Raw genomic sequence first — 55,927 nt, forward strand, 5'->3', positions numbered from 1 at the left:
ACGCGGCGATCACCGCCTGCCAGGCCGCCGGGGTCGCGGTGCTCGCCGGCGGCGCCGCGTTCGGCGCGGACGGACGGTTCGCGCGCAAACTCGGCGCCGACGCGTGGGCGCCCGACGCGCGCACCGCGGCCGCGCTGCTCGGCCGGGGTCTGCGCCCGACCCAGGCCCTGGCCCACCCCCCGCAACTCGTCGATGACCTGGCGCATCTGATGGACCAGGAGTACACGATGGTCCGGGACAGCGGGCCGCGGCTGATCGAGACGACGATGCGCGAACTGGACGAACGTTTCCCCGCGATGCGCGGCTACACCCAGCAGCAGCGCAGGCACACGCTGGAGGACATCGCCCATATCGTCGAGTTCCTGACCGCGGCGCTCTACGTCGACGACGACGACCTGTTCGTCGGCTTCATCACCTGGACCGCCGAGATCCTGTCCGCCCGCGGCGTCCCCGCGACGTCGCTGCTGCCCGCGCTGGAATCGATCGCCGGCCAGCTCGGCGAGTTCCCCCGAACCCGGCGTGTGCTCGAAGCCGCGCACGCCTCGCTCCATCGAATCCCGACCCACAACCCCCCGAAGACCGCATGAAACTCACCCTCGCCGTGCACCGCACCGCCCAGTCCGCCCGCATCCGCGTCGCCGGAGATCTCGACTACGGCTCGTCGGGCCTGCTGCTCGAGACCGTGCATGATCTGCTGCGCGCCCCGTCGGCACTGCAGGACCTGCATCTGGATTTCACCGACCTCGCGTTCTGCGACTCCGCGGGACTGTCCAGCCTGGTTCTGATCCACCGGCAGACCGCTGCGGCCGGCGCGCACCTGCACCTCGACCAGCGCCCGGCGCAGCTCCAACGCATTCTCGACGTCACCGGCCTGTTGGAGTTCCTCACCGCCCCACCGGCGGGCCGGCAGGCAGACGAGTCCGACATCGGCTGAGGCGCCGTTTTCGCCGCGGGCAATCCGGGAACCTCACGGGCATGTCTGTGCGCGTCGCGGTCACCGGTCCGACCGGTGAGATCGGAATCTCCGCCATCTCGGCCCTGGAGGATCACCCGGAGGTGGAGTCGATAGTCGGCATGGCCCGCAGACCGTTCGACCCCGCGGAGCACGGCTGGAGCAAGACCACCTACCGGCAGGGCGACATCCTCGATCGTGACGCGGTGCGCGCGCTGGTCGACGACGCCGACGTGGTGGTGCACCTCGCGTTCATCATCATGGGTTCGCGGGACGAGAGTGCCCGGGTGAACCTGAAGGGCACCCGCAACGTGTTCGAAGCGGCCGTCGCCGGCCCGCGGGTGCGCCGGCTGGTCTACACCTCGTCGGTGGCCGCCTACGGCTACCACTCCGACAACCCGGTTCCGATCACCGAGGAGGTGCCGCCGCGTGGGTCTCCCGAGCACTACTACTCGGAGCAGAAGGCCGCGTGTGAACAGGTTCTCGCGGAGGTCACCGCTGGCTCTCCGCTGCAGGTGTACGTGCTGCGGCCGTGCATCGTGGCCGGTCCGAAGGCCACCGCGCTGGCCGACGCGATGCCGTGGAACCAGCTGCCGGGACCCGTGCGCCGCATCACCCAGGCGCTGCCGCTGCTCAAGCCGCCGTTCCCGGACCCCGGAACGCCGCTGCAGCTCGTGCACCACGACGACGTGGCCTCGGCCATCACGGCGGCGGTGACCACGGAGTCCGCGCCGCCCGGGGCGTACAACATCGCCGGGGACGGTGTGCTGTCGATGTCCGCGGTCGGCGACGCGCTCGGGGCCCGGCCGGTCAAGGTCCCACGCACCGCCGCGACCGCCACCTCCGAGGTGGTGGCCCGGCTGCCCTTCATCCCGTCGATCATGGAGTGGCTGCACGCCGGCCGCACCTCGGTGGTGATGGACACCACCAAGGCCAGAGAGCAGTTGGGGTGGCAGCCCAAATTCACTGCTGCCGAGACACTTCAAGCGTTGGCGAGCATGTCGGGGAATCGGTGACCGAGACCGCCCGGTACGCCCCGGGCCGTTCGGTGGACCTGTTCGGCGACCCCGCCGCACCGACGGTGCTGCTCTGGCACGGCACGCAGACCGACGCACGGGCCACCGTCGGGGTGCTCGCCGAACTGCTGGCCGAACGGGGCCTCAGTGTGGTTGCGCCGGACTGGGATTCGCACAGTGCCGATGGTGGCCGGGGCGACCTGCTGGAGTCGGTGCGCTTCGCGCAGTCGTGGACGGACAGCACGGAGCCGCTGATGCTGGTGGGCTGGTCACTCGGCGGCATCGCGGCGGCCGGACTCACCGTGCACGCGCAGACCCATCATGTCGCGTTGCGGCACACCGTGTGTCTGGCCGGCGCCTTCATGGCGCCCGATCCGATTTCGGGCCGGGACGTGGCCGCGGACCTGGCCGCCGCAGCGGTGCGCACGCCGTTCACGCTGCTGCACGGCACCGCCGACGACGTCGTGCCCGTCGAGGCCAGTGCGCGGTTCGCCGAGTCACTCCGGAACGCGGGCTGGCCGGTCCGGATGCGCGAGCTCACCGCCGATCACGGCGACATCGCCGGCGCCCGCTACGATGCGGCCGCCGACCGGTACCTGCCTGCCGACGACCCGGCGACCCGGCGCACGGCAGCCGAGGTTGCGGATCTCATCGCGGGTGCTTAGAAGGCTGCTGAACGGGTACTTGGTGCCAAGCTTTGAAAGGAGCCGCCGTGACCACGATCTCTGCTCTGGGAGCGCGCCAGGTGACGAATTGCCCCGCGTGCGGCTACCCGACCCTCGACGCCAGCCTGTGTGCGCTGTGCAGTCCGCTGGCGGCGGTGTCCGGGCTCGGCACCGCACTCACCGCCCGTCTGCCGTGACGACCAGCCCCGACAGCGCCGACCGGATGCGGTCGGGAATCGGAACCGCCTGACGTCGTTGACGATCGACGAAGACATGGACGAAGTAGCCGTGGGCCACCGCCTCGTCGGCACCGTCGCCGGCTGCGCCGAAGATCGCGACCCCGTAGGTCACCGAGCGGTTGGTCAGCTTGTCCACCCGCAGTCCCGCCCGTAGTTCGTCGGGGTACGCCACCGGCGCCAGGTAGGAGCATTTCGACTCGACCACCAGACCGATCACCGGCGAGGCCTGGATGTCCAGGCCCGCCTCACGGATCAGGAAGTGGTTGGCGACGGTATCGAAGTAGCTGTAGTAGGTGACGTTGTTGACGTGCCCATAGACGTCGTTGTCCATCCAGCGGGTCGTGATGGGCAGGAAGTACCGGTAGTCGGCGGCGCGGTGGCCCGTCGATTTCTGTGTCACCAGTAGCTCACCGCATGCCGGAAGGTGTCGGTCAGCAACGCCTCGTCCACCTCGACCGGGGCGTTGGCGAGCAATCTCTGCTGCGGCCACGCACCGTCGGTCAGGCTCCCGGCGTCGGACTCGGAGTACCCCACCCCGGCGAGACCGTTGGGCATCCCCACCGCGCGCATGATCGCGACGAGGTGATCGGCCAGCACCGTGCCCGCGTCCTCGGGGGCCGCGCCGCCGGTGTCCGCGCCCAGGTGCCCGGCCGCGTCCAGATGTCGCGCCGGGTCCAGCGGCGCGGTCACCCGGAACGCCGCAGGGGCGTTCAAGATCACCGACATCCCATGCGGCACAAGCGGTTCGCTGCCGGGGTAGCCGTCCGGATGGAACTCGCGGACCTGGCCGGCGACCGCGTAGGCCATCGCGTGCGGGATGTGCACTCCGGCGTTGCCGAACGCGATCCCGGCCAGCGTGGCGGCCCACATCACCTGCTCGCGGGCCTCCCGGTCGGCGGCGTCGGCGACGGCCCGCTGCAGGTAGCGCCCGAGCAGCCGCATCGCCTCGACGCTGCCCAGGTCGCTCCACGGGTTGGCGCCCTGGCTCATCGGGCGCTGGCTGGGCCGTCCGGGCGCGGCGCGGTGCAGGTAGGGCCGGGCGGTGTAGGACTCCAGCGCGTGCGACAGCACGTCGAGTCCGCTGCACGCCACCACGGGACCCGGCAGCGTGTCGGTGCAGTCGGGGTCGACCAGAGCCTCCGTCGGGCGCAGCGCGGGCGAGGCGATGCCGGTCTTGGCCGCCATCGACAACAGGTCGAAGATCGCGATGCCGGTGACCTCGCTGCCGGTGCCCGAGGTGGTGGGGCAGGCGATGTGCGGTCGCAGCGGTCCGGGCACCGCGTTGCCTGCGCCCACCGGGGCGTTGACGTACTCCAGGAGGTCGGCGGGGTGGCTGGCGTACAGGTCGGCGGCCTTGGCGGTGTCGATCACCGACCCGCCGCCGAGCGAGACATAGCCGTCCGGCGCGGCGTCGACGGCGAATGCCGCTGCCTGCTCGAAGGATTCGTCGGTGGGCTCGACACGGACATCGGTGTAGGCGATCACGTCGACACCCGACTCCCGCAGAGACCGCCGCACGGTGTCGAAGATCTCCAGTTCGGCGACGGTCGGGTCGGTGAACAGTGCGACGCGCTCGGCGCCCAGCGCCCTGACCCGGTCACCCACCTCGCGCAGACAGCCTCGCCCGAACGTGACCCGTGACGCGTCGACGGTGAACGCGGTGTCCCCGCCGCTGTGATGGCAGCAACTCATCCTGCCGATTGTCCACCTCCGCGGCGCGGATCCGCCGAAGGCCCGCCTACGCGCTCCACCGGTGCCGCACACCGCTGGGCGGGCAGCCGAAGTATCTGCGGAAGGCGCGGGTGAAGGTACCCGGATCCCGGAAGCCGCTGTCGTAGCATGCGGTCTGCACGGCGGCGCCGTTGTGCAGCAGCCTGCTGGCGAACTCCAGGCGGGCGCGGCGGATCTCGTCGGCCGGTGTCCTGCCGATCTCGGCGAACAGCGCCTGCACCGCGCGGACCGACATGTGGTTGTCCCTCGCCAGCACCGCCACCCCGAATTCGGGGTCGCGGAAGTTCTGCTGCACCTGCCGCACCAGATCGGCCCGCGTCGCCGACCGGGTCCGTCCGCTCAGACCGTGCCACCGCGGAAGCGGCGTGCCGGCCCTGACCTGCTCGGACGCGTCCTCGAACGCCAGCAGTGTGGCGCCGCACCCGTTCAGCCTGCGGGTGGACCAACGCACCGGCAGGTGCCGGCCGGATCGGGTGGTGAACCATTCGGTGCCGGTGCGCGGGCCGGGGTCGACGCCGCCGTTGCCGACGATCGGGCAGGTCTGCTGGGGGTACTCGGTGCCGTCGGGGTGGCATGCGTGCAACGTGTGATGGCTCGGCCGGCCGATCAGGTCCCCGGCGGTGGGGTAGCCCAGCAGGGCGAGTGCGGCCCGGTTGACCAGTTGGACCCGCCCCGTCCCGGCGATCACCCAGAGCGGCGTGGGTGCCGCCTCGACAACCGCGGCCAGCAGGTCGCCGTCAGGTTCCGCCGTCACCCCACCCCTCCTTCGATCTCGATGAAGGTTCACACCGCCGCGTGTCGGCGTCGTTGCTGCGGTGTCTCAGCCGTGTGAAACCCGCCGCCCCGTGCGCGAAACGCCGGATTGCCTGCGCGTTCGGCCTCACACCTGCCGCTTCCGATGCGTTCGGATGGGTGCTCGTCCGCTGTTTCCCCGACGAGATGAGGTACGACGTGGCCTACCACCCCGCTCTGCGTGAACGCGCCGCCTACGAGGTCGACGCCCAACGGATCGCCAAGGGCCGCTCCTGGGAAGAGCTGGCCGAGCTCATCGGCAGGCCGCCGGTCTGGACGGTGGCCGCGCTGCTCGGCTCACACCCGTTGCCGCGCGAGGCGGCCGAGAAGATCGGCGACGCACTCGACCTCGACGACGAGGTGGTGACCGCGCTGCAGCGCCAGCCGTACCGGACCGGTCCGGGGGAGGTGTCGGCGGACCCGACGATCTACCGGTTCTACGAGCTTCTCAACGTGTACGGGCCGGCGTTCAAGGCGCTCATCCACGAACAGTTCGGCGACGGGATCATGAGCGCGATCAACTGCAGTGTCTCGCTGACCAAACGGGAACATCCCGACGGCGACCGAGTGGTCGTGACGATCGACGGCAAATTCCTGCCCTACCAGTGGTCCACCGAAACCACCTGAGCGGCAGAGGGTTACGAAACATGTCCTACATTCCTCCGCCGCAACTGGCGGTCCGCATCATCGACGCCGGCGAAGCGAAGGCCTTCATGTCCACGCGGGACACACTGATCCGCGCCTACATGGCGGGCGCGATCCTGGGCCTGGCCGCGGCGTTCGCGGTCACCATCACGGTCAAGACCGGGCAACCGCTGCTCGGTGCGGTGTTGTTCCCGGTCGGCTTCTGCATGCTGTACCTGCTCGGCTTCGACCTGTTGACCGGGGTGTTCACGCTGGTTCCGCTGGCCTGGCTGGACAAACGGCCGGGCGTGACTCTCGGTGCGATGCTTCGCAACTGGGGGCTGGTGTTCGTCGGCAACTTCGCCGGCGCGATGACCACCGCGGTGCTGATGGCGATCTACTTCACCTTCGGGTTCAGCGTCGAACCCGACGCGGTGGGCCAGGCCCTCGGCGCCATCGGGGAGGGCCGCACCCTCGGCTACGCCGAGTACGGCGCCGCCGGCATGCTGACGCTGTTCGTCCGCGGGGTGCTGTGCAACTGGATGGTGTCCACCGGCGTGGTGGGGGCGATGATGTCGGACAGCTTGCCCGGCAAGGTGATCGCGATGTGGATGCCGATCATGGTGTTCTTCTATCTCGGCTTCGAGCACTCGATCGTCAACATGTTCCTGTTCCCGTCCGGGCTGATGCTCGGCGGCGACTTCACCATCGTGGACTATCTGGTGTGGAACGAGATCCCCACGCTGCTCGGCAATCTCGTCGGCGGCCTGACGTTCGTCGGGTTGATCATCTACGCCACGCACGCGCGGACCGCACCCAGCCGTCAGCCGCTCTGAGCGGCGGCGCGCCGGGCCCGCTCGGTCATCGACGCGACCACGCCGCCGTCGTTGAGGATGTCGGTGCCGGTCAGATAGCCGGCATGGGGCCCGGCGCAGAACGCCAGCAGCGCGGCCATCTCCTCGGGCCGGCCCCACCGCGGGACGGCGGCGTCGGTCACCATGGCGCCGGCGCCGGCCTGCTCTTCGAGCCTGCCCATCTCGGTGTCGATGGATCCCGGGGACACCGACAGAACGCGCAGGCCGCGGCCGTTGAACCGTTCTGCCTGGGAGCTGCTGTACCAGCGCACGAAACTCTTGCTCAGCGCATAGGAGAGGCCGGACCGCATTTCCTCGGGCGCGACGGCGCATGCCTGCAGCATCTGCGCCATGAACGCGTCGGTGTCCTGCAGCCCCAGCGGAAACACCGACGTCGGGATCATCTCGGCCGGCAGCAGGTGCGCGGCCATCGACGCGACGTTGACCAGCGCGGCGCCCGCGGGGGCCGTCGCGAAGAACGTCTCACCGACGTTGACGGTGCCGAGCGCGTTGGTGCGCATCACGTACGCAGCGTCGCCCATGCTGGGGCTCACCCCTGCGGTGTGGATGACCGATGCGAGCGGCCCGAGCTCCGCCGTCGTCTCGAACAGGCGCTGCACGGCCTGCCGGTCCGTGACGTCGCAGTCGACGGCGGTGACCGCGACGCCCAGCTCGCCCAGCTGGGCGGCCGCGGCCTCGAGCCGGTCCCGGCGCACGTCGGCGAGCACCACCGCGTGGTCCTTGCCGACCAGTTCGGCGGTCGCCGTGCCCATGCCGCCCGCCCCACCGGTGATTAACGAAACCGCAGTCATGTGTAAACCTCCTCGGGTCATTCAACAGTGCGTCCGGCCGGCGCGGTAGCCGCACGTCGGTATTTTCGTGGGATGTCAGAGAACCCGGCCGAGACGGTCGAAGAGGAGTCGCGCCCGGCGCGCCGGTCCCGTGGCCGGCTGCGCCGCACGCTGGTGGTGCTGGCCGTCATGCTGCTGCTGTTCGGAGTGCCGTGGTGGACGCTGGTGGTCGGCGGCGCGGCGTGGCCGACGGCCGTGGTGGTCGCCGGGACGCTCGTGTTCGTCGCCGCCTTCGCCGCCCTGCCGCTGCTGATGCGCGCCGGGCACGGTCGCGAGCGGAGTGACCGGCCGGCCGCGGCCGGTGACGCGCTGCTCGGTGTGGTGTGGGTGCTGTTCGTATGGTCGGTGCTGGGCCAGTTGGTGGAACTGGGGCTGCTGGCCGCCGGGGTCGCCGACCCTGTGCGGTCGCGGGTGGTGACCGCCGGGGTCCTCGCTGTCGCCGTGGCGCTGCTGGTCTGGGGCTATGTCGAGGCGATGCGGGTGCCGCGCGTCAAGCGCCTGGACGTCACACTGCCCCGGCTGGGTCGCGGGCTGGACGGCCTGCGCGTGGCGATGATCACCGACACCCATTACGGACCCATCGACCGCGCGCGGTGGTCGGCGGGTGTGGTGGAGCGGGTGAACGCGCTCGACGCCGACGTGGTGTGCCACGTGGGCGACATCGCCGACGGCACCGCCGCGCAGCGTGAGGCCCAGGCCGCGCCGCTGGCCTCGGTGCGCGCCGCCTCGGCCCGGGTGTACGTGACGGGCAACCACGAGTACTTCAGCGAGGCGCAGGGCTGGCTGGACTACATGCGGCGCATCGGCTGGGATGTGCTGCACAACCGGCACGTCGTGGTCGAGCGCGGCGGTGACCGGCTCGTCGTCGCCGGTATCGACGACGCGACCGCGGCCGGCTCCGGGCTGCGCGGGCACGGAGCAGACATCGACACCGCCCTCGACGGCGCCGATCCGGCGTTGCCGGTGCTGCTGCTCGCCCACCAACCCAAGCAGGTCGGGCAGGCGGTGCGCGCCGGGGTGGATCTGCAGATCTCGGGCCACACCCACGGCGGTCAGATCTGGCCGTTCAATTTCCTGGTCCGCCTGGAACAGCCTGTGGTGCACGGGCTCAGCACCCACGGCGACCGCACGCAGCTGTACACCAGCCGCGGCACCGGGTTCTGGGGTCCGCCGTTCCGGGTGTTCGCGCCCAGCGAGATCACGCTGCTGACGCTGCGCAGCGGTTAGGCAAGATACCTGCGTGGCTTCTTCCCTTGGCGATGTTCTCGCCTCCATGCAGCTCGACCAGACCGGCCCGGCGACGTTCGTCGGGCGGCAGCTGCCCGCGCCGGCCAACCACATTCTGGGCGGCCACATCTCCGCGCAGGCGCTGCTGGCGGCGAGCCTGACCGCGCCCGGGCGTGCCCCGCACAGCGTGCACACCTACTTCCTGCGCCCCGGTGACGCGCGGCTGCCGGTCACCTTCGACGTGGCCGAGCTGCAGCAGGGCCGCACGTTCTCGGCGCGGCGCGTCACCGCCCGGCAGGGCGAGGAGATCCTGCTGGAGGCCATGTCGTCGTTCAAATCGCCGACCACAGGCGGGGTGACCTACCAGCCGACGTGTCCGCAAGTGCCGCAACCGGAGTCGCTGCCGGTGGTCGCCCCGCATTTCGCCGAGTCCGCGGAGATGACCGAGGGGATGTGGGCGAGCCTGCGCTGGTTCGAGCGGCGCATCGTCGACGCGGACACTGCGGCCCCGGCCCGCTCACGGATCTGGTGGCGGCCCGGCGGCGCCGTGCCCGACGATCCGGTGCTGACGTCGGCGCTGGTGGCCTACCTGTCCGCGGTGACGCTGACCGAACCGGCCTATGCCGCGCGCGGCGGTGCCACGCTGTCGGCCCAGCGGGACCATTCGGTGTGGTTCCACGCCCCGGCGGATCTTTCGGACTGGCTGCTCTATGAACAGAGCTCGCCGAGCAGCGCCGACACCCTGGCCCTGGCCGGCGGGACGATGTTCAACCGCACCGGCGAACTGGTGTGCACCGTGCGTCAGGAGATGTACTTTCCGGCCCCGCGGCAGTGACGTCCTCTGCGGCAGTTGGGTAACCACAGGGCGATTTCGAGGCCCGGAATCGCCACCTCGTTACGCAGATTCGCCGCTCGGTCGACCGCGCCGGTGAACGTCAGTCCTCGGCGAGGGCTTTGAGGTTCTTCACGGTCTTGTCCATGATGCGGCCGACCTGGCGTGAGGCCACCCGGTCGGCGATCAGGCCCAGCAGTCCTCCGGGCGCCTCGTAGGACAGCCGGAACGTCACCTTGGTGCGTCCCTGGCTGTACTCGCGCAACCGGAACCGTCCGCGCAACCCCACCCCGGTGATCCCGATGAAGGCAAGGTCGCGCGCCTCGTCGAACTCGGTCACCTCGACGACCCCGCCGATCGGCACCGAGCCGACCTTCCAGTGCACGGTGTAGCGGGACCCCACGCCGACCGGGCCCTTCGTGACGATCTCCCACCGCTCCAGACTGGCCATGAACTCCGGGTAGCAGCCGGGGTCGCTGACGTGTTTCCACACGATGTGCGGGTCGACGTCGATGATCACGCTTCGCTGCAGCCGCATCGCCGGCCCCTTAACCGATCACCGGGAACCGGCGTTCTGCGGCCAGCCGGTCCACGGCCGACTGCAGGACGCCCTCGACCTTGTCGTGGACGGTGTCGTCGTCTCCGGCGGTGATCTCATCCGTGTGGATCGGGTCCTGCACCTCGATGGTGATCTTGGTCGGCAGGGGCAGCCGCGGCACCATGTCGCTGACCGCGAGTCCCCACGGCGGAGCCAGAAGGATCGGGACGCTCTTGAGACGCGCGATCCTGTCGACCCTCAGCAGCCTGGCCAGCCACTGCCCGCGGTCGAGGAACAGCGCCGCCTCCTGGCCGCCGACGCTGGCGATCGGGACGATCGGGACACCGGCCTCGCGCGCCAGCTTCACGTAGCCTTTGCGCCCGCCGAAGTCGACCTCGTGGCGCTTCCAGGACGGCCGGAAGACCTCGTAGTCGCCGCCGGGGTAGACCAGCAACGCGCCACCGGATTTCAGCGCCAGGGTGGCGTTGTCAGGGTTGGCGGCGACGGTCCCGAACTTGCGCAGCGAGCCCAGGCCCGGCATGGACACCACCAGGTTGTGGGCCAGTTGATAGAACGGGCGCTCGACGCCGAAGTAGGAGCAGAACGCCAGCGTGAACACGAACGTGTCCGGCGGGAGGTTGCCGCCGCTGTGGTTGCCGACCAGCAGCACCGGCCCGTCGGCCGGGATGCGGTCGAGGCCGCGGACGTCGGCGCGGAAGTACAGCGACGCCAGGAGCCACAGCCCGGGCAGCTGCTCGCGGATGTAGTCGGCGTCGCGCTGATCGAGGTCGGCCTTGGGCACGCGCGCGGTGACCTCGTGTTTGACCCACCCGAGGACATCGCCGAACCCCGCCATGGAAGCCCTATTGACTGTGGAGCCGCGCGGCAAACCTGGCAGGCTGGACCCCGATGTCCGCGCTGATCGAAGACCTGTCCGCCCTGCACGCCGTCGGCGACGACGCCGACGAGCTGTTCGCCTCGTTCGCGGGGTGGGCCCAGGAGCAGGGCACCCCGCTGTATCCGGCGCAGGAGGAGGCGCTGATCGAGCTGGTCAGCGGCGCGAACGTCATCCTGGCCACGCCCACCGGGTCGGGAAAATCCCTGGTCGCCACCGGCGCGATCTACGCGCGGTTGGCCGCGGGGGCCACCAGTTATTACACCGCGCCGATCAAGGCGCTGGTCAGTGAGAAGTTCTTCGCGCTGTGCGAGGTGTTCGGCGCGGCCAACGTCGGCATGCTCACCGGGGACGCCGCGGTCAACGCCGGCGCCCCGATCATCGCGTGCACCGCCGAGATCCTGGCCAACATCGCGCTGCGGGAAGGCTGTGACGCCGGCATCGGCCTGTGCGTGATGGACGAGTTCCACTTCTACGGCGATCCGGACCGCGGCTGGGCGTGGCAGGTGCCGTTGCTGGAACTGTCCGACGCGCAGTTCCTGCTGATGTCGGCGACCCTGGGCGACGTCAGTTTCCTGCGGGAGGACCTGACTCGGCGCACCGGGCGGCCCACGGCGCTGGTCGCCAACGCCGAACGACCCGTCCCGCTGTTCTTCTCCTACGCGACCACGCCGATGCACGAGACGATCCAGGAGCTCGTCGACACCAGGCAGGCGCCGGTCTACGTCGTGCACTTCACCCAGGCCTCGGCACTCGAGCGGGCGCAGGCGCTGATGAGCGTGAACGTCAGTTCCAAGGCGGACAAGGCCGCGATCGCCGAGCACATCGGCGCGTTCCGTTTCTCCACGGCGTTCGGATCCACGCTGTCGCGGCTGGTCCGGCACGGCATCGGCGTGCACCACGCGGGCATGCTGCCCAAGTACCGGAGGCTGGTCGAGCAGCTGGCGCAGGCCGGTCTGCTCAAGGTCATCTGCGGCACCGACACCCTCGGTGTCGGCATCAACGTGCCGATCCGCACCGTGGTGTTCTCGGCGCTGTCGAAGTACGACGGCACCCGCACCCGGCTGCTCAACGCCCGGGAGTTCCATCAGATCGCGGGCCGGGCCGGGCGGGCCGGGTTCGACACCGCCGGCACCGTCGTCGTGCAGGCGCCCGACCACGAGGTGGAGAACCTCAAGCAGTTCGCCAAGGTCGGCGACGACCCGAAGAAGCGCCGGAAGCTGGTGCGCCGCAAGGTTCCCGAGGGCATGGTGCCGTGGAGCGAGGCGACGATGGCGCGGCTGGTGAATGCCACCCCGGAGCCGCTGACGAGCAACATGCGGGTGTCGACGGCGATGATCCTGGACGTCGTCGACCGGCCCGGGGATCCGTTCGAGGCGATGCGCCGGCTGCTCACCGACAACCACGAACCGCGCAAGAAGCAACTGCGGCTGATCCGCGAGGCGGTGGGTATCGCGCGGTCGCTGTTGCAGGCGGGGGTGTTGGAACGGGTGGGCGCGGCTGACGACCCCGACGGTCGGCGCTACCGCCTGACGGTCGACCTGCCACCGGATTTCGCGTTGAACCAACCGTTGTCGACGTTCGCGCTCGCGGCGATCGGCCTGCTGGACGCGGAGTCGGACAGCTACGCGCTCGACGTGCTCTCGGTCATCGAGGCGACGCTGGAGGATCCCCGCCAGATTCTGGCCGCGCAGCTCAACAAGGCCAGGGGTGAGGCGGTCGCGCAGATGAAGGCCGACGGAATCGAGTACGACGAGCGGATCGAGTTGCTCGACGACGTCACCTACCCCAAGCCGCTGGCCGAGCTGCTCGGGCACGCGTTCGAGGTGTACCTGCAGAGCAATCCATGGGCGGCCGACGGCAAGCTCTCACCGAAGTCGGTCGCACGCGAGATGTGGGAGCGGGCGTTCACGTTCCGCGAGTATGTCAGCGTCTACGGGCTGACCCGCGCCGAGGGCGCGGTGCTGCGGTATCTGTCCGATGCGTTCAAGGCGTTGCGCTCTGGCGTGCCGGCCGCGGCACGGACCGAGGAGCTGACCGACATCGTCGAATGGCTGGGTGAGCTTGTCCGGCAGGTGGATTCGAGCCTGCTCGACGAATGGGAGCAACTCACCAGCCCGGACCAGCACGACGGGGCTGTCCCGGAAAAGCCGGCCGTACCCGCCCGCCCGCGTCCGCTGACGGGCAACGAGCGGGCGTTCACCGCGATGATCCGCAACGCGTTGTTCCGTCGGGTGGAGTTGTTCGCCCGCGAGCGGTGGGACGACCTCGGGGCGCTCGACGGCGGAGCGGGCTGGACCGCGGGGCGCTGGCAGGAAGTCGGGGACGAGTACTTCGCCGAACACGACGACGTCGGCACCGGCGCGGACGCGCGCGGGCCTGCGCTGCTGATCTTCGACAAGCGGCGCGACGTGTGGCGGGTCCGGCAGATTCTCGACGACCCGGCCGGGGACCACGACTGGGGATTCGAGGTCGACGTCGATCTGGAAGCCTCCGACGAAGAGGGCGCGGTGGTGCTGCGGGTGGTCGACGCCGGACGCCTGTGACGGCGGTCTCTGTACCCAAAATCACAGGTCAGCGGGTTGATTAACGTGTTTGTAACACGGACCATGGGAAGTGTCCGGCCGACGGGCGATCCTCGTTGCCGGACGTCAACTTTCCAGAATCAGGAGCCCCCGCCATGTCTTTCGCGCAGTACCGTGCCTCTCGCCAGATCGCTCGTGATCGTCGGCGGCTCTACGCGCGGATTGCGACGATGCCTCATTCGGCGGTCCGAGACGAATTGGTCGCCGTCGCACAGCGCTACGAGAAGGCCGGTCGCTGACGGGTCCCGCGCCCCTCAGATTCGTTATATAAGCGCCGTCAGGCGCATATCCTCGCTGTCTCAGCCGCGGTAGCTTGCCACCTGTTCGGCGTAGTCGTCGAGCAGCCGCAGAGAATCGTCGAGCGACTTGGTCGGCAGCAGCAGCCGCAGCTCGCTGAACCCCAATTCCGCGACGGCATGCCAGTATTCGGGCTTGGCCGGGGTGCCGAACGTCGACAGCGGCACCTCGTGGCCCGCGCCGGCGCGCAGCTGGTCGATGCGCCGTTTCAGGCGTTCGACGGGCAGTGGGTTGGCGATCCAGCCGGCCTCGTGCCGGATGATCCGCTTGACGGTGGCATCGGAGTCGCCGCCGATCAGGATGGGCGGATGCGGCTTGCGCACCGGCTTGGGCCGTAGGTAGGACGGGCCGAAATCGACGTATTTGCCGTGGTATTCGGCTGGCTCCTTTGTCCACAGCTCTTTGATCGCCTCGATGCGTTCGTCGAGCAGCGCGCCCCGAGTCTTCGGGTCGGTGCCGTGCTGGCGCAACTCCTCGATGTTCCAGCCGGCTCCCACGCCGAATACGAAGCGGCCGTGGGAGATCACGTCGATGCTGGCGGTTTCCTTCGCGGTGATGATCGGATCCCGCTGGATCAGCAGCGCGATCCCGGTGACCAGTTCGATGGTGGAGGTGACCGCGGCCGCGGCGGCCAGGGTCACGAAGGGATCGAGCGTGCGGTAGTAGATCGACGGGAGTTCGCCGCCCATCGGGTACGGCGATTCCCGGCTTGCCGGGATGTGCGTGTGCTCGGCGACGGCCAGGGACGTGAACCCGCGCTCCTCGATCGCACGCGCCAGGGACACCGTGTCGATCGTGTCGTCGTTGACGAAGGTCGAGATCCCGAATCTCAATTGCGCCACTCCCCGAGGTTAGCCCCCGCCGCCCAAACCCGCCGTGTCCATATCGATATCGAAGTTTGCCCCAGCAGTCACATGGGTAACTTCAGTCACAGCGCCGTGACGTCAGCGCTCTCCGTAACAGCAGAGAAAGAAAAGAATGGGCTATCGCTATGAATACCGTCCTGTACTTCACCGCCAGCGGCGCCGTGTATGAGACCCGTGCCTACACCAACGCCGATATCTCCAAGCTTGTCCAAGACCAGGGTCTGCAGTGCCTGACCAGCGCTGACAACCAGTTCGACTTCTGGTTCAGCCCGTCCGCCCGCGGCTGCCAACGCCGCACCAACCGGTTCGCCACCGAATTGCTGATGGCGACCACCGATTTCACCGCCAAGACCGTCCCGCTGCTGCGCGGCAGCGTCGTCGTGGCCACCCACGACAGCGACGGCGACCTCGACGGCCTGAGCTGGCAACAGCTCGACATGCTGGCCGCGCTGAACCGTTCGGTGTCCGCACGCGATGAGCGCACACTGCAGCGTCGGATCCAGCGGGACGAGCGCCGGCAACGGCACGCCGCCGAGGTCCCCCAGCCGGCCCTGGTCAGCTGTGCGCGTCCCCGCACGCCGGTCCGGCTCGGCTGACCACCTCCCCGTGCGCCCGGACGCCGGCGTGATTACCGGCGACCAGGTACGGGTATGTGAGCCGCCATGACATCTTCGGAAGAAAACGTAACGCCCGAGTCGGTCGAAGAGTCCGACGTGCTCGCGCCTGCGACCCCCGGCGCGGAGGCCCTACCCCTGCCCGAGGACGAGGTCGACAAGCCCTCCGACTAGCCCAGAAGGCTGAGAACCCTTCGGGGGAACCTTTCAAACCACCGTGGACAAAACCGGTGACGACGTGTCGGCCGTCGGCCACCATCCAGGTCGGCGTCGGAGTTCCCGACACCATCACCGTCTGGCTGGAGTCCGCGTATGTCTGCGATCGATATCGCCGGCCTCGGGCGCTCATTTACGGCCAGGGGCGTGTCACGACCGGTGCTGCGTGACCTCGACCTCGACGTCGACCCGTGCGAGATCGTCGCGATCCTGGGCGCCAGCGGCTGCGGCAAATCCACCCTGCTACGCGTCGTCGCCGGACTCGACACCGCCACTGCCGGCACCGTGCACATCGACGGAATTCCGGTCGGCCCTTACGATCCGCGCTGCGCCGTCGCGTTCCAGGAACCACGCCTGCTGCCGTGGCGCACGATCGCCCAGAACGTCGCGCTCGGCCTGCCCCGGCACACGCCGGCCGCCGCCGCTCGCGCCACCGTCGCGCGCCTGCTCGACCTCGTCGGCCTGACCGAGTTCGCCGACCACCGGCCCCGTGAAGTGTCCGGCGGCATGGCACAACGCGCGTCGCTGGCCCGCGCACTGGCCCGCAGTCCTCGCGTGCTGTTGCTCGACGAGCCGTTCGGCGCACTCGACGCTCTCACCCGCCTGAAGATGCAGGACCTGCTGCTCGAGGTCCTCGCGGCCGCTCCTGCGACGGTGCTGCTGGTCACCCACGACGTGGACGAGGCACTGCAGCTGGCTGACCGCGTCATCCTGCTGGGCGTCGAGGACGGCACGGCCGGGGCCTCCATCCGTCAGACCGTCACCGTGCCTGGACGTCGGCCGCGAGACCGCGGCTCGGCTGAGCTCGCCGAACTCCGCGGCCGTCTGCTCGACGGCCTCGGGGTGGATCGCCACCACCGCGCCCGACGCACCGAACAGGACACCCGAGTATGAGAACCCCAGCACCCAGGGCGGCGCTCGTCGCGTTGCTCGCCGCCGTCGCGCTGATCCTGAGCGCATGCGTCTCCGGGGAGAATGCGAGCAGCAGCGAAACCGCCGACGGAACCGGCACTGTCGACGGCCAGGTGCTCGACATCGACTTCGCCACCTACAACCCGTTGAGCCTGATCATCAAGGACCAGCGGTGGCTGGAAGCCCAAGGGGTCGAGGTCAACTGGGTGCAGTCGGCCGGCTCGAACAAGGCCAACGAGGCCCTGCGTGCCGGTGCCATCGACGTCGGTTCGACAGCGGGATCGGCGGCGCTGCTCGCGCGTTCGAACGGCTCCCCCATCCAGGTCATCGCGATCTACTCGCAGCCGGAGTGGGCCGCACTCGTCGCGCCCGCCGGGAGTGACATCACCGACGTCGCGCAGCTGAGCGGCAAGAGCGTAGCCGCCACCAAGGGCACCGACCCGTACTTCTTCCTGCTGCAGGCGCTGGAAGCGAACGGACTGTCCGCCGCCGACGTCACGGTGCAGAATCTGCAGCACGCCGACGGCTGGGCCGCGCTGCAGAACGGATCGGTCGACGCGTGGGCCGGACTGGACCCGATCATGGCCGGCGCCGAACAGAACGGCGCCACGCTGTTCTACCGCGACGTCGACCTCAACAGCTACGGCTTCCTCAACGCGCGCGAGGACTTCCTGAATGAGAAGCCCGAGCTCGCCCAGCTCGTCGTGGACGCCTACGCCGCCGCCGCGGTGTGGGCGGCCGAGAACCCTGACGAGACAGCGCAGATCCTCGCCGACGCCGCGGGCATCGAGCTGCCCGTCGCGCAGAAGGTGATCAACGAGCGGTCGAACCTCGACGTGAATCAGGTTCCCGGCGACGCACAGCTGGCGGTGCTGGAGAAGATCGGCCCGATCTTCGTCGACCTCGGCGACGTACAGAGCCGACAGCAGGTCGACGATGCGCTGCAGACGATCGTCAACGACTCTTTCGTCAAACAGGCCGACGCCGCCCGCTTCCGGTCGTGACCGAGACGATCGACAAGGCGGGCACGACACCGGGCACGGGCCTGACGGAGCGCCGCGGGGTGCGCTTCGTCGCCGGCGCCCTGCTCCCGGCGCTGCTACTCGTTGTGTGGCAATGGGTTTCGGCCAGCGGACTGGTGGCCGTCTCGATACTGCCGTCACCGGCGATGGTATGGCTGGCCGCCGTCGACCTGACCGAGCGCGGCCTGTACGCACACTACATCGCCATCTCGACCCAGCGTGTGCTGACGGGTTTCGCGATCGGGGCGGCGGCCGGTCTGGCCGTCGGCGCGGTCGTCGGACTGTCGAAGGTGGTCAGTGTGCTACTCGCACCGACGTTCGGCGGTATCCGCGCCGTCCCGTCCCTGGCCTGGGTGCCGCTGCTGATCCTGTGGTTCGGCATCGGTGAGGAATCCAAGGTCATCCTGATCGCCATCGGCGCGTTCTTCCCCGTCTACACGGTCGTCGGTGCCGCGTTACGTCACGTGGACAGGTATCTACTGGAGGCCGGCCGCGCCTTCGGATTACACGGTCTGCGCCTGTTCGTCACCGTGCAGCTTCCGGCGGTCGTGCCGTCGACGGTCTCCGCGCTGCGCCTGGCCCTGGCCCAGTCCTGGCTCTTCCTGGTCGCCGCGGAGCTGATTGCCAGCTCGATGGGCCTCGGGTTCCTTCTGCTCGACTCCGGGCAGAACGGGCGGATCGACCGGATCTTCCTGGCCATCATCTCGCTGGCCCTGCTCGGCAAGCTCACCGATTCGCTGCTGAGTTTGTTCGAGAAGTGGGCGATCAGGAAGTGGGCGTAGCACCGACCGCCGACGGAACCGGCCCCCTGCATGGTGCAGGGGGCCGGTCCGATCACGATGTCGACTTGTCAGGCGGTCACCGGTCAGGCGTCGGTATCGGTGTCCGAACCTGAATCGGTGTCCGAATCGGTGGCGGGAGCAGCGGTCTCGCCCTCGCTCGGGTCGGCGCCGTCGGTGGACTCCTCGGCCTCGGTGGTCTCCTCGGCCGCGTCCTCGGTCCCGTCCTCGTCCTCGGTACCGTCCTCGTCGGTGACCTCGTCGGTGACCTCGGTGCCTTCTTCGGTCTCGGGCGTCACCTCGACGGCGGGCACCTCTTCCTCCGCCACCACATCCGTGACAGCGTCCTCGACCACGACGTCACCGGCGGCGTCCTCCGTACCGGCGTCCTCCTCGGTGGCGGTCTCGGTCTCGGAGCCGGTCGACACGTCGATGATGAACGAAGCCGGAGTCGGGTTCGGGGTCGGCGCGGGGGCGGGCGCGGGCACCGGCTCGGGCTTCTTGAGTGCCTCGGCAATGGTCTGCGGGAGCTTGACGAACAGCGCGTCGAGGGTGCCGCCTTCGGAGAACAGACCCGGGAAGTTCTCCGGGCTGTAGATCGGGTCACCGTTCTCGTCGTGGCCGAAGTACGGCTTGTAGCCGTTGAGGAACGCGCCCGTGATCAGACCCGGTGCGTTGACCAGCGCGGTGAACGCATCCTTGAGGTTGCCTTCCTTCACCGCCGCGAACACGGTGTCGGCGACGTTCATCGCCGCGAAGAACGCGGTGATCGGCGGGGACATCAGCCCCTTGGAGATCGTGATGATGTTGCCGCGGGTGATCAGCGAGTCGTAGACCCGCCCGACCGCGTCGAACATCGCCTTGGGGATGGTCAGGATCGACGTCAGCGGGAACGCCAGGTTCTCCATGGCGACCAGCACCCAGGTGTTCAGCTCGACCAGGGCCTCAGTGAAATGTCCGTCGCCGAGGAACTCGAACGCGGCCTGCAGCCGCACCGGCAGGTTGGTCAACGAGCGCTGCACGCCCTCGGCCGCGCCGACGAGGCCGGTACCGCGGCGGGTGCCCGCCTGCTCGGCCGTCATGCCCCAGATCGTCTTGAGGTGGTCGGCCTGGTTCTCGCCGATCTGGTTGAGGATCGGGAACGGGGTGTTCCACAGCGACGAGCCGATGGCGCCGATCTGGCTGAACGTGCTGGTGATGTTGTTCTGCCAGACGAGCAGCGGGTTCTCCAGGACGGGGTTGGTCGAGGCGGCCAGCGCGACGGCGGCCTGCCGGACATCCGGCGCCGAGGTGGTCGGCGAGACGGGGTTCACGGCAATGGCACTTGCGGCCACCACGGCGGCGCCGCTCACCAGAAACTTGTTCACTCGCGAAGGCTTCTTCGCCAGCACCGGCTGAGGTGCGGCGCCATACGCGACCGAAAGTGCTTGTTGCACGGATACTCCTTTGGTACAGGTCATCGCCCCCCATGGGCGCGCTCGAACGTTAGCTGAGGATTACCTAAGAAGCAATAGGGTTGGCTAACCTCAGTTAGGGTCCGTTGTTAGCTGGATTTGCTGCGGCGCTTTCTGGTCCGGCAAATTCTCAGGTCATCACGGCTGTGGCGCGCGTCACGCTAATTTGCGCCGGGGTAAATGCTGCCTGGGACGGGCCGGGAGTGACGGCCGACGGGCTACGGTCGAGCCCGTGAATGCCGAGGAATACCGCGCACAGGATGCGACCGGACTTGCCCAGCTGGTGGCCGACAAGCAGGTCACAGCCGACGAACTGCTGGACCTGGCACGTGCACGGGCCGCGGAGGTGAACCCGAGGATCAACGCGATCGTGCGCGATGTTCCCGCCGCGCCCGCCGACGCCGCCGACGGCCCCTTCACCGGCGTCCCGTTCCTGATCAAGGACCTGGCGCAGGACTACGCGGGCCTGCCCACCTCGCGCGGGTCACGCGCACTGATGTCGACCCCGGCCACCGAACACGCGACGATCGTGCGGCGCTGGATCGAGGCCGGCCTGGTGATCTTCGGCAAGACCAACACGCCCGAGTTCGGCGCCAAAGGAATCACCGAGCCGGTCGCCTGGGGTCCCGCGCGAAATCCCTGGGATCTGAGCCGGACTCCGGGCGGCTCCTCGGGAGGTTCTGCGGCCGCTGTCGCCGCGGGCGTGGTGCCCTGCGCCGGCGCGAACGACGGCGGCGGCTCGATCCGCATCCCGGCGGCGTGTTGTGGGCTCGTGGGGTTGAAGCCCGGCCGCGGGCTGACTCCGATGGGCCCCGAGACCGGTGAGTCGATGCACGGGTCGGCGGTGCAGGGGGTCGTCTCACGCACGGTCCGAGACACTGCCGCGATGCTGGACGCGATCAGCGGCGGCGAGCCGTGGGGACCGTTCAGTCCCGCAATGCCCAACGCCCCCTTCGCTTCCTGCCTCGAGCAGGAACCCGGCCCGCTGCGCATCGGGGTCCGGGTCCCGACTGCGATCAACCCGACACCGCACCGGGAGGCGTTCGCCGCGGTCGAGGCGACAGTGCAGACGCTGACCGATTTGGGCCACCACGTCGAGGAACTGGCGACCGCCCCGTTCGACGACGCCGCGCTGGCCCGTGACTTCCTGCTCACGTGGTTCGTCTACACCGCATGGGAACTCGACGACGCCAAGCGGCTCACCGGCGCGGGAGACGAGGCGTTCGAACGCGACACCCGGATCCTGGCCGCGATCGGCCGCGCCACCAGCAGCGTGGACTACGTCGACGCCGTGCAGCGCCGGCACGACCACACCCGTCGGCTGACGACGTACTTCGAGTCCTACGACCTGTTGCTGACCCCGACGCTGGCCACGCCCCCGCCGGCGATCGGCGAGTTCGACCTGCCGCCGGCGTTGCAGAAGGCCTCGGACGTACTGCTCAAGACGCGCACCGCCCAGCTGTTGCGGTTCACCAACCTCGTCGACGACATCGTCGACAAGAACCTCGGCTGGGTCCCCTACACCCAGCTGGCGAATCTCACTGGCCGCCCGGCGATCTCGCTGCCTGTGCACTGGACGGCCGATGGCCTGCCACTGGGTGTCCAGTTCGTCGCCCCCCTGGCCGGTGAGGCGCTGCTGCTCCAGGTAGCGGCCCAACTGGAGCAGGCGATGCCGTGGAAGGACCGCGTCGCGCCGATCTGAGCGCCCAGGCCCAGTTGCGTTGCGTCTCAGCCGATGATGGCAGGCATCGTGTCCCAGCCGCGCACCGTCGACGTGCGCGAGCGGCGCGCATTGTCGATGTCGATCTCCCACTTCGGGAAGCGCTTCAGCACCTCTTCGAGCGCGATGCGGCCTTCCAGCCGGGCCAGCGGCGCCCCGACGCAGAAGTGCGCGCCGCGGCCGAAGGTCAGATGGCCGCCCGGCCGGCGGCGGATGTCGAACTCGTCGGGTCTGTCGAAGTGCCGTTCGTCGCGGTTGGCCGACGCGAGCATCACCAGCAGCGCACTGCCCGAAGGGATCACCTGGTCCTGGAACCTCACGTCGTCGGTGGCGACGTAGCGGGCGACGTGCGGACCCGGCGGCTCGAAGCGCAGCAGTTCCTCGATCGCTCCGGGGATCAGGGTCGGGTTCTCTGCGAGTTCGCCGCGCTGATCCGGGTGTTCGGCCAGCACCTTGCCCATCCACCCGAACAGCCGCCCGGTGGTTTCCACCCCGGCGCCCGCGACGACGGCCAGGAACACGATCAGCTCCTGTTTGGTGAGCTTGCGAGTGGTGCCGGTCTCGTCGTCGAACTCCACCGCGAGCAGCTCGGTGATGAGGTCGTCGGACGGGTTCTTCTCCCGCCAGGCGACGTACTCACCGAACATCTCGCCGGTGAAATAGCGGTCCTTGTCGATGGTCATCGGCTTGCCCGCCTCGTTGCGCAACGACTTGTTCGCATGAGCGCGCACCGTGGGCTGCTCCGAGTCCGGGATCCCGGCCAGCATCCCGATGGTCTTCATCGGCAGTTCCGCGCCGAGATCGGTGACGAAGTCGAAGCGGTCGGTCCCGACGATCGGGTCGAGGCAGGCCACACAGAACGCCCGTATCTTGTCCTCGATCGCCCGCATCTTCTTCGGGGTGAACGCCCGCGACACGATCGCCCGGTGGATGGTGTGCAGCGGCGGATCCTCGTTGATGAAGATGCCCGGCGGCATCACCGGATCGGTCAGCACCACCTCGAGGATGTCGCCCTTGGCCGAGCTCAGTCGGGCGGTGTCCTTCAGGGCCGCGTCCACGTCGGCGTAGCGGCTGATCCCCCAGAAGTTGTGTTGTTCGTTGACATACACCGGGGATTCGTCGCGCAGACGCCGGTAGGTCGGATACGGGTCGAGGTCGATCTCGACGTCCCACGGGTCGTAGTACAGGTCGGTCATCGTCGACTCCTCCCAGGCGGCCGTCCGCAGCATAGCCCAGCCGCTGTACATGTGTATAGCGGCTGGATGGCGGCACGCCGGCGCGTCACATGGCCGCGGCCTGCCAGTCCCGCGCAGCCACCAATTCGGGCACCAGGGTCTCGGTGAGCAGGCGGACGTCGTCGACGTCGTCGCCGGGATAGCGCAGCGTGCTGGTGGCGGTGGGGACGTCCCCTCCGACACCGACGATGCGGGTGCCACGCGGGCCGGTCCACTCCGCCATCTGGGTCTCCCACTTCGATCCGGCGAAGACCAGCATCCGCAGATCGGTGTTCTTGGTGCGGTAGACGTCGACGTGACTCCAGTCGCCGGTCTCGCAGCCGATGGCCGACCGGCGCGGGCCCTCCCGCAGCATCAACGCGCCCTGCTGGGCCGAAGAGAACCGCTGCGCAGGCGCGCACAGGTGCGTCTCGACGGGCCCCAGCAGGTGTCCGGAAACCGCGGGGAGCCAATCGTTCTCGGTGTCCAGCAGGTGATCACTGGCGCGGGCCGCGGCCGCGATCGCACCGACCAGATCACGTCGGGGTGTGCCGGTCAGGTGACATTCGAGAGCCAACAGCAGGGCCAGGGTGTGCTGGTAGCTGCGACAGGCCACCCCGCCCGCCTCGGGCCCGGCCCACAATTCGACGGTGGCCTCGCACCGTGTCGTGATGGGCGACCCAGCGGTGTTGGTCAGCGCCACACGGTGCGCGGCGGGATCGATGCGGTCCAGCGCGTCGAGCGTCTCGACCGATCCGCCGGTGGCCGAGGTGGCCACCACCAACGTGTCCGGCCCCCACACGGGGAGCAGTTCCAAGGACGCGATCTCCGAGACCGCGCTGATGCCGCGGCTCCGCAGCCGCGCAGCGGCCACCCCGGCGGCGTAGGCCGACGAGCCCATGCCGATGAACACCACACGGGACACCTCCGGCGGCACCACCTGCGACCACGGATTGTGTTGTGCCAGAGTATCGGCCAGCTTCGACAGCATCTCCGGCTTGCGGGCGAGGTCGGCGGCGAACGCATCGGGATTCATCGGCTCATCTCTTGCAGTAGGGCGGGCAGCGCCGCGTCGGGGACATACATCCACCGCGGTAGGTGGCGGGCGGCATAGACGATCTCGCGGAGCACCTGCTGCAGCCGGAACGCGGTGAGGGCGTGGTCGAGATGCAGGTCGGCATGCCCGGTTTCGGACAACCTGCGCAGATACGCGTCGCGCAGCGCAGCACGGGCGGCGGCGTCGACGGGTGCGAGGCTCTGCGGTGCGAGCTCGCTGCGTTCGGCCGCGACGATCGCGACATGGGACAGCGATTGCAGAATCCCGGCCAGGTCCACCGCGGCCGGTACCGGCAGCACCCGCTCGGCCGGCGGGAGCACGGGGTTGCCGTCGAAATCGGTGACGACCATGACCTCGCCGGTTCGCAGCACCTGCCCGACGTGCAGGTCGCCGTGCGCGTCCAGGATCGGGACGTCCACCAGATCGGCCAACCGCGCGAGGCTCGCGGCGACGGTGTCCGCGTGCTCGGCCAACAGCTGCGCATTACCCGCGCCGGCGAGTGAACGCGCGGCCGCCAGGGTGGTGAAAGCGTTGTCGCGCCATCGTTCTGCGTCGGCGCGCGTCGAGGTCGTCACCGTGGCGGCCAGCGACGAGTGCAGGTCGGCGACCACGTCGCCGAGCGCGGTGCAGGTGTGCACCACGGCGGCGTGATCACCGCTGCGGGCCGCGGCTTTGAAAAGTTCCACCGCCCAGGTCCAGCCGTCGACGGCACCGGGCAGGTATTCGGTGACGGTGGCGACCAGCGTCTCCGCCCCGTCGTCCGGCGTCCAGGTGACCACCCCCCACGGCGTGGGCATCGCGGTGAACCCCGCCGCGGTCAGGCAGGCCAGCCTGCCCGGCGCCGGATGCGGGCCCGACTCGAGGTGGGTCGCCCATTTCACCACCGCGGCGTCACCGACGATCACCGACTCGTTGGTCTGGTCGACGGTGACGGGCCGCTCACCGCGTGGTGCCGAAACTGTTGTCCAGGAGAGCATCTGGAACCGGCCGTCAGACGACCGGCCGGGCCTGCGGGCGAGGAGTCGCAGCAGGGCTTCGGCGGCGCCGTCCCCGGCGCCTGCCCGGCGCCACCGGTCCCCGTCGGCCACGGCGGGCACCGCCGACAGCGTTCCGTCCGCGTCCACGATCACCAACGCGTGCCGGTCTCCGAGAAGCAGGAGATCGGCCGGGGACAGGTCGGTCGGTTCGAACGGCACGGATCAGTCGGCGGCGCTGCGGTGGGTGTGGGCGACGCGTTCGATGGTGTCGGCGGCCACGAGCAGGCCGTCGCGCTCGCGGATCTCCTTGCCGATCTGGGCGACCCGGTCCCGGAGCCGCTCGTCGGTCAGGATGCGCTCCAGCGCGGAGATCAGTTCGTCGTCGCCGAAGTGATAGGTGTCCAGGCGCACACCGAGATCCAGTTCGTCGATGCGCTGGGCGTTCTCGTACTGGTCCCAGAACAGCGGCAGCACGATCAGCGGTTTACCGAAGTGCAGCGCCTCGGTGGTGGTGTTGTTGCCGCCGTGGGAGATCACCGCGTCGACCAGCGGCATGATCCGGGTCTGCGGCAGCATCTGGGCGCCCACCATGTTGTCGGCCAACTCGATCTTGTCGGCCTGCGGACCCTTGCTGACGATGAAGCGATGCGGGGTGCGCCCGAGCACGTCGATCAGCCGCTGCATCAGCGTCACGTCCGCGGCGCCCAGCGAGCCGAGCGACAGGTAGACCAGCGCACTGCCCTCGGGACGATCGGCCACGGCAGCGGGAAGTTCGTACTCGTCGTCGGTCTCCCGGATGCTGGATTCCACCCGGGTCCACGATTCGTCGAGCGGCCGCCGGTCGGTGTAATCCGCTGCGGCCGGGTAGAGGTAGATGGTGGCGGCATTGTCGCGCGGCATGAATTCCAGCTCGGGCAACGGCGCCGCCCCCTGCGCACGGACCCACGCGTCGAAGTCCTCCCACATCGGCCGCAGCACTCGGTCGAACTCCGCGGTGTAGGCGCCCCACTGCGAGCGGTCATCACTGGGCAGGCCCGAAAACGGCGGCGGGACATCAGGTCCGGGGACTTCCAGCGGGCTGCACGAGATGAAGCGGACGAACGGCTTGCCTGCGGTGGCCATCGCCGGGAACAGCACCACGTTGTCCTCGACCAGCACATCGGGTTGATGCTTGGCGATGATCTCGCGCAGGCGCGGTTCGCAGTATTTGGCGCCGTCGATGAGCGCCTGGAACGTCGGGCGGATGAACGTCTCGAGCTGCTCGATCGTCGGCTTGGCGAACTCGGGAGCGGTCTCGGTGATGAAGTCGGTCCAGAACTGGCCGGCGTCCGCGTCCGCGTCGTCGGCGGACGGCTCGGCCAGATCCACCAGTTCCTCGATGAATCCGTACCGTTCGATCTTTCCGGCCCACGACGATTCGGCGGCGAAGACGATCCGGTGGCCCCTCTCGCGCAGTTTGGCGGCGACTCCGATGCACTGGTTGGTGGGTCCGTAGGCGGATTCCGGCCAGAACATGATGGTCAGTGGCTTCGGTGACTCGGTCAACGTGGTGTCCTTTCGCCCTGTTCACTGCGGGGCAGGGAATGGCCGGTGGCCACCCGTGCGTAGTCGAGGATCTGTTCGGTCGAGGCGTCGGCGTCGAGGCTGGGATGACGCGCCACCATGCGGTATCCGTAGGCGTCTTCGAGCGCCACGATGTTGCGGGCGATGGTCAGCGACGGCGAGGACAGCGTGAAGACGCCCTGCGCGGCACCGGATTCCAGAATCACCTGGTACATCGCCACCTGCCGGTCGAACAGCGCGGTCAGCAGCACGGCGTAGGTGGGGTACCGACCGGCGGCTCCGCCGAGCTCACACAGCAGTTTCACCGCCGGATCGTCGGAATCGACGGGCAGCCCGGACTCGATGGTGACCACCAGCCGGCGGTCGGGTTCGGCGATACCTTCGATGGCGCGCAGGCGCTCGTCGTAGAAGCGCTCCATGCCGGCGCGGTTGGCCTCGACCAGCAGCGTCTGCACGTCGGGGAAGTGATAGAGGACCGCACCGGAGGTCAGTCCCGCCTCGGCCGCCACCTGGTTGAGCTGCACACCCGCGCCGTGCTTCATCACGGCGCGCTGCGCCGCGTGCAGCAGTCTTGCGCGACGTTCCGTGCGGCTGACGGTCACCGGCACCTCCCAGAAGTATGTCGCGGCTCACTGTGCCAGAGATCCTCCCCCGGCGGAAGTCAAATTTGAAGTGTTACTCAGTTTTAACGTGCAGATACTCGACTAGCTGGCTGTTTACCAATGGCCCCTCCTGAATGAGTATGCAAGTATGGCGGCCATGACGAGCGCCGACGACCTCCGTGACGCCGAACCCCGGCCGGTGTGGTGGGACGGGGTCCAGACCGGTCCGCGGACCGAACCGCTGAGCGGACGCCGGCACGCCGACCTGGTCATCGTCGGCGGCGGCTACACCGGCCTGTGGGCGGCCGTCGAGGCGCTCACCCAGGACCCCGCGCGCCGGGTCGTCATCCTGGAACAGGACTGGGTCGGCGCGGGCGCATCGGGACGCAACGGTGGGTTCGTCTCGGAATCCCTCACCCACGGCATCGCCCACGGCGAGGCGATGTGGCCGGACGAACTCGACGAACTGCAGCGCCTGGGCCGGCAGAACGTCGAGGAGATCGCCGGCTTCCTGGACACCCACGGCATCGACGCCGATCTGCGCCTGGTGGGCAAGACCACGCTGGCCAGGACCGCCCACGACTACGCGGCACTGCGCGACGCCGTCGCGACGTACTCCCGGCGCGGTGAGGAGGTGCGGTTCCTCGACCGCGACGAGGTGCGCGCCGACATCCACTCGTCGTCGTTCCTCGGCGGGCTGCGGACGATGCGCGGCGGACTGGTCGATCCGATGGCGTTGACGCTCGGCCTGCGCCGGGTTGCAGAAGACCTGGGCGCCACCATCTTCGAGAAGTCTGCAGCCACCGGCATCGCCCGGACCGGGTCCACCTTGACGGTGCGCAGCCCGCACGGCACGGTCGAGACCTCGCAGGTGCTGCTCGCCTCCAACGCTTACCCGCCGCTGCTTCGGCGCCTGCGCGCATGGGTACTGCCCGTCTACGACTACGTGCTCGCCACGGCACCGCTGACCGCCGGGCAGCTGGACTCGGTCGGCTGGCAGCAGAACCAGGGCCTCACCGATGCCGGCAACCAGTTCCACTACTTCCGGCGAACCCGCGACGACCGGATCGTCTGGGGCGGCTACGACGCCGTCTACCACTACGGCAATGCCATCAGACCGGAGCTGGAGTTGCGCGACGCGTCTCATCGGCTGCTGGCCAGGCATTTTCGCGAGACCTTCCCCCAACTGGCGGAGGTGCCGTTCACCCACCGCTGGGGTGGCGTGATCGACACCACCACCCGGTTCACACCGGTCTTCGGCACCGCGTTCAACGGCCGGTTGGCCTATGCCGTCGGATTCACCGGCCTCGGGGTGGCCTCGACACGGTTCGGCGCCCGCGTCGCCCTCGATCTGCTGGCCGGACGGGCCACCGAACGCACGCGGCTCAAGGCGATCACCGGCACCGCGGTGCCGTTCCCGCCCGAACCGTTGCGCTGGCCCGCCGTCGAACTGACCCGGGCAGCCCTGGCCCGGGAAGACGAAACCGGCCGCAGGGGAATGCTTCTGCGCACATTCGACCAATTCGGTGTGGGCTTCAACAGCTGAGGAGCGAGGACATGACCGCAGGACGATTCCACCGGGGCCGCCGTGTCGCGGGCTCGGGTGCACAGCGGATCCTGGTGGACCCGTCGAACGGCCGGACGACCACGACCGTCTCCGAGGCCTCGGTCTCCGAAGCGGCACAGGCCGTTTCGGCGGCGGCCGAGGCGTTCGGCGACTGGTCGCGGCGCACCGCCGGCGAACGGGCCAGAGTGCTGCTGCGGTGGGCCGACCTCATCGACGCCCACGCCGCGGAGATCACCGCGCTGGAGGTGGCCGAAACCGGTAAGCCGGAGGCGGTCTTCCGGGACGGCGAACTTCCGTTCGGCACCGACAACCTGCGGTTCTTCGCCGGCGCGGGACGTTCACTGGAGGAGACCGGGCCGGCCTGCTCAGCCAGGGGTACACCTCGATGATCGTGCGGCGCCCGGTGGGACCGGTCGTCGGCATCGCGCCGTGGAACTTCCCGATGATCATGGGCCTGTGGAAGATCGGTCCGGCGCTGGCGGCGGGCAACACCATCGTCGTCAAACCGGCGCCCACCACGCCGTCGAGCACGCTGTACCTGGCCGAACTCGCCGTCGAAGCCGGTGTCCCGGCCGGGGTGCTGGAGGTGGTGACCGGTGACCAGGAGGTCGGACAGGCGCTGGTGGCCGACGAGCGGGTCCAGCTGGTGTCGATCACCGGTTCGACGCGGGCCGGGCGGCAGGTGATGTCGTCCGCCGCGCTGCGCGGCGCGCGGGTACACCTCGAACTGGGCGGAAAGGCACCGTGTCTGGTGTTCGAGGACGCCCACCTCGACGACGCGGCGCACGGCATCGCGATGGGGGCCACCTACAACTCCGGGCAGGACTGCACGGCCGCCACCCGGGTCTACGCCCACGAGTCGGTGTTCGAGGACTTCGTCGAGCGACTCACCGCGGCGTTCACGCGCATCCGGGTCGGTGATCCGCGCAACGGCGACACCGACATCGGCCCGCTGGTCAGCGTCGAACACCGCGCTCGGGTACACGGCTTCGTCGAACGGGCCGTCGCGGCCGGCGCGACGGTCCGCTGCGGAGGGGCGGTCCCGGACGGCGATGGCGCCTACTATCCGCCGACGCTGATCACCGGCGCCGAACAGAGCGCCGAGATCGTCCAGGACGAGGTGTTCGGTCCGGTCCTGGTCGCACTGCCGTTCCGCGATGAGGCCGACGCCGTCCGGCTGGCCAACGACTGCCGGTACGGCCTGGCGTCGTCGGTGTGGACGGTGGACGTGGCCCGCGCGCTCCGCGTCGCGCACTCGATCGAGGCGGGCGTCACCTGGGTCAACGACCATCTCCCCATTGCGTCGGAAGCTCCACACGGCGGGGTGAAGGCCAGCGGCTTCGGCAAGGACATGAGCCAGGCCGCGGTGGCCGAATACACGGTGGCGCGCCACATCATGGTCAAGCACGCCGCGCGGGCAGCACACGACTCGTTCCGGCCGTTGTAACGGCTGCGGTGCGCGGATCTCGTCGGCCGTAATCGGATTTCCCGACCCGTGCCGTCACGCCTACTCTGGGTAGCCGCACTAAGTAAGTGTGGTGAAACAGGGAGTGTGCATGAGTACCGGGCCGACGACGCGACCAGACGGCACGTCCGCGACGCCGCGGCGAACCCCACCGAGCGCCGGCGTCATCATCGCGCTGCTGGTGTTCTCCGCGTTCGTCATGATCCTCAACGAGACGATCATGAGTGTCGCGCTGCCCGTGCTGATCGTCGATCTGGAGATCTCGGCCCGCACCGCGCAGTGGCTGACGAGCGGCTTCCTGCTCACCATGGCCGTGGTGATCCCGATGTCCGGCTCGCTGATGCAGCGCTTCCCGGTCCGGGTGATCTTCGTGTCGGCGATGTCGCTGTTCTGCGTCGGCACACTCGTCTCGGCGCTGGCACCGGGTTTCGCCGTACTGCTGGCGGGACGGATCGTGCAGGCGTGCGGGACCGCCGTCATGGTGCCGCTGCTGATGACGACGGTCATGAAGCTGATCCCCGCCGAACGCCGGGGGCAGACGATGGGCACGATCTCGATCGTCATCGCCGTCGCGCCCGCGGTCGGACCCACGCTGTCCGGATTCATCCTCGGCTCGCTGAACTGGCGGTGGATGTTCTGGATCGTGCTGCCCATCGCGCTGCTCGGGCTGGTGGCCGGTCTGCGGTGGCTGCACGTCACCGACGACCGGGAGCAACCCACCCCGATCGACCGCGCCTCGGTACCGCTCTCGGCGATCGCGTTCGCGGGCTTGGTCTTCGGGCTCTCGGAACTGGGCGCGTCCGGTCAGGGTGACCAGGCCGTACCGGCGTGGGTGCCGCTGTCGGCCGGGGTGGTGGCACTGGTGCTCTTCGGCGCACGGCAGGTGCAGCTGCAGCGCGACGACCGCGCGTTCCTGGATCTGCGGCCGTTCACCCATCGGCGGTTCTCGGTGTCGGTGGCCCTGGTGGTCATCGGCTTCATGGGTCTGTTCGGTGCGATCATCATGGTGCCGCTCTACGTTCAGGACGTGCTCGGCCAGAGCGCACTGGTCGCCGGCCTGACCAGTCTGCCCGGCGGACTGCTGATGGGCCTGGCGGGGCCGCTGGTCGGGCGGGTGTATGACCGGCACGGCGCCCGGCGGCTCGTCATCCCCGGCTCGGTCATGGTCTTCCTGGCGCTGTGCGGGTTCGCGCTGGTGTCGGCCGCCACGCCCGTCTGGGCACTCGTTGTCGTGCAGACCATCATGATGGTGGGCCTGTCGATGATGTTCACCCCGTTGATGACCGACGCGCTCAGCGCACTGCCGGACCGCCTGTACGCCCACGGCAGCGCCATCATGACGACGCTGCAGCAGGTCGCGGGTGCCGCCGGTACCGCGCTGTTCGTGACGGTGATGACCAAGGCATCGGCGTCGGGCGGGGCACCCGACATGCCGGGCGTCCACGCGGCGTTCGTCGCTGCGGCGATGATCGGCGCGGTCGCCGTGGTGCTGTCGTTGTTCACCGCGTCGCGTCCGATTCCCGCGCACGGCACGCCGACGCACTAGTCGCCGACCGCGGCGTCAGTCCTTCTCGCGCGGTGGCGGCTGGACTGCCACACCACCTGATTCGTGCTCGGGGCCGGCGTTCGGGATGCTCGGCGGGCACCCGCTCGCGGAATCGCATCGCCTCGCTGGAACCGCCCGGCTGTGCCCGACTATCGGGGCTGCGGTAGGGCCCAGGCTTGGCCCGAGGCTGACCGCCGGGAAAGGCGAGACGAAAGATGGTGCGGTGCACCGTGAACCACTGCTTGCCGAACGGGCCGGAGTTGTACGGCAATTCGTAGCGTTCGCAGATGTCTTTGACCTTTGGCGCGATCTCGGAGTACCGGCTGCTGGGCATATCCGGATACAGGTGGTGTTCGACCTGGTAGCCGAGGTTGCCGCTGATGATGTGGAACAGGGGACTGCCCTCGATGTTGGCTGCGCCGATCAGCTGCCGGACGTACCAGCCGCCACGGGTTTCGTTCTCCACCTCCTCTTCCTTGAACGTGTACGTCTGGTCCGGGAAGTGCCCGCAGAAGATGATCGCGTGCGCCCATACGTTGCGGATGAGATTGGCCAGTGCGTCGGCGGCCAAGGTGCGCAGGAACGTGCTCTCGACGCCGGGCAGCACGCTGTCGAAAGTGTCCGCCACCCTGGCGGCGCGGCCCGTGCCCGCGACCTTGCGGAGTCGGCGCCCGATGCGTGAATGCGCCGGTTGCTCGAGCCGGTTCCCCAGTGCCAGCTTGGTCAACGCGAAGGCGCCCGCGCTGACCGCAGGCCAGCCGATGTAGTCCTTCAGGATCTGTGCGCGCGCCTTGCCGCTGATGCCCTTGGACTCTTGGCGGACCTCAGACCAGGGCTTCTCGCCTCTTTGGGCGGCCCTGAAGTCGATGTCGTGTACCGCCACCCCCCACTCGAACAGCACCGTCAGCAGGAAGTTGAACAACGGCTGCGCCAACCACACCGGATGCCAGGGCTGACGGGGATCGATGCGCATGATCTCGTAACCGAGATCGCGGTCCTTGCCGAGAATGTTCGTATAGGTGTGGTGGATGTAGTTGTGCGAGTGCTTCCAGGACTGCGCGGTCGAGGCGGTATCCCAGTCCCACACCGAGGAATGGATGTCGGGATCGTTCATCCAATCCCATTGGCCGTGAAGGATGTTGTGACCGAGTTCCATGTTCTCCAGGATCTTGGCCATCCCGAGGCAGGCAGTGCCGAGCACCCACGCCGTGCGTGACCGCGAGCCCAGCAGCAGGACCCGTCCGACGACGACGATCTGGCGCTGCGCCGAGATCACCGCCTTGATGTAGTTGCGGTCACGGTCGCCGAGTTCGGCGAAGACCTCGTCGTGGATCGCGTCGAACTCTTTGGCGAGTTTCTCCAATTCCTGTTCGCTCAGGCGCTGGAGGGGGCTTTCGATGTAAGTGGTCATTGGGTTCCTCGTGTGTTCACAGTGCGAGTTCCACGTTGCCTTCGGCGGCGTGGATGCAGATCCGTACGTCCTGCCCCGTCGGTTCGGTCACTTCCCCGGATCGCAGGTCGCGCACTCGCCCGGACTTCAGCGTTCCGACGCAGGTGTGGCATATCCCGATCCGGCAGCCATAGGCCAGGTTCAGCCCAGCCTTCTCGCCGGCTTCCAGAATCGGTGTGCCGCCGTCGCATTCAACGGTCTTTTCGCTGTCCAGGAAGGCGATCTCGCCACCCTCACCGGCGCCCGCGTTGCCCCCGATCTTCGGCTGAAACCGCTCGAAGTGCAGTAGGTCGGAATCACCGTTGTCCTCCCAGTGCTCGATCATCGCGTCGAGCAGATCGCTGGGACCGGAACAGAACGCCTCGCGCTCGCGCCAGTCCGGGCACACCTCGTCGAGGTCGTTCGCCGACATCCGGCCGCGATCGGAGGTGAGCCGCAGATCCAGCCGCAGCCCGTCGTGGCGGCGGTCGAGATCCTCCAAATCCGCCAGGAACATCACCTGGTCCCGGGTACGGGCCGAGTGGATCACGACGACGTCGTCCATCTTGTTTCGGTGGTCGAGGCTGCGGAGCATGCTGATGATCGGGGTGATGCCGCTGCCGGCGCTGATGAACAGCATCTTCTCGGGCAGTGGTTCGGGCAGCGTGAACACGCCTTCGATCTCGCTCAGCCGCACCAGTTCGCCGGGTTTGACCTCGTGCACCAGGTACGGCGACACCACGCCCGACGCGACCTTTTTGGGGGTAACGCTGATCAGCCCGTCCTCCGGCTGCGGATCGGAGGTGATCGAGTACGCGCGCCAGTGGTAGCGGCCATCGATGACGAGGCCGAGGCGCACGTACTGCCCTGGCTTGTGGCCCGGCCAGTCATATCCGGGCCGGATCAAGACGCTCACCGCCTCGGAGCCCTGCGGCTCGATGCGCTCGACCTTGCCGCGCATCTCCTTGGTTGTCCACAGCGGGTTGATCATCTCGAGGTAGTCGTCGGGACGCAGCGGACTGAACAGGTGCCGGACGGCGCGCAGGAACAGCCTCCGCCCGCGGGGCACCGGCGGTTCGGCACCACGTTCGGCCACGTTTCCCCCTACGAGCGTCGACGATGAGTCGGAACGCAGGTCAAGATCGACCTCGGGGTGGGATACACCAGTTGGCGTTACTTGAAACACACCTGAGCTGAAATGTGGCCGGCAACGCTCGTGGTGCGGTGGCTGAGGACTACAGCGCCGGAGTCACATCCACACCGGATCCCTTGACCGACGCCTTCGCCCGGTTCTCGGCGCGCACCGCCCTCTTGCCGCGCACGTATCCCGTCACCGAGATCGTCGCGGCCAGCAGCGCGTCCTCACCCTTGACGAACGGATGGAACCCGACACCGGCCCCGCCGCGACCCTTGACCGGGATGTCGGCGACGTCGGTGACCTTCCAGCTCTTCTCCGACAGCGACAGGATCGCCTCGCCGTTGGCGCACGAAACCGGCAGCGCGGCAACCACTTCATCGCCCTCGGCGGCGAGCTTCACCCCGGCCACCCCGTTGCCGGCCGCGCCCTGCGGGTTCACCGCGGCGGGGTCCAGCCGCAGGATCTTGCCCCGCCGGGTCACCAGCGCCAGGTGGTGACCCTCGGGCAGCACACCGGAACGCAGCAGACCGGTGATGTCCGGGGCCACCGGGATGTCGCGGATCTTGTACGGCAGTCCGTTGCCGGTGGTGAACTTCACCCGCCCGTCGGTCCACACCGCCCAGCCCAGACCAGAACTCAACAGGTCGCCGTGGCTGTCGGAGAACACGCCGCGGTCGTCGAGCCGCCAGGCGGCGTTGACCTTGCGTTCGCGGGGCCCGTCCTCGTCGCCGCCCGCCGCCACGGGGGTGGCGTCGAAGTCCAGCACGGTGCGCCGGTCGAACTCGGGTCCCTTGAACAGTTTCGCGGTCTCCACCAGCTCCGCGTCGATCACCTTCCGGCGCGCATCGGGGTTGGTCACCAGCTCGGTCAGTGCCGCGAACTCGGCGTCCAGCTTGTCGGCCTCGGCCTGCAGCTCGATCACGTCGAGCTTGGTCAGCCGGCGAAGCTGCAGTGCCAGCACGTAGTTCGCCTGCTCTTCGTCGATCCCGAAGCGCTTCTGCAGCCCGTGGCGGGCGTCGTCGACGGTGTCCGAACCGCGGATCACCGCGACCGCGGCGTCGATGTCGAGGTGGATCGTGAGCAGGCCGGCCACCAGGTGGCGGCGTGCGGTGACCTTCTCCAGGCGGTACTCGCTGCGGTGCAGCACCACGGAATCGCGCAGGGACAGGAATGCCGCGATCAACTCGCGGACCGACCACCACCGCGGAATCCGGTTCTCGTCGAGGGCGACCACGCTGGCGGCGAACGTCGACTCCAGCGGTGTCAGGGCCAGCAGCTGTTCGCGGATGGTCTCGGCGCTGTGCCCGCGTTTGGCGGTGACGACGATCCGCAGCCCGTTGCGGCGGTCGGTCAGATCCGACATGTCCGCCACCCCGGCCAGTTCGCCGGACTCGACCAGCGCCCGGATCCGGTCCTGCACGGTGTTGCTCGCGACACCGGGCGGCAGCTCGGTGATGACGCAGTTCTTCCCGTCGACCGATACCGTGCCGCGCACCGTGAACGCGCCCCGGCCGGTGGTGATGTACTCGCGCAGCCCGGCGGTGCCGACCACGGTGGCCCCACACCCCCAGTCGGGCCCGGGAATGAGCTTCACCAGCCTGTCGTCGGTCATGTTCGGCGTCTTCAGCAGCGCCCGGCACGCCGCCATGACCTCGCGGGGATTGTGCGCGGGCACCTTGGTGGCCCAGCCCTCGGCGATGCCCACGGCGCCGTTGCACAGCAGCACCGGCCACTGGGCCGGCAGCATCGTCGGCTCGGTCCACTCGCCGTCGAACGTCGGCACCATGGGCACGGCGTGGTCGTCGAGCTCCGCGGTCAGCGCGGCACCGGGAGCGGACAGCCGCATCTCGGTGTAGCGGTCGGCCGCCGGAATGTCGCCCTGGATACGGGGGAAGGCGCCCTGCCCGTCGATGACCTTCACGCGCTGGAACTCGGCGGCCATCAACGCCGCGGCCCCGTACATCGACGCGCCGCCGTGCGGGTGCAGGTTGCCGGTGACGGCCGAGCAGATCTTCGACGACTTCTGAGGTTTGTTGCCGGGCAACAGTTTCGACTCGTGCATCTGATACAGCAGGCGTCGCTGGCCCGGCTTGAGTCCGTCGTAGGCCGACGGAATGGCGCGGTCGCTGACGCTGTAGAGCGCGAACGTCAGCTGGTAGTGGTTCCAGTAGTCGTCGGCACTCTGGTCCAGAACCAGGTCCGGGTTCTGCTCGGGAACGTCCAGGGTGGCGGTCACAGTGTTCTTCCCACTAGGTTCTTCCCAGTCCTTCTAGGTCAAGTCCAGCGCCAGGGTGTCGACACGGGAGGCCACGTCGGCCATCCACGTGCGCCGGCCCTCTGGCGGTCCACCGAACAACGTGTGGTGCAGCTTGTTCTCGCCGTCGTCGAGGTGCACCCGGATCACCGTGCGGCGCTGCGGATCCAGCACGGTGTTCCAGAAGTCGTCGGCGTCCATCTCGCCGAGGCCCTTGTTGCGCTGCACCTCGACCCGCTTCTTGGAGGTGGCCTTCAGCTGCGCCACCGCGGCGTCCCGCTCGGACTCGTCCTGGCAGTAGATCCGTTCGTCACCGTTCTTCACCACGAACAGCGGCGGCAGCGTCACGTACACCATGCCGGCCGCGACGAGCGGACGGTAGAAGTCCAGGAACATCGAGATGAGGCTGGAGTTGATGTTGCCGCCGTCCGGGTCGGCGTCGGAGGCGAACAGGATCCGGTCGTACCGGCACAGTTCCGGGTCGCAGGAGTCCCGCACCCCGCAGCCCAGGATGCGTTCGATCGAGTCGAACTCGTCCTTGGCCCGCGCCTTGCTCAGGGCGTACCCGTAGACGTTGGGCGGCTTGCCTTTCAGCGGGAACGCGGCCTGGAAGGTGGCGTCGCGGGCCGCCTTGATGGTGCCGAGCGCCGAGTCGCCCTCGCACAGGAACAGTTCGGCACCCGAGCCGCGGCCGGACTCCCGGCTGGGCAGCAGCTTCGGCGGCAGCGACAGGTTGGTGCCAAGACCTTTGGCTTTCGACGCGGCGCGGGACCGGGCCTTGGCGCCCTCGGCGCTGCGTCGTGCCCGGGCCGACTCCAGCGCCAGCTTCGTCCACAGCGACACCGTGTCGCCGTTGGCGGGGTTGGCCGCCCAGATGGTCACGCTGCGCGCCACATCCGGGGCCATCGCCACGTTCAGCGAGCGGGACGACACCGCGGTCTTGGCCTGCGAGTCCCAGGCCACGTCGGGGGCGCGGGTATCGACGGCCAGCGCCGTCACGGCGGCGAAATCCTGTGGCTCGGGGCCTTCTTCACCCTTGGCCAGGCCCAGGTCGCGGATCCGCGATGCACGGTCGGCCAGCGCTTCGGACAGCCCCTTCACCGCGGCCGTCAGGTGCGACCCGCCGCCAGGGGTCCGCACGGTGTTGCAGAACGCGGCGACGGTGGCCGGTTCGGCGGGTCCGGCGGTCAGCGACCAGCGGAACGGGGTGGGGCCGCGGCCGGTGGTGTATTCGCCGCGGCCCTCCACGACGGCCCGCACTCCCGGCACCGGCGTGCCGGCGGCGGTGCACATGAGGTCGAGCAGGGTGTCGGTGCCCCACGGGCCGCTGAACGGCTCGAGCAGCTCGGGCCGGATCTCCTCGCCGGGCCGGCCCTCGTCGGTGACGACCAGGTGCACCCCCGGCGACATCCGCGCCGCGGCGTGCGCCCGCAGCAGCACCTCGTTGATGTCCACGCTGGAATCGGGCACCACGGCCGGGTCGAACAGGATCCGCACCGTGGTGCCGTGCACGTCGGGTTTGCGGTTGCCGGTGCCGCGCAGTTTTTGCGCGTCGGCGCGGGTGAACGGCGCGTCCGGGTCGAATTCGGTGCCCTCGAACGTGCCGGGATAGCCGCCGCCGAAACTCTGCAGATAGGTCTTGCCGGCGCGGCGCACCGTCACGTCGGTGCGCGCGGAGATGAAGACCGCCGCCGCGGCGCCGATCCCGTTCAGCCCGGCGCCGGTGCTGGTGGCGTCGGCGTGTGCGGAGAACTTGCCGCCGGCCCGCGCCGTGCCGAGCGTCTTGACGATGCCGTTCTTCCCGGTGACCGGGTCGGAGTCCACCGGGAGGCCGCGGCCGTCGTCGGCGACGCTGACCGATCCGTCGGCGTGCAGCGTGATGGTCACCGTGGAGCCGCCGTGCGCGGGGTCGGCGACCTCTTCGATCGCGTTGTCGATCAGCTCACGCAGGGCCGTGTTGAGCACGTCCAGACCCAGGTTGACCGCCGGCCGCAGGCGCGTGTGCTGGACATCATCGAGCTCGGTGATGTCGGCGGCGGTGTAACTCACTGCGGGTCCTCTCCTTCAATGCCGGGACGTGTCGGGCGGCGGCGACACAGCACCGGCGTACGCATTCTGCCTTGCACCTCCGACAACGCCGGGGTGGTGCCGCCGGCCGTGTCGCGCGGCGGCGGGGTATCGGTGACCTGGATCGCAATGGCTGTGCGGGCCGGGTCACGCCACGTCACCGCGGACGCTCAGTCGCGCGCCGTGGCCCGGATCCCGGCGAGCACCACCGCGACGATGCGTTCGGCGTCCACCCGCGTGACCGCGCGCGAGCCGCGATTGGCGATGAGATGCACCGGGCCGGAGATCATCTCACCGAGGAAACCGCTGTCGACGGGTGGGAGTTCGCCCCGTTCGACGGCAGCGTCCACCCGGCGCTGTAGCGCTGCCACCCGCTGATCGAGGATCTTGGCCTGCGCCTGGATGGCCGACGGACTCCGCGCGGCCGCGACGGCCTGTTCCAGCGCGCGCCCGAACGGTGTTTCCAGCCCCCCCGCAAGCGCCAGCAGGAACTCCACGAGGTCCTTGTGCAGGTCGCCGGTGTCGCCGATGGTGGCGAGGTCCTCCGCGTAGCGCAGCAGGGCGTCGGCGACGAGGTCCTCGCGGTCGGGCCAGTTGCGGTAGACGCTGGCCCGATGCACGCCGGCGAGTTCGGCGACGTCTTCGTAACGGAAGTTGGCGATACCGTCGCGGGCGATGAGTTGCGCTGTGGCACTCAGGATCTGGGCCCGCACCCGAGCGGTGCGGCCGCCGGGGCGCCGGGCGGGCGGGATCGCGACTCCGTCGGGCATCGCGCCCCACCTCCATCTCCGGACCGGCCACCGATTGTCCCCAGCCGCCGCCTTGCGGTGCAACCAGGCACCCACTACCGTGCCGTTAATGCGATATTAGTCGCATTAAGACGCTTTTCGCCATCGTGCGACCACCGATCCGAGGGAGCGGCATGACGGGACACCGCGAAGACCGCTGGAGCAGGCGGTTGATCCTGTGGGCGGCGGTCCTCACCCTCGCCAACGTGCTGGCCGACGTGGTCATCGGTTCACCGATGATGGTCCTGCCGCAGCTGCTGGACCACTTCGACACCGACCAGGCCGCGTGGCTCAACGCGAGCGCGATGCTGGCCGGCGCCCTCTGGTCCCCGCTGCTGGCCCGAGGGTCCGACGTGTTCGGCAAGCGACGGGTGCTCGTCGGCACGCTGCTGCTCGCGGGTGTCGGCGCGCTGGTGTGCCTGGTGGCGCCCACCCTCACCGTGTTCCTGCTGGGCCGCTTCCTGCAGGGCGCCGCGTTCGCCGCGGTGTTCCTGTCGGTGGCCCTGGTGCGCCAGATCTGCGCGCCGCAGGTCGCGATGGCCGTCGTGGGACTGGTGACCTCGGGTTCGTCGGTCGTCGGCATCGTCGAGCCGTTCCTGATGAAGCCGGTGGTCGACGCGTTCGGCTATCGCGGGGTGTTCGTCGCCGCGGCGCTGCTGGCCGCCGGTGCCGCGCTGTGCGTGCGTTTCGCCATCCCGGAGTCGCCGATCCGCAGCAGCGGCCGGATCGACGTGGTCGGCGCGCTGCTGCTCGGCGGCGGACTCGGCGCGGTGTTGGCGTATGTGAGTCTCGGCGGTGCCGCCGGCTGGCTGTCGTGGCCCATGCTCGCGCTGGTGACGGCGGGGGCCGTGGCGTTGGCGGGGTGGGCGGTCCTCGCGATGCGGATCTCCGACCCCATCATCGACATCCGCGCACTGAGCCGTCCGATCCTGCTGACGCTGCTGGCGCTGGTCCTGGCGGCGGGCGCGTTCCGCAGCATGCTCCAGTTGACCGGGATCATCGCCCAGGTGCCGCCCGACCTCGGCCTCGGTTACGGGTTGGGCCGCGGAGAAGCGGTCGCGGTGCTGCTCGCCGCCCCGAATCTCGGCATCGTCGTCGGCGGCGTGTGCGCGGGGTGGCTCGCCGGGCGTACGGGTCCCGCGCTACCGCTGTTCGTCGGCATCGCCGTCGGGACAGCCGGCACGTTCGCGATGCTGGCGGGCGTGTCCGCGCTGCCCGCGGCGATCGTCTGCGGCGCGCTGCTCGGGATGGCCGCAGGCGCGATCGGCGCTTCCGGCTACAACCTGGCGACCATGTTCGAAGCGCCTGAGCGCCAGGGCACCACGGCCGGGCTGGTTTCGGTCGTGCTGGCCCTCGGCTCCGTCGTCTTCACCTTCGCCGGTGGCGAGATCCTCAAGGCCACCCACGTTTCCGGAATCGTCGCGGACGGCGCGCCGGTCAGCACGGCGACGGGGATCCACCTCTACGTCCTCATGGCGGGAGCCCTCTTCGGCCTCGCCGCGATTCCGGCGATCCTGGTTCTGCGCAACCGGTCCGGCGGTTCGAAATCCGGCGGAACGGGCATCTACCAGGCAGTCGCCCTGCACAAGAGGAGCACCGCATGACAAGCCGGACCGTCGCCCGCCGCTCGACGACGACACTGTTGGTGCCCGCCGCCGTCAGCCTGGCCACCGCGGCGACACTGGTGGTGAACTATCTGGCCAACGGTCTGCCGATCAACGGCCAGACCACCGGCGAGGTGACCCGCCGCTTCGAGGTCTACTTCGTGCCCGCCGGCTACGTGTTCTCGATCTGGAGCCTGATCTACCTCGGATTGATCGCCTACAGCGGATACCTCGGCCTCACGCTGGCCCGCAACCGGCAGGACAGCGGCGCCGCGCGGGCCATCGCCCCGCTCTACCTGATCACCGCGGTGGCGAACTGCTCGTGGCTGTTCGCCTGGCACTACAACCTTTTCCCGCTCAGCATGGTGCTGATGGTGGTGCTGCTCGGCACGCTGATCGTCATCTACCGGGTGCAGGCCGCGCGGCCTGCCACCTCGAAGCTGGAATTGTGGACCGTGCACATTCCGTTCCGGGTGTACCTCGGCTGGATCTCGGTGGCCACCATCGCCAACGCGACGATCACGCTCGATGACGCGGGCTGGTCGGGCTTCGGCCTCTCCGAGCCGACCTGGGGTGTGATCATGGTGGTGGTCGCCACGGTCCTCGGGCTGACGATGAGCGTGGTGCACCGCGACATCGCCTATGCCGCCGTGCTGATCTGGGCATTGATCGGCATCGCGGTGCGCCTGAGCGACACGACGCCGATCCTGGTCACGGCGCTGGCCGGGGCGGCGGCGCTGGCGGTGTCGGTGCTGGTCGTCAGCGCACGGAATCGAGCTCGTCGAACAACGACTGGTTCAGTCTGAACGCGACCTTCACCTCGGCCACCATGGCGTCCACGCCTGCGGTGTCCAGAGCCAGCCGGTCGAGGCCGGCGCGGTACCCGTCTTTGTAGGGTTTGACCCGGAAACCGAAGCGGTAGAACGCCAGCCCCGCTCCCCCGAGACCGAACTCGCGGTCCAGGATCGCGGCCATCGCCTGGCCGCCCGACAGATCGCCGAGATAGCGGGTGTAGTGATGGGCCACCAGCGCCCCGCCCCAGGACAACCCGGCGATGTGGTCGCGATAGCGTTGCGCGGCAGGCGAATCCACTGATCGGTCGGCGCCGGGCGCCCAGTGGTCCAGATCGGCGTCGATGGCGGGCACCCGTTCCAGCGCGGGGTCGTACACCGCCGCGACCAGCGGGTCGTCACGGTGAGCGCGCACCGCGTCTTCGAGCGCGTCGTAGATCACCCGCAGCCGCAACAGGTACTCGGCGTAGCCCGCCTCACTGACGTTGCCGGCCAACAACTCGGCGATGAAACGCGACTGCTCCGCGGCGTCGTGTTCGGCCGCCGAACCCGCTTTGAGCGCGACGGACAGTGGCCGCAGGTTCTCGGCGGTACTCGGCCGCATGCGGTTTCTCCAGGTGATCGATTGCCTTTTCCGCCACCCTAACGGCTGATGGTGTCGACGCGGAGGGTCGCCGGGCCGGGACAGAGGCCGCACTGCGATACCAGAGCAGACGCTCTGTTATTGTTCGCGGGTGCCCCGGCCCCGCGTGATCGACCTCGAGCCGCTGCTCGACGCGGCTGAGCAGGCCGCTGCCGAGGCCGGTCCGCGTGCGGTGACCATCCGCGCATTGTCCGAGCGCACCGGTATCTCCAACGGCGCGATCTACCACGCCTTCGGCTCGCGGGGCGGCCTACTCGGTCAGGTCTGGCTGCGCGCGGCGCGGCGCTTTCTGACCGAGCAGCGGGCCGCGGTCGCCGACGCGCTGCCGGACGGACCCCAGGCCGCGGTGGTCGCGGCGGCGCAGTGCCCGGCGGTGTTCCTGGAGAACCACCGGGCCTCGGCGCTCTACCTTCTCGCGCTGCCGCGCGGCGAACTCATCGGCGCCCGCGACGTTCCGGCCGGGCTCGCCGACGAGCTACGCAACCTCGACGGTGAACTCGCCGGCCTGCTCGTCGAACTCGCCGAACACATGTGGGGCCGTCGGGACCGGCACGCGGTGGCCGCGATCCGCGCATGTGTGGTGGACCTGCCCACTGCGCTGCTGCTACGAGGGCAGCAACCGCCGGATTCGGCCGCACGCGAGCGGCTCGTCGCCGCGGTGCGCGCCGTGCTGACGCTCACCCCGCCAACCACGACACCCAGGAAGTCAACACGATGACGACACAGCAGCCACAGGCGACGAATCTCCGAATCTGGAACGCCCTGCGCAATCTCCCCTTGGGCACTTGGGTGTTCAGCCGGGCGGTGTGCCTGAAGGCGCCGTACTTCCGGTCCGTGCATCCCGCCGTCGAGGAACTGCGCCCGGGCCACTGCGTGGCCACCGCACGCAACCGGCGGGGCACCCGCAACCATCTCGGCACTTTCCACGCCATCGCGTCGTGCAACATGGCCGAGTTGGCCGGCGGGTTGATGACAGATGCGACGGTTCCCCCCAGCCACCGCTGGATTCCGGTCGGGATGACCGTCGAATACAAGGCGCAGCTCAAAACCGCTGTCACCGCCATCGCGCACCTGGATTCACTTCCGGAATTCGGCGGCGAGCCAATCGAGCTCATGGTTCCGGTCGACATCCGCGACACGGACGGCAACGTCTGTGTCGCCGCCCGGATCACCATGCGGATCTCTCCGCGCCGTATCTAGCCGGTTCAGGCGGCGACAGCGGTGCCGCAGATGCCGCACACTTCGAACGTCCGCCGCTTCCACCGTGCGACCGGGACGAAGAACAGGGTGAACTGCTTGAACTCCCGCATCCGGTTCCACTGCGTGGTGTTGTGGCAGCGCGGGCAGGTCCGGACCTGCCCTGCGCCCAGGTATTTCTGCTTGGTGCCGTAACCGAAGAAGAGCAGCATCTGATCAGCCTAGAGAGTCCGCGCCGACGCTTGCCGCGAGATGCGGGGCGCCGTCGGAACCCCGCGTGATCAGGCCCTGCTCGGCGAAGGCATCCAACCATCCGCCCATCGGCCAGCTACCCCAACGGCGGTGGTAGACATGCGCGTTGCGCACGATGTCGTCGAGGTGGCGCACCGGCGGGCTCTCGACCGGGTGGTACTGGTGGAACGCATGCGCGCCGCCCACCCACCTCATCCCGACCCCCCGGGCCGCGGCGCACCGGGCGAAGTCGGTGTCCTCTCCGCCGTAACCCACGTACTCCTCGCAGAAGCCGCCCGTCCTCGCCCACGTGGTGATGGTGACAGCGAACGACAGTGACCAGAACAGCTCGTAATCCGTTGTGCGGAGGACGGTTCCGTCAGGCGGCGCGGGCCGGGCGGGGTGCGGCCGGACATGGCGACTCAGGGCGTCCAGGTGGTATCCGCCGGGCTTCGGCGGGGGCAGGTAGGTGACAGGACCGCACAGCAGCGCATCGCGGTGTCCGCGCTGCTGCGCCGCCGAATGGTAACGCGCGATCAGCTCGGGTGACGGTATGCAGTCGACGTCCAGGAAGATCAGCAGTTCGGCGCCGCGGGCAACGGCGGTCTCGGCGCCCACGTTGCGTGCCTTCGCCAGCGGTAGCGGCGCTGCCGCGGGGCACGCCACGACGCGGGTGCCGGGCCGTTCGGAGTTCACCACCGCGGCCACCCCGGGGTCACCGAGCGCGACGACGACGTGGTCGTCGGGCCGCTGCCTGCTCCGCATCAGGCCGCGAATCTGGTTGCGCAGGTGGGAATGCCGCTGGTGCGCGATGGTGATCACTGCGATGTTCATGCCGTCCCGGCTTCCCGGCCGCACCGGACGGCGGTCGATTCGATCGCTGCGGCAGCCCGTGCCGCGGCACCGTGCACCTGCCACTGCCGCCAGCGGTCGGCGTCGCCGGCGCGGACGCGCTGCAGCAACTCCGGCCATTCGCCGCGCGCGGGCCAGCGCGCAGCGGTGACGGCCAGCCCGTGCCGCTCCAGCACCGACGCGGTCGCGTGCTGCTCGTCAAAGGGCCGGGGCTGCGGGATGACGACCGCGGGTCGCCGAGCTGCGGCGATGTCCGCGACGCTGTTCTGGCCGGCGTGGCTGACCACGACGTCGGCTTCGCACAGGTACGGCCACGGGTCGTCGGTCCACATACCGGATGCACCGCCCAGTGCGGTGTATGTGGCGCCGTCCCACACCGATTGGCAGCCGAAGGCATCAGCGGCACCGCCGAGCAGCAGTACGCGCAGATCCCCGGTATCCCCGCGGTCGACTCCCGGCGCCGTCCGCTCCTCGAAGCGACTGATACCGCCCACGTAGCTGGTCTTGTGGGCGTGTGGCCGCAGCCAGCGGGGGGTGTGCAGTCCGGCCGGCCACGCGGCCAGGATGTGGTCGGCCATCTGGTGGACGAGTACGTGCGGCGGGTCAGTCCGGTCGCCGGGCAGCGCCACCACGACGGTCGGAACACCCATCAGTCGCAGGAAGACCGCGACCTCGACCGACACGTCGACCACGCACGCCTCGGGCTGCGCGTCCCGGACCCACTGTGCCAGCGCGTACATGCGGGTGCCGTAGCCGGGGTCGTGGTGAGGCGCCCAGTGCAGCGCGCCGTGCGCGGTCGGGTCCGACACACGATCGGCGGAGTCGTCACGAGGAAGTGTGACGACCGCGGAGAACGGATGTCGTTGCGGCACGGAGGCTGACGTCAATGCCGTCACCGGCCGGCGCAGGTGTGAGGCGATGCTGACGGCCCGGGCGAGATGGCCGTACCCGTGATGGTGGATGTAGTAGCCGATCATCGGTGTCGTCACTCCTGGCTGAGATCATCTGTCGGTAGAGATGCAGGTAGGCCCGCAGCATCGCTGCGGCCGAACATTGGCGCACCGCATGCTCATGCACCCGACCGCGCGGCAAGCCCGCGGCCACCGGTATCGCGGCCGCCAGCGCCGCGACGTCCCCGGCCGGCACCAGACACCCGGCCTCGGGTGCGACCAGCTCCGGGATTCCGCCTCGGGCGAACGCGACAACCGGTGTGCCACAGGACATCGCCTCGGCCACCACGAGTCCGTACGGTTCGTCCCAGGTGGGGGTCACCAACGCGACCGAGGCCGCGCCGACGAGGCCGGCGAGCCGCTGTTGGGTCAGATGGCCGGCATACCGGACTGTGTCGTCCAACTGCGGTGCGATGAAGTCGGCGAAGTAGACCGGGTCGGAGATCGGCCCTGCCAGGGTGAGTGCGCGACCCGCCATCCGGGCCGCCTCGATGGCCAGGTGCGGTCCCTTCTCCGGGGTGATCCGGCCGAACCACACGGCCCTGTCCCCGCCCGGGCCCAGCGGCCATTGACGGGCGTCGATCCCGTTGGGCACCACGGTGAACGGGCCGCCGACCGGGGCCCAGGCCGCTGCGGTGTGTTCGGAGACCGCGGCGAAACGCGTCCCGCGGCCACCACCGGCCTTGATCGCCGACTCCAACCACGGGGTGGGTGGAGTGTGCACGGTGGTGAGCATCGGCGTCGACAGGGTGGGGGCCATCGCCACCGGCAGGTAGTGCAGGCTGTGGTTGTGGATGACGTCGAAGCGGTCGGCGTCGGGACCCGCCAGCCGCAGCATCAGCGACAGGTAGGCGTGGTGGTCTTTCATGAAGCTGTCTGCCGGCATCGAGGCGTCCGAGCGAGCGGCGTGGGACACCTCCAGGTGGTGCACGTCCAGAGACGCGCAACCCAGGGCCGGGTCGGAGCCGGTCGCGGCGAACAGTGCGACCTGGTGTCCGTGCTCGGCCAGTGCCCGGGCCAGGTGCCACACGTGTGCCTCCAGCCCGCCTGCGAACGGCTGGCTGATCGGGTAGCGGCACGAGGCGATCAACGCGATCCGCAACGGACGCTTCATCACAGCGTGCGCTCGTACAGCGTGCGGTGTGCCTCGGCGAGCAGCGCCCGTTCGGTCAACCGCCCCGGCCAGGTGGCACGGGGAGCCGGTGTACCGCGTCGCCACCGGTCATAGGCCTGGTGCAGCGCGGACTCCAAGGAGCGCGGGTCGAACTCCTCCTCGGTGAACGTGAAGACGCCGCACGGCCGTTGCTCGGCGTAGAAGCCGCAGCTGGGAGCGATCACCGCGGTGCCCAGATCGAAACACGCCTCCAGCCAACCGGAATGGGTGCCGAATCGGTAGGGCAGTACGGAGACCGATAGTCCGGCGAGGTACTCCCAGAGTTCGGTGTCCGAGAAGTACGGATGCACGCAGACCTCGACGTGCTCGCGCCGGTCGAAAGCCAGGACCGACTCGCCGAACCGGGGTGCGTACCAGTGGTTGCCTGGATCGAAGACTTCGTCGTGAATGTCGATGCGCAGCAGCGCATCCGGCAAATCCTTGACGGCGCCGGCCAGTACCTCAAGGACGGGCAGCGGGTCCATGTTGGCACGCCGGCTCTTGACGTGGACACCCACCACGAAGCGTTCCGCAGGAGGCCGCGGCGCTTCGATATGCGGACGTTCCAGGACATGGGGGTGTGCCAGCACGTGGGCATGCTTGTCCCACCGGCGGCGAATCTCCTGCGCCGCACCAGGGGTGAGCGTGATCAGGACGTCCGCCGCGGCAACCAGCACATCCTGTTGCAGGATGTGCTCCGCGGGGTCGTGGTGATGAGGATTGCGCAGGTCGTGCACGGTGTACACCAGCGGTTTGTCGTAGTCCTTCAGCTCCTGCATCACCTCGGTCAGCACATCGGCACCGACGGCATCGAACCCGAAGTGGATGTGGAATACGTCAAAGAGCTCGTGGTTGGCGCTGACCCAACCCGGCTCCAGCATCAACGGCGGCCACCAGCCACCGGGAACCTTCCTGCCGTCGGCGGGTACCGGGTCGGGCAACCGGATCACCTCACCCCTGTCCGCCGGATCGGCCAGGTGTCGCACGTAGACGTGTGACGCCGGTACTGAAGCGACACGCAGCAACGATGGTCTCCTCATCAGGACGATGACGCCGCAGGACGCGCGGAGCACCGGAATTCCGGCGCGTTGTCCGCGCGCCGTCCCTCCACATTGAGGAACACAACCCAGCGGGCTTACCCGGCCGGTGCGGCACCAAACATCGGAACTGGTCACGCTGTCGCCGTCACACGTGCCGCAGGCTCATCACCACGCCGGAGACCAACCCGTCACCCAGCAGCTCCCCCATCTGATCGGACTGCTGCTCGGACAACTGCCAGGTGTGCTTGGCGCCGTGCCTGCGCTCGAGTTCCTCGTCCACCTTCGCGACGCTGTCCTGCCACCGCTGCGGGATCGGCGGCAACTCGGCGGTGCCCAGCTGCGCGTCAGTGCGCAGACCGGCCTCGGCCAGCAGCCTGGGCAGCGATTCCCGCGTCGGGAAGTGGTTGCCTTCCGGCGCCCGGTCGGCGGGCAGGTCGGTCTCGGCCACGAAAACCAGCAGGCCGATCCGGCCCGGCGGCCGCACGACCCGGCGCAGTTCGGTGAGCACGTCGAGCTGATCGGGGGTGGTGCACAACACCCCGAGGCACCATGCCGCGTCGAAGGTGCGGTCCGGGAACGGCAGCGCGCCGGCGGTCGCCTGCACCACGGGGTACGGGAACAGCGTCCGGGCCGCCCGGCAGGCCCCGGCCTGCGGCTCGACCAGCACCGGTGCCACCCGGGCCCGGTCCGCGGCGTAGGCCGCGGGGCCGCCGACGCCCGCGCCGCAGTCCAGCAGCACCTCACCGGACTGCAGACTCATCCGGTCGGCCAGCCAGTCCAGCGCCCCGGGGTTGCCGCTGCCCCGGCACCCGGCCGGGATGTGGAACTCGGGTCCAAGGTCGCGGGCCAGTTCCGCGGTCCATTCGGCCACGGTGTCGAATTCGGCCTCCATCGCCTCGCTCATACCGTCGGCCTTTCTGTGCGAATTCGTTGTCCCACTTCGGCTTTGATCCGGGCACCGGCGCGGGTGCCGCTGCCGGACGCCAGCCCCGAGATGTTCACCCCTGCCACCCCGTCGATGGCCAGCAACGCACGCGCTTCGGCGACCGCGGCGTCGATACCGGCCTCGACCGGGTTCGGTGCCTGCAGCACCCGCGCGACCACCCCGGGGTCCAGCCCCAAGCCGGGCAGTCCCTGCAACACCGCGGCGGACACCTCGTCGGTGAACACCGCGACCGCGGCCAGCACGGGGATGGTCAGTCCGGCTGACCGCGCCGACGACATGAACTCCGCGACCGCCGCAGGCGAGGACACATGGTTCAGGACGGCCAGTCGGGCACCCGCATGCTGCTTCTGCACCAGCCGCTGCGCGCGCCCGTGGACCGGCGGCGCCGTCACTGTCTCCGGCGCGGCGGCGGTGATCCCCAGCGACGCGGCGAGCGCGACAAGGCGCGGGCCGTCCAGGTCGAAGGTCTGGGTGACGTCGGGGCGCACGTCGTAGCCGCGCCCGTCGCCCGTCACGCACAGCACCGTCGCTACGCCGGTCAGCGCCAGCCCGCGCAACTCCTGTTCGAGCACCACCCGGTTCCGGTCCCGGCAGGACAGCGTGATCCACGGCGTCACTCCGGTTTCCAGCAGCAAACCACCCATCAGCGTGGGCGGGAAGTCGGGCCGGTTCTGGTGTTCGCCGACCAGCACCGCGTCGCACGAGGGTGCCAGCACCGCCGCGGTCGATGCGATGTCCACGGGATCGAACGGCGTGCAGCTGAAGTCCGTCAGGATCAGCGGCGCAGCCGCCGCAGGCGCGGGGGTCGCGGCGAGGACGGGCCACGGCACGACGTCGGGAAACGCGCACGCGCCCGGGCGCATCTCGCACTGCCCGTCGGGACGCACCCCGCCACAGGGGCCGAACGTCATGCGCTTGGGACAGTCCACGTCCATGTGCGGTCCCCCCGGGTCGGTCGATGCAGACCCCCCGCATTCCCGCCCCCGCCGCGGATTAGTCCTCGCGGGTCAGCGGGTGAGCCGGACGACCGCGCTCCACGGCCTGCCTCCGGGAGGGCGGCGCGGATCGGGCTGCGGCAGCCGAGCCACCAGCCGCAGCGGCCACGGCAACCGGCGCAGTCGATGGGCTACCACGAAGACCGATTCCACTTCGCCTGTGCGCCAACCGAGTTGCTCGAAGTAGCTGATTCCCTCGGCCGGCGCGAACTTGAACGGCGCGTTGCGCAGCAGGCCGCCGGTGTTGTCGTTCATCCACTTCTTCAGGCCCGGTCCGGCCAGGTCCAGCACCCACCACGCGACTTCCGGGCGGACCAGTGCCGTCGACAGGTCGGCGACGTCGGAGGGTTCGAGGTACATCAGCAGTCCCTCGGTCAGCACCAGGGCTTTCCGCGCGCCCGCGAGCGCCGTGTCCAGGAACCGGTCCCGGGCGGCGGGGTCGGCAAGGTCGACGGGGTACCGCGTCAGCAGGCATCTCGGCGTCTCGCCGGTGAGCAGCTGCTCCTTCTCGGCGACCAGGCCGGGCAGGTCGGCCTCCACCCAGGAGAACTCGGCGGGCAGACCCAACCGGTACGGGCGAGTGTCCAGTCCGGCCGCGAGGTTGACCACGCGGTCGCAGCCGGCGGCGACGGCGTCCATGATCAGATCGTCGATGGTCTTGGTGCGGGCGACCATCCACCATCCCGAGCGCATCACCTTCGGGACCGAGGCCGCGATCTGGCGGCCGCGTTCGCCGGCGAGCCGGTCGGCGTACGGGTCGTCGAACACCGCGTCGGGACGCGCGGACTCCACGGCGCGATACACCGCGACCCAGCGCGCGGTGTCCGAAACGTGCGATACCGGTCCGTCTTCGACGCTCATCCCGGTGAGGCTACGCGTCCGGATGCGCTAGACCTGCGGTTGTTCGGCGCGGTTCGGGGAACACAGCGCAGGTGTTGACCGCTGCGCTGTTCGGACTCACCGCCTCGAGCGCCCTGGTGATCGGCGCCGTCATCGGCGTCCGTTGGGATCTGCCCAAGAAGGTCACCGGTGTGCTGCTTGCCTTCGCCAGCGGGGCGTTGATCTCCGCTCTCGCGTTCGAGTTGTTCGAGGAGGCGTTCCACCTCGGTGGGGCGCTGCACTCGGGTCTCGGCCTGCTGGCGGGCGCGGCGACGTTCGTGCTGGCCGACAGCCTGCTGGACCGTTACGTCAGCGGAAACTCCGGTCCCGACCAGCGTGAGGTGGTGTCCGACGGAGCACGCCGCGGTGTCGGGCTGGCGCTGCTGGCCGCCGTCACGCTGGACGGGGTGCCCGAGAATCTCGCGCTCGGGGTCTCACTGGTCGGTGGCGCGTCGCTGTCCCTGCTGGTCGCGATCTTCTTCTCCAACCTGCCCGAGTCGCTGGTCGGCGGGATGGCGATGCGCCGCTCGGGCATGAGCGGGCGCGCAGTGCTGGGGGTGTGGGTGGCGTGCGCGGCGCTGCTGGCCGCCGCGGTGGTGGTCGGGCGGGTCACGGCCGGCCACTTCAGCGATCCGGTGCTGGCGGTCGCGTTGTCCTTCGCCGGCGGCGCCGTGCTCGCCTCGCTGGCCGACACGCTGATGCCGGAGGCGTTCGAGCACGGTAGGCCGCTCAATGCGTTCGCCACCGCGGGCGGCTTCTTCCTGTCCTTCGTGCTGGCCGGCTGACTGCTCGCGAGCGTGCGCTCACGGTAGCCCGGATCGCGTGAAAGCGACGGTGAGTGCACGCTCGCGGCGCACGGACGCGGACGGTGGTTACCAGCCGGCGTTGCGGGCCAGGTCGATGGCGTTCTGGCTCATGAAGGTGCCCGCACTCGGGAAGCCGCGGCACGCGCCGTCGGATTCACCCGGGCGCTTCACCCACAGGAACGCGTCGACCTGCGGGTTGCCGGTGTCCGTGGTGGGCCGTGCCCCCAGCGCCCGCCCGCTCGGGTTGCACCAGTACAGATCGTCGCCCTCGACGGGCCCGGCCCCGTTGCGCGAGGTGTCGATGACGAAGGGCTTGCCGCCGGTCATCCCCGAGATCGCGGCGCCGTATCCCGTCGACTCCTCGGTGGTGAAGAAGTTCGCGGTGTTGAGGCTGAACCCGCGGGCCTTGGCGATGCCGACCTGGTTGAGCCGGTTGGCCATCACGTCGGCGGCCACCCAGCGCGGGTGTCCGGCGTCGACGTACACCGCGGTGCCCGGGTTGCGGCTCAGCGTGTCGACGGCATAGCCGATCAGCTCGAGCCGCTCCTGCTGCTGGCCGGGCGACAAGCAGTCGATCATGGCCAGCGCGTCGGGTTCGAGGATCACCGCGGCGCGCCCGGGACCGATCGCGGCGGCCACGCCGTCGATCCACGCCCGGTAGGAGCCGCCGGAGCCGAACCCGCCCGCGGCATAGCTGCCGCAGTCGCGGTTGGGGATGCCGTAGAGCGCTAGCACCGGGATGGTGCCCGCGGCCTGCGCGGTCTGGATGTACTTCGCGTCCACGGCCGGAGTGGAGATGTGGTCCATCCAGTACGCGGTCGGGGTGTTGACCACGGCCGCCAGCAGCGGATCCGGATTACCGGCCGCGGCCCGCATGCCCTTCGAGTGGGGGTTGACGTAGAACGGCATCCCGGCGAGCGGGTTGGCGTCACTGGCCAGCCGCACCGCCGGGGCGGGGGCGGGCGCGGGTCCGGCGACCAGGCCGAGACCGGCGACGGCCGCTACCGCGGCGCAGGGAGCGATGAGGCGGGCGACTGCACCAACAACGGAGAACGTCACCCGTGGAAACTTAGTGGTGCTGTGCACCGAGTGCCAGTCTCCGTCGCAGTGGGTACTCCTCCCCCGGTGTCCGGCCGCGGGGGAGACGAGGAGCACGGGTGTTGCGAATTGCGCTGATCGCGCACAACCACTTCCCTGTTCGGGAACCCTTCGCAGGCGGGATGGAGGCTCATCTCTGGCATCTGGCCCGCGCGCTGGTCCGGCTGGGCCACCGGGTCACGCTGTTCGCCGCCGACGGGACGGATCTGGCACTGACCCATCCCGGGCTGACGGTCCGGGCGTTGCCGGTCAGCGCGGCGGCCGCGGTGCCGTTCCCGCTACCCGGTGCGGTCAAGCAGTCCCGGCATGACGCGTACGTCGCGGTGATGTCCGAGCTCACCGAGGTCCACCACCGGCGCTTCGACGTCATCCACAACCACAGCCTGCATTACGTGCCGATCCGGTGGGCTCGGCATCTGCGCACCCCGATGCTGACCACACTGCACACCCCGCCGATCCCGCTTCTGGAAGCCGCGATCGGTGCGATGAAGGACTCCGATCTCGCATTCGCCGCGGTCAGTCGCCACACCGCGAACGCGTGGGCCCGCGTCGGCATCGACCGATTGGCGGTCGTACCCAACGGTGTCGACGTGACCCGGTGGCCGCAGGGCCCCGGCGGCCCGTACCTGGTGTGGGCCGGGCGGATCGTGCCCGAGAAGGGCCCGCACCTGGCCATCGAGGCCGCGGCGCTGTCGGGTTATCCGCTCGCGCTGGCCGGACCCGTCGGCGACGAGGACTACTTCCGGCGCCGGATCGCACCCCGGCTGGGTGGGCAGGTGGCCTATCTCGGTCACCTCGACCAGCGGCGGCTGGCGTCGCTGGTCGGCGGCGCGGCGGCCGCGCTGGTCACCCCGGCCTGGGACGAACCGTTCGGCCAAGTCGTCGCCGAGGCCGGCTCGTGCGGGACCCCGGTGGTCGCGTTCGCCCGCGGCGGCATCCCCGAGGTGGTGGACCGGGAGTCGGGACGGCTGGTCAGCCCCGGCGACACCGACGCGATGGCCGCCGCGATTCCCGAGGCCGCCGCGCTGCGCCGTTCGGCGGTGCGCGAGTCGGCCGTGGCCAGGCACAGCGTCTCGGTGATGGCCGCCAGATACGTCGCGCTCTACCGGGACGTCATCGACGGCGCCGGTCGCCGGGAGCTCGATCGGCCGGCCTGACGGCCGGGGCCTGCCGCACCCGCTCAGTATCGTGTCCGGTGATGTCTGCCGATCAGCCCGACGGGATGGCTCGGCGCCGGCGCGCGCTGCACTTCGCCCTGCGGGGGCGCCGTGAGCCCGCGTCAGGCGCCGGGCAGCGCCGGCGCATCTCCGGCGGGCTGAGCGAACGGCACACCCGCAAGGTGCTCGACCTGACGATCCGGCTGGCCGAGGTGATGTTGTCGTCCGGGTCGGGCACCGCCGACGTGGTGGCGACCGCCAAGGACGTCGCGCAGGCGTATCAACTGACCGACTGCGTGGTCGACGTGTTCGTCACCACCATCTTCGTGTCCGCGCTACCGGCCGCGGACAGCCCGCCGGTGACGATCGTGCGGGCGGTGCAGGCACGATCGACCGACTACAGCCGGCTCGCCGAACTCGACCAGCTGGTCCGCCGGATCACCTCCGGCGGCGTCTCCGTCGACGACGCACACGACGCGATGGACGAGCTCTCCGAACGGCCGCACCCGTATCCGCGCTGGATCGCCACCGCCGGGTGGGCCGGCTTCGCACTCGGCATCGCGATGCTGCTCGGCGGCACCTGGCTCACCTGGATCCTGGCGGCGGTCACGTCGGCGCTGATCGACCGGGTCTGCCGGCGGCTCAATCGCGCGGGCACTCCGCTGTTCTTCCAGCAGGCCGCCGGGGCGTTCATCGCGACGCTGATCGCCGTTGCGGCGTACCTGCTGGTGGGGCAGGCGCTGACTGCGCTGGTCGCGACCGGGATCGTGATGCTGCTGGCCGGCATGACCTTCGTCGGTTCGGTGCAGGACGCGCTGACCGGCTACATGCTCACCGCGGTGGCCCGGCTCGGCGACGTGCTCTTCCTGACGCTCGGCATCGTGGTCGGGATCCTGGCCGGACTGCAGGTCGCCTCGCTGGCCGGCATCCACATCGAGCTGCGGGTCGACTCCTCGGAGCTGTTCGCGCCCCCGACCCAGCCGGGGCAGATCGCGCTGGCGGTGTCGGGCGCGGCGCTGGCGGGCGCCTGCCTGACGATCGCCAGCTACTCGCGGATGCGCTCCGTGCTCACCGCAGCGGTCGCCGCCGGACTGGCCGAGGCGGTGCTGATCGGTCTGAGCCGCGCCGGCGTCGGCCAGGTGGTGGCCACCGGCGCCGCCGCGGTCGGGGTGGGTCTGCTGGCCACCCTGATCTCCATCCGCCGCCAGGCGCCCGCACTGGTCACCGCGACCGCGGGCATCACGCCGATGCTGCCGGGCATGGCCGTGTTCCGGGCGGTCTTCTACTTCGCCGTCGACCAGGACTTCTCCGCAGGCATGGCGCAGGCATTGGCCGCAGCGGCCACCGCGCTGGCGATCGGGGCAGGCGTGGTGCTGGGCGAGTTGCTCGGGTCGCCGCTGCGCTACCGCGCGGGCCGGATCAGCGAGCTGCTGCGGATCGAGGGGCCGCCGGGTCTGCGCCGAGCCGTCGGCAAGGTGGTCGCGCTGCGGCCGGCCGCCGATCAGCAGCCGCCCCGCAGCCCGCATCAGCGGTCTTGGAGCGTCGCACTCGAACCGTCGTCCACCGAGCCGGCCGGCCCCGCGCGCGACGACAGCCTGGATACGGACAACGGCGAAGCCGAGGCACGCTGACGGCGGCGAAGGTTTAATTCTCTACGCAACGAGCACATAGCGTGGATATGCCCTCCCCTCAAGATCAGCCGCCGGGAGTCCTGCGCAAGGCAATCGCCGCGTCGGCGATCGGCAACGCCACCGAATGGTTCGACTACGGGATCTATGCCTACGGCGTCACCTACATCTCGATGGCGATCTTCCCCGGCGACGCCGCGAACGCGACGCTGCTGGCGCTGATGACGTTCGCGGTGTCGTTCCTGGTGCGACCGCTCGGCGGGTTCGTCTGGGGACCGCTGGGCGACCGGCTCGGACGCAAACAGGTGCTGGCGATCACCATCGTGCTGATGGCCGGCGCGACGTTCTGTGTGGGCCTGCTGCCGACCTACGACATGATCGGGATGTGGGCGCCGTTCCTGCTGGTGCTGCTCCGGATGATCCAGGGTTTCTCCACCGGCGGCGAGTACGGCGGCGCGGCGACGTTCATGGCCGAGTACGCGCCGAACCGGCGCCGCGGGTTTCTCGGCAGCTTCCTGGAGTTCGGCACCCTCGGCGGGTTCTCGTTCGGCGCGCTGCTGATGCTGGGCTGCTCGCTGCTTCTCAGTGACGACCAGATGCAGGCGTGGG

At 69.5% G+C, this 55,927-nt stretch carries 55 protein-coding genes and 1 pseudogene (2 of these 56 only partly in view); 28 read left to right on the forward strand and 28 right to left on the reverse strand.

Features of this window, described 5'->3' with window-relative positions; all coding sequences use genetic code 11:
- The 5 genes in view from C6A87_RS27675 to C6A87_RS27695 are tightly spaced (at most 47 nt apart) and all read left to right on the forward strand, a layout consistent with a single transcriptional unit that may run on beyond the window.
- Positions 1-587 carry the 3' portion of a cobalamin-dependent protein gene (locus C6A87_RS27675; RefSeq protein WP_311115153.1) on the forward strand. Its footprint begins 484 nt before the window's first position, so the window shows 587 of its 1,071 coding nt (coding positions 485-1,071); the start codon falls outside the window, past its left edge; it ends in the stop codon at positions 585-587.
- A complete protein-coding gene (locus tag C6A87_RS27680; RefSeq protein WP_311115154.1) occupies positions 584-934 on the forward strand; it encodes an STAS domain-containing protein in 351 nt (116 codons plus the stop codon). Before C6A87_RS27675 ends, C6A87_RS27680 begins: the two co-directional genes overlap by 4 nt.
- Positions 935-975: 41 nt before the next feature.
- Complete coding sequence (locus tag C6A87_RS27685; RefSeq protein WP_311115155.1) at positions 976-1,968, forward strand: SDR family oxidoreductase; 993 nt, start codon at positions 976-978, stop codon at positions 1,966-1,968.
- Positions 1,965-2,633: an alpha/beta fold hydrolase gene (locus C6A87_RS27690; RefSeq protein WP_311115156.1), complete on the forward strand. Its 669-nt coding sequence runs from the start codon at positions 1,965-1,967 to the stop codon at positions 2,631-2,633. The genes C6A87_RS27685 and C6A87_RS27690 overlap by 4 nt, the downstream gene beginning before the upstream one ends.
- A gap of 47 nt (positions 2,634-2,680) precedes the next feature.
- Positions 2,681-2,830 (forward strand): hypothetical protein, encoded by a 150-nt coding sequence (locus tag C6A87_RS27695; protein WP_311115157.1) that lies wholly within the window; start codon positions 2,681-2,683, stop codon positions 2,828-2,830.
- On the opposite strand, the gene C6A87_RS27700 is transcribed toward C6A87_RS27695, so the two are convergent.
- The 3 genes from C6A87_RS27700 to C6A87_RS27710 all read right to left on the reverse strand — a co-directional run bounded on the left by C6A87_RS27700 (position 2,811) and on the right by C6A87_RS27710 (position 5,357).
- Entirely contained in the window at positions 2,811-3,203 is a 393-nt protein-coding gene (locus C6A87_RS27700; RefSeq protein ID WP_311118106.1) for a thioesterase family protein, read from the reverse strand. The genes C6A87_RS27695 and C6A87_RS27700 overlap by 20 nt on opposite strands.
- Positions 3,204-3,268: 65 nt before the next feature.
- Entirely contained in the window at positions 3,269-4,564 is a 1,296-nt protein-coding gene (locus C6A87_RS27705; protein ID WP_311115158.1) for a hydroxyacid-oxoacid transhydrogenase, read from the reverse strand.
- 46 nt (positions 4,565-4,610) lie between these two features.
- Positions 4,611-5,357, reverse strand: coding sequence for a helix-turn-helix domain-containing protein (locus C6A87_RS27710; RefSeq protein ID WP_311115159.1), 747 nt, complete (start codon positions 5,355-5,357; stop codon positions 4,611-4,613).
- A 185-nt stretch (positions 5,358-5,542) separates the two neighbouring features.
- Here C6A87_RS27710 and cynS point away from each other — a divergent pair, with 185 nt between their 5' ends.
- Both cynS and C6A87_RS27720 read left to right on the forward strand, forming a co-directional pair.
- Complete coding sequence (gene cynS, locus C6A87_RS27715; protein ID WP_311118107.1) at positions 5,543-6,022, forward strand: cyanase; 480 nt, start codon at positions 5,543-5,545, stop codon at positions 6,020-6,022.
- 20 nt (positions 6,023-6,042) lie between these two features.
- On the forward strand, positions 6,043-6,855 hold the full coding sequence (locus C6A87_RS27720; RefSeq protein WP_311115160.1) for a formate/nitrite transporter family protein: 813 nt from the start codon (positions 6,043-6,045) through the stop codon (positions 6,853-6,855).
- On the opposite strand, the gene C6A87_RS27725 is transcribed toward C6A87_RS27720, so the two are convergent.
- Positions 6,843-7,685, reverse strand: a complete 843-nt coding sequence (locus tag C6A87_RS27725; RefSeq protein WP_311115161.1) for an SDR family oxidoreductase — start codon at positions 7,683-7,685, stop codon at positions 6,843-6,845. The genes C6A87_RS27720 and C6A87_RS27725 overlap by 13 nt on opposite strands.
- 72 nt (positions 7,686-7,757) lie before the next feature.
- On the opposite strand from C6A87_RS27725, the gene C6A87_RS27730 reads away from it, so the two are divergent.
- On the forward strand, positions 7,758-8,951 hold the full coding sequence (locus C6A87_RS27730) for a metallophosphoesterase (protein ID WP_311115162.1): 1,194 nt from the start codon (positions 7,758-7,760) through the stop codon (positions 8,949-8,951).
- Positions 8,952-8,964: 13 nt separating this feature from the next.
- Positions 8,965-9,786, forward strand: a complete 822-nt coding sequence (locus C6A87_RS27735) for an acyl-CoA thioesterase domain-containing protein (protein WP_311115163.1) — start codon at positions 8,965-8,967, stop codon at positions 9,784-9,786.
- Between the two features lie 100 nt (positions 9,787-9,886).
- Here C6A87_RS27735 and C6A87_RS27740 read toward each other — a convergent pair whose 3' ends face one another.
- Positions 9,887-10,321 (reverse strand): SRPBCC family protein, encoded by a 435-nt coding sequence (locus C6A87_RS27740; protein ID WP_311115164.1) that lies wholly within the window; start codon positions 10,319-10,321, stop codon positions 9,887-9,889.
- 10 nt (positions 10,322-10,331) lie between these two features.
- Positions 10,332-11,177, reverse strand: a complete 846-nt coding sequence (locus tag C6A87_RS27745; RefSeq protein WP_311115165.1) for a lysophospholipid acyltransferase family protein — start codon at positions 11,175-11,177, stop codon at positions 10,332-10,334.
- Between the two features lie 53 nt (positions 11,178-11,230).
- Here C6A87_RS27745 and C6A87_RS27750 point away from each other — a divergent pair, with 53 nt between their 5' ends.
- Entirely contained in the window at positions 11,231-13,762 is a 2,532-nt protein-coding gene (locus C6A87_RS27750; RefSeq protein WP_311115166.1) for a DUF3516 domain-containing protein, read from the forward strand.
- A gap of 338 nt (positions 13,763-14,100) precedes the next feature.
- On the opposite strand, the gene C6A87_RS27755 is transcribed toward C6A87_RS27750, so the two are convergent.
- A complete protein-coding gene (locus C6A87_RS27755) occupies positions 14,101-14,931 on the reverse strand; it encodes an LLM class F420-dependent oxidoreductase (RefSeq protein WP_311118108.1) in 831 nt (276 codons plus the stop codon).
- A gap of 158 nt (positions 14,932-15,089) precedes the next feature.
- Here C6A87_RS27755 and C6A87_RS27760 point away from each other — a divergent pair, with 158 nt between their 5' ends.
- The 5 genes from C6A87_RS27760 (at position 15,090) to C6A87_RS27780 (ending at position 18,510) form a co-directional block, all read left to right on the forward strand.
- Entirely contained in the window at positions 15,090-15,560 is a 471-nt protein-coding gene (locus tag C6A87_RS27760; RefSeq protein WP_311115167.1) for a hypothetical protein, read from the forward strand.
- 66 nt (positions 15,561-15,626) lie between these two features.
- Positions 15,627-15,752 (forward strand): hypothetical protein, encoded by a 126-nt coding sequence (locus tag C6A87_RS27765; RefSeq protein ID WP_311115168.1) that lies wholly within the window; start codon positions 15,627-15,629, stop codon positions 15,750-15,752.
- Positions 15,753-15,953: 201 nt separating this feature from the next.
- Positions 15,954-16,688: an ABC transporter ATP-binding protein gene (locus C6A87_RS27770; RefSeq protein ID WP_311118109.1), complete on the forward strand. Its 735-nt coding sequence runs from the start codon at positions 15,954-15,956 to the stop codon at positions 16,686-16,688.
- Positions 16,685-17,710: an aliphatic sulfonate ABC transporter substrate-binding protein gene (locus tag C6A87_RS27775; RefSeq protein ID WP_311115169.1), complete on the forward strand. Its 1,026-nt coding sequence runs from the start codon at positions 16,685-16,687 to the stop codon at positions 17,708-17,710. Before C6A87_RS27770 ends, C6A87_RS27775 begins: the two co-directional genes overlap by 4 nt.
- A complete protein-coding gene (locus tag C6A87_RS27780) occupies positions 17,707-18,510 on the forward strand; it encodes an ABC transporter permease (RefSeq protein WP_311115170.1) in 804 nt (267 codons plus the stop codon). Before C6A87_RS27775 ends, C6A87_RS27780 begins: the two co-directional genes overlap by 4 nt.
- 83 nt (positions 18,511-18,593) lie before the next feature.
- Here C6A87_RS27780 and C6A87_RS27785 read toward each other — a convergent pair whose 3' ends face one another.
- Positions 18,594-19,943, reverse strand: a complete 1,350-nt coding sequence (locus C6A87_RS27785) for a hypothetical protein (RefSeq protein ID WP_311115171.1) — start codon at positions 19,941-19,943, stop codon at positions 18,594-18,596.
- Positions 19,944-20,193: 250 nt separating this feature from the next.
- Between C6A87_RS27785 and C6A87_RS27790 the strand changes: the two genes are divergently transcribed.
- Complete coding sequence (locus C6A87_RS27790) at positions 20,194-21,663, forward strand: amidase (RefSeq protein ID WP_311115172.1); 1,470 nt, start codon at positions 20,194-20,196, stop codon at positions 21,661-21,663.
- Between the two features lie 26 nt (positions 21,664-21,689).
- Here C6A87_RS27790 and C6A87_RS27795 read toward each other — a convergent pair whose 3' ends face one another.
- The 5 genes from C6A87_RS27795 to C6A87_RS27815 form a co-directional block, all read right to left on the reverse strand.
- Entirely contained in the window at positions 21,690-22,877 is a 1,188-nt protein-coding gene (locus C6A87_RS27795; protein WP_311118110.1) for a cytochrome P450, read from the reverse strand.
- A gap of 85 nt (positions 22,878-22,962) precedes the next feature.
- Positions 22,963-23,931 carry an SIS domain-containing protein gene (locus C6A87_RS27800; protein WP_311115173.1) on the reverse strand — a complete coding sequence of 323 codons (969 nt, stop codon included), beginning with the start codon at positions 23,929-23,931 and terminating at the stop codon, positions 22,963-22,965.
- A complete protein-coding gene (locus tag C6A87_RS27805; protein WP_311115174.1) occupies positions 23,928-25,148 on the reverse strand; it encodes a glucosamine kinase in 1,221 nt (406 codons plus the stop codon). Before C6A87_RS27805 ends, C6A87_RS27800 begins: the two co-directional genes overlap by 4 nt.
- A 3-nt stretch (positions 25,149-25,151) precedes the next feature.
- Entirely contained in the window at positions 25,152-26,474 is a 1,323-nt protein-coding gene (locus tag C6A87_RS27810) for a nucleotide disphospho-sugar-binding domain-containing protein (RefSeq protein ID WP_311115175.1), read from the reverse strand.
- Positions 26,471-27,094: a TetR/AcrR family transcriptional regulator gene (locus tag C6A87_RS27815; RefSeq protein ID WP_311115176.1), complete on the reverse strand. Its 624-nt coding sequence runs from the start codon at positions 27,092-27,094 to the stop codon at positions 26,471-26,473. Before C6A87_RS27815 ends, C6A87_RS27810 begins: the two co-directional genes overlap by 4 nt.
- Positions 27,095-27,242: 148 nt before the next feature.
- Here C6A87_RS27815 and C6A87_RS27820 point away from each other — a divergent pair, with 148 nt between their 5' ends.
- The 4 genes from C6A87_RS27820 to C6A87_RS27835 all read left to right on the forward strand — a co-directional run bounded on the left by C6A87_RS27820 (position 27,243) and on the right by C6A87_RS27835 (position 31,672).
- Positions 27,243-28,640 (forward strand): FAD-dependent oxidoreductase, encoded by a 1,398-nt coding sequence (locus tag C6A87_RS27820; RefSeq protein ID WP_311115177.1) that lies wholly within the window; start codon positions 27,243-27,245, stop codon positions 28,638-28,640.
- A gap of 11 nt (positions 28,641-28,651) precedes the next feature.
- On the forward strand, positions 28,652-29,050 hold the full coding sequence (locus C6A87_RS27825) for an aldehyde dehydrogenase family protein (RefSeq protein ID WP_311115178.1): 399 nt from the start codon (positions 28,652-28,654) through the stop codon (positions 29,048-29,050).
- Positions 29,047-30,108, forward strand: a complete 1,062-nt coding sequence (locus C6A87_RS27830; RefSeq protein ID WP_311115179.1) for an aldehyde dehydrogenase family protein — start codon at positions 29,047-29,049, stop codon at positions 30,106-30,108. The genes C6A87_RS27825 and C6A87_RS27830 overlap by 4 nt, the downstream gene beginning before the upstream one ends.
- Positions 30,109-30,217: 109 nt before the next feature.
- Entirely contained in the window at positions 30,218-31,672 is a 1,455-nt protein-coding gene (locus C6A87_RS27835; protein ID WP_311115180.1) for a DHA2 family efflux MFS transporter permease subunit, read from the forward strand.
- A 15-nt stretch (positions 31,673-31,687) separates the two neighbouring features.
- Here C6A87_RS27835 and C6A87_RS27840 read toward each other — a convergent pair.
- The 5 genes and pseudogenes from C6A87_RS27840 to C6A87_RS27860 form a co-directional block, all read right to left on the reverse strand.
- Positions 31,688-33,083: pseudogene (locus C6A87_RS27840) on the reverse strand (fatty acid desaturase family protein).
- 16 nt (positions 33,084-33,099) lie between these two features.
- Complete coding sequence (locus C6A87_RS27845; RefSeq protein WP_311115181.1) at positions 33,100-34,197, reverse strand: ferredoxin reductase; 1,098 nt, start codon at positions 34,195-34,197, stop codon at positions 33,100-33,102.
- Positions 34,198-34,336: 139 nt separating this feature from the next.
- On the reverse strand, positions 34,337-36,475 hold the full coding sequence (locus tag C6A87_RS27850; protein ID WP_311115182.1) for a DNA gyrase subunit A: 2,139 nt from the start codon (positions 36,473-36,475) through the stop codon (positions 34,337-34,339).
- A 33-nt stretch (positions 36,476-36,508) separates the two neighbouring features.
- Positions 36,509-38,542 carry a toprim domain-containing protein gene (locus C6A87_RS27855; RefSeq protein WP_311115183.1) on the reverse strand — a complete coding sequence of 678 codons (2,034 nt, stop codon included), beginning with the start codon at positions 38,540-38,542 and terminating at the stop codon, positions 36,509-36,511.
- 188 nt (positions 38,543-38,730) lie between these two features.
- Positions 38,731-39,330, reverse strand: a complete 600-nt coding sequence (locus C6A87_RS27860) for a TetR/AcrR family transcriptional regulator (RefSeq protein WP_311115184.1) — start codon at positions 39,328-39,330, stop codon at positions 38,731-38,733.
- A gap of 152 nt (positions 39,331-39,482) precedes the next feature.
- Here C6A87_RS27860 and C6A87_RS27865 point away from each other — a divergent pair, with 152 nt between their 5' ends.
- The gene (locus tag C6A87_RS27865; protein ID WP_311115185.1) at positions 39,483-40,952 is read left to right on the forward strand and encodes an MFS transporter; all 1,470 of its coding nucleotides are present in this window, start codon (positions 39,483-39,485) and stop codon (positions 40,950-40,952) included.
- Positions 40,949-41,758, forward strand: a complete 810-nt coding sequence (locus tag C6A87_RS27870) for a TspO/MBR family protein (RefSeq protein ID WP_311115186.1) — start codon at positions 40,949-40,951, stop codon at positions 41,756-41,758. Before C6A87_RS27865 ends, C6A87_RS27870 begins: the two co-directional genes overlap by 4 nt.
- Here C6A87_RS27870 and C6A87_RS27875 read toward each other — a convergent pair.
- Positions 41,712-42,347 (reverse strand): biliverdin-producing heme oxygenase, encoded by a 636-nt coding sequence (locus tag C6A87_RS27875; RefSeq protein WP_311115187.1) that lies wholly within the window; start codon positions 42,345-42,347, stop codon positions 41,712-41,714. The genes C6A87_RS27870 and C6A87_RS27875 overlap by 47 nt on opposite strands.
- 145 nt (positions 42,348-42,492) lie before the next feature.
- On the opposite strand from C6A87_RS27875, the gene C6A87_RS27880 reads away from it, so the two are divergent.
- Together C6A87_RS27880 and C6A87_RS27885 are read left to right on the forward strand one after the other, a co-directional pair.
- Positions 42,493-43,104 carry a TetR/AcrR family transcriptional regulator gene (locus tag C6A87_RS27880; protein ID WP_311118111.1) on the forward strand — a complete coding sequence of 204 codons (612 nt, stop codon included), beginning with the start codon at positions 42,493-42,495 and terminating at the stop codon, positions 43,102-43,104.
- Positions 43,101-43,586, forward strand: coding sequence for a hotdog fold domain-containing protein (locus C6A87_RS27885; RefSeq protein WP_311115188.1), 486 nt, complete (start codon positions 43,101-43,103; stop codon positions 43,584-43,586). Before C6A87_RS27880 ends, C6A87_RS27885 begins: the two co-directional genes overlap by 4 nt.
- Before the next feature lie 5 nt (positions 43,587-43,591).
- On the opposite strand, the gene C6A87_RS27890 is transcribed toward C6A87_RS27885, so the two are convergent.
- From C6A87_RS27890 to C6A87_RS27925, 8 genes are all read right to left on the reverse strand, one after another.
- Positions 43,592-43,795, reverse strand: coding sequence for a zinc-ribbon domain-containing protein (locus C6A87_RS27890; RefSeq protein WP_311115189.1), 204 nt, complete (start codon positions 43,793-43,795; stop codon positions 43,592-43,594).
- Positions 43,796-43,799: 4 nt separating this feature from the next.
- Positions 43,800-44,648, reverse strand: a complete 849-nt coding sequence (locus C6A87_RS27895) for a galactosyltransferase-related protein (protein WP_311115190.1) — start codon at positions 44,646-44,648, stop codon at positions 43,800-43,802.
- Positions 44,645-45,538: a glycosyltransferase gene (locus C6A87_RS27900; protein ID WP_311115191.1), complete on the reverse strand. Its 894-nt coding sequence runs from the start codon at positions 45,536-45,538 to the stop codon at positions 44,645-44,647. The genes C6A87_RS27895 and C6A87_RS27900 overlap by 4 nt, the downstream gene beginning before the upstream one ends.
- On the reverse strand, positions 45,492-46,730 hold the full coding sequence (locus C6A87_RS27905) for a glycosyltransferase (RefSeq protein ID WP_311115192.1): 1,239 nt from the start codon (positions 46,728-46,730) through the stop codon (positions 45,492-45,494). Before C6A87_RS27905 ends, C6A87_RS27900 begins: the two co-directional genes overlap by 47 nt.
- Complete coding sequence (locus C6A87_RS27910) at positions 46,730-47,809, reverse strand: glycosyltransferase family 1 protein (RefSeq protein WP_311115193.1); 1,080 nt, start codon at positions 47,807-47,809, stop codon at positions 46,730-46,732. Before C6A87_RS27910 ends, C6A87_RS27905 begins: the two co-directional genes overlap by 1 nt.
- A 145-nt stretch (positions 47,810-47,954) precedes the next feature.
- On the reverse strand, positions 47,955-48,713 hold the full coding sequence (locus C6A87_RS27915) for a class I SAM-dependent methyltransferase (RefSeq protein WP_311115194.1): 759 nt from the start codon (positions 48,711-48,713) through the stop codon (positions 47,955-47,957).
- Positions 48,710-49,690 carry a methylenetetrahydrofolate reductase gene (locus tag C6A87_RS27920; protein WP_396836949.1) on the reverse strand — a complete coding sequence of 327 codons (981 nt, stop codon included), beginning with the start codon at positions 49,688-49,690 and terminating at the stop codon, positions 48,710-48,712. The genes C6A87_RS27915 and C6A87_RS27920 overlap by 4 nt, the downstream gene beginning before the upstream one ends.
- Before the next feature lie 72 nt (positions 49,691-49,762).
- Positions 49,763-50,611, reverse strand: a complete 849-nt coding sequence (locus C6A87_RS27925) for a class I SAM-dependent methyltransferase (RefSeq protein WP_311115195.1) — start codon at positions 50,609-50,611, stop codon at positions 49,763-49,765.
- A 71-nt stretch (positions 50,612-50,682) separates the two neighbouring features.
- Between C6A87_RS27925 and C6A87_RS27930 the strand changes: the two genes are divergently transcribed.
- A complete protein-coding gene (locus tag C6A87_RS27930) occupies positions 50,683-51,414 on the forward strand; it encodes a zinc permease (RefSeq protein ID WP_311115196.1) in 732 nt (243 codons plus the stop codon).
- An 87-nt stretch (positions 51,415-51,501) separates the two neighbouring features.
- On the opposite strand, the gene C6A87_RS27935 is transcribed toward C6A87_RS27930, so the two are convergent.
- Entirely contained in the window at positions 51,502-52,494 is a 993-nt protein-coding gene (locus tag C6A87_RS27935; RefSeq protein ID WP_311115197.1) for a glycoside hydrolase family 6 protein, read from the reverse strand.
- A 98-nt stretch (positions 52,495-52,592) separates the two neighbouring features.
- Between C6A87_RS27935 and C6A87_RS27940 the strand changes: the two genes are divergently transcribed.
- The 3 genes in view from C6A87_RS27940 to C6A87_RS27950 are tightly spaced (at most 47 nt apart) and all read left to right on the forward strand, a layout consistent with a single transcriptional unit that may run on beyond the window.
- The gene (locus tag C6A87_RS27940; protein WP_311115198.1) at positions 52,593-53,690 is read left to right on the forward strand and encodes a glycosyltransferase family 4 protein; all 1,098 of its coding nucleotides are present in this window, start codon (positions 52,593-52,595) and stop codon (positions 53,688-53,690) included.
- 41 nt (positions 53,691-53,731) lie between these two features.
- Positions 53,732-55,321 (forward strand): threonine/serine exporter family protein, encoded by a 1,590-nt coding sequence (locus C6A87_RS27945; RefSeq protein WP_311115199.1) that lies wholly within the window; start codon positions 53,732-53,734, stop codon positions 55,319-55,321.
- Positions 55,322-55,368: 47 nt separating this feature from the next.
- Positions 55,369-55,927, forward strand: partial view of an MFS transporter gene (locus C6A87_RS27950; protein WP_311115200.1) — the start only. It continues 800 nt past the right edge of the window; only the first 559 of its 1,359 coding nucleotides appear in the window; its start codon is at positions 55,369-55,371; the stop codon falls past the right edge of the window.

Origin of the sequence: Mycobacterium sp. ITM-2016-00317, assembly GCF_002968295.1 — a bacterium.
GTDB lineage: Bacteria > Actinomycetota > Actinomycetes > Mycobacteriales > Mycobacteriaceae > Mycobacterium.

Excerpts from the sequence above, each read along its gene's own strand:
- C6A87_RS27700 (WP_311118106.1), bottom strand. The coding sequence starts at position 3,203 with ATGGACAACGACGTCTATGGGCACGTCAACAACGTCACCTACTACAGC.
- C6A87_RS27800 (WP_311115173.1), bottom strand. The coding sequence starts at position 23,931 with ATGAATCCCGATGCGTTCGCCGCCGACCTCGCCCGCAAGCCGGAGATG.
- C6A87_RS27825 (WP_311115178.1), top strand. The coding sequence starts at position 28,652 with ATGACCGCAGGACGATTCCACCGGGGCCGCCGTGTCGCGGGCTCGGGT.
- C6A87_RS27920 (WP_396836949.1), bottom strand. The coding sequence starts at position 49,690 with ATGGACGTGGACTGTCCCAAGCGCATGACGTTCGGCCCCTGTGGCGGG.
- C6A87_RS27705 (WP_311115158.1), bottom strand. The coding sequence starts at position 4,564 with ATGAGTTGCTGCCATCACAGCGGCGGGGACACCGCGTTCACCGTCGAC.
- C6A87_RS27765 (WP_311115168.1), top strand. The coding sequence starts at position 15,627 with ATGACATCTTCGGAAGAAAACGTAACGCCCGAGTCGGTCGAAGAGTCC.
- C6A87_RS27745 (WP_311115165.1), bottom strand. The coding sequence starts at position 11,177 with ATGGCGGGGTTCGGCGATGTCCTCGGGTGGGTCAAACACGAGGTCACC.
- C6A87_RS27820 (WP_311115177.1), top strand. The coding sequence starts at position 27,243 with ATGGCGGCCATGACGAGCGCCGACGACCTCCGTGACGCCGAACCCCGG.
- C6A87_RS27945 (WP_311115199.1), top strand. The coding sequence starts at position 53,732 with ATGTCTGCCGATCAGCCCGACGGGATGGCTCGGCGCCGGCGCGCGCTG.
- cynS (WP_311118107.1), top strand. The coding sequence starts at position 5,543 with ATGAGGTACGACGTGGCCTACCACCCCGCTCTGCGTGAACGCGCCGCC.
- C6A87_RS27830 (WP_311115179.1), top strand. The coding sequence starts at position 29,047 with ATGATCGTGCGGCGCCCGGTGGGACCGGTCGTCGGCATCGCGCCGTGG.
- C6A87_RS27910 (WP_311115193.1), bottom strand. The coding sequence starts at position 47,809 with ATGAGGAGACCATCGTTGCTGCGTGTCGCTTCAGTACCGGCGTCACAC.
- C6A87_RS27915 (WP_311115194.1), bottom strand. The coding sequence starts at position 48,713 with ATGAGCGAGGCGATGGAGGCCGAATTCGACACCGTGGCCGAATGGACC.
- C6A87_RS27835 (WP_311115180.1), top strand. The coding sequence starts at position 30,218 with ATGAGTACCGGGCCGACGACGCGACCAGACGGCACGTCCGCGACGCCG.
- C6A87_RS27680 (WP_311115154.1), top strand. The coding sequence starts at position 584 with ATGAAACTCACCCTCGCCGTGCACCGCACCGCCCAGTCCGCCCGCATC.
- C6A87_RS27730 (WP_311115162.1), top strand. The coding sequence starts at position 7,758 with ATGTCAGAGAACCCGGCCGAGACGGTCGAAGAGGAGTCGCGCCCGGCG.
- C6A87_RS27740 (WP_311115164.1), bottom strand. The coding sequence starts at position 10,321 with ATGCGGCTGCAGCGAAGCGTGATCATCGACGTCGACCCGCACATCGTG.
- C6A87_RS27775 (WP_311115169.1), top strand. The coding sequence starts at position 16,685 with ATGAGAACCCCAGCACCCAGGGCGGCGCTCGTCGCGTTGCTCGCCGCC.
- C6A87_RS27925 (WP_311115195.1), bottom strand. The coding sequence starts at position 50,611 with ATGAGCGTCGAAGACGGACCGGTATCGCACGTTTCGGACACCGCGCGC.
- C6A87_RS27750 (WP_311115166.1), top strand. The coding sequence starts at position 11,231 with ATGTCCGCGCTGATCGAAGACCTGTCCGCCCTGCACGCCGTCGGCGAC.
- C6A87_RS27720 (WP_311115160.1), top strand. The coding sequence starts at position 6,043 with ATGTCCTACATTCCTCCGCCGCAACTGGCGGTCCGCATCATCGACGCC.
- C6A87_RS27685 (WP_311115155.1), top strand. The coding sequence starts at position 976 with ATGTCTGTGCGCGTCGCGGTCACCGGTCCGACCGGTGAGATCGGAATC.
- C6A87_RS27890 (WP_311115189.1), bottom strand. The coding sequence starts at position 43,795 with ATGCTGCTCTTCTTCGGTTACGGCACCAAGCAGAAATACCTGGGCGCA.
- C6A87_RS27905 (WP_311115192.1), bottom strand. The coding sequence starts at position 46,730 with ATGAAGCGTCCGTTGCGGATCGCGTTGATCGCCTCGTGCCGCTACCCG.
- C6A87_RS27885 (WP_311115188.1), top strand. The coding sequence starts at position 43,101 with ATGACGACACAGCAGCCACAGGCGACGAATCTCCGAATCTGGAACGCC.
- C6A87_RS27875 (WP_311115187.1), bottom strand. The coding sequence starts at position 42,347 with ATGCGGCCGAGTACCGCCGAGAACCTGCGGCCACTGTCCGTCGCGCTC.
- C6A87_RS27865 (WP_311115185.1), top strand. The coding sequence starts at position 39,483 with ATGACGGGACACCGCGAAGACCGCTGGAGCAGGCGGTTGATCCTGTGG.
- C6A87_RS27795 (WP_311118110.1), bottom strand. The coding sequence starts at position 22,877 with ATGACCGACCTGTACTACGACCCGTGGGACGTCGAGATCGACCTCGAC.
- C6A87_RS27860 (WP_311115184.1), bottom strand. The coding sequence starts at position 39,330 with ATGCCCGACGGAGTCGCGATCCCGCCCGCCCGGCGCCCCGGCGGCCGC.
- C6A87_RS27895 (WP_311115190.1), bottom strand. The coding sequence starts at position 44,648 with ATGAACATCGCAGTGATCACCATCGCGCACCAGCGGCATTCCCACCTG.
- C6A87_RS27725 (WP_311115161.1), bottom strand. The coding sequence starts at position 7,685 with ATGACTGCGGTTTCGTTAATCACCGGTGGGGCGGGCGGCATGGGCACG.
- C6A87_RS27760 (WP_311115167.1), top strand. The coding sequence starts at position 15,090 with ATGAATACCGTCCTGTACTTCACCGCCAGCGGCGCCGTGTATGAGACC.
- C6A87_RS27870 (WP_311115186.1), top strand. The coding sequence starts at position 40,949 with ATGACAAGCCGGACCGTCGCCCGCCGCTCGACGACGACACTGTTGGTG.